Source organism: Streptomyces sp. NPDC101166, assembly GCF_044768125.1.
Taxonomy (GTDB): Bacteria; Actinomycetota; Actinomycetes; order Streptomycetales; family Streptomycetaceae; genus Streptomyces.
The window spans coordinates 55,112-110,956 of the sequence record NZ_JBIWPF010000023.1 but is presented as its reverse complement, the minus strand read 5'-3'; the positions used below and the strand labels follow the sequence as shown (position 1 = coordinate 110,956).

42 protein-coding genes, 4 tRNA genes and 1 pseudogene (1 of these 47 running past the window's edge) are annotated in these 55,845 nt (G+C 67.7%); 37 read left to right on the top strand and 10 right to left on the bottom strand.

Features of this window, described 5'->3' with window-relative positions:
- Nucleotides 1-372 precede the first annotated feature (372 nt).
- Both ACIRS4_RS31245 and ACIRS4_RS31240 read right to left on the bottom strand, forming a co-directional pair.
- Nucleotides 373-491: transfer RNA gene (locus tag ACIRS4_RS31245), tRNA-Arg, on the bottom strand.
- A gap of 300 nt (nucleotides 492-791) precedes the next feature.
- Complete coding sequence (locus ACIRS4_RS31240; RefSeq protein ID WP_404202399.1) at nucleotides 792-1,241, bottom strand: hypothetical protein; 450 nt, start codon at nucleotides 1,239-1,241, stop codon at nucleotides 792-794.
- Nucleotides 1,242-1,635: 394 nt separating this feature from the next.
- Between ACIRS4_RS31240 and ACIRS4_RS31235 the strand changes: the two genes are divergently transcribed.
- The 3 genes from ACIRS4_RS31235 to ACIRS4_RS31225 all read left to right on the top strand — a co-directional run bounded on the left by ACIRS4_RS31235 (nucleotide 1,636) and on the right by ACIRS4_RS31225 (nucleotide 6,602).
- A complete protein-coding gene (locus ACIRS4_RS31235) occupies nucleotides 1,636-5,484 on the top strand; it encodes a polymorphic toxin-type HINT domain-containing protein (protein ID WP_404202397.1) in 3,849 nt (1,282 codons plus the stop codon).
- Nucleotides 5,474-5,932, top strand: coding sequence for a hypothetical protein (locus tag ACIRS4_RS31230; RefSeq protein ID WP_404202395.1), 459 nt, complete (start codon nucleotides 5,474-5,476; stop codon nucleotides 5,930-5,932). The genes ACIRS4_RS31235 and ACIRS4_RS31230 overlap by 11 nt, the downstream gene beginning before the upstream one ends.
- 280 nt (nucleotides 5,933-6,212) lie before the next feature.
- Complete coding sequence (locus ACIRS4_RS31225) at nucleotides 6,213-6,602, top strand: DUF6083 domain-containing protein (protein WP_404202392.1); 390 nt, start codon at nucleotides 6,213-6,215, stop codon at nucleotides 6,600-6,602.
- 163 nt (nucleotides 6,603-6,765) lie between these two features.
- Here ACIRS4_RS31225 and ACIRS4_RS31220 read toward each other — a convergent pair.
- The 3 genes from ACIRS4_RS31220 to ACIRS4_RS31210 form a co-directional block, all read right to left on the bottom strand.
- Nucleotides 6,766-6,842: transfer RNA gene (locus ACIRS4_RS31220), tRNA-Ser, on the bottom strand.
- Nucleotides 6,843-7,361: 519 nt separating this feature from the next.
- A complete protein-coding gene (locus ACIRS4_RS31215) occupies nucleotides 7,362-8,516 on the bottom strand; it encodes a caspase domain-containing protein (protein ID WP_404202390.1) in 1,155 nt (384 codons plus the stop codon).
- Nucleotides 8,513-8,839: a hypothetical protein gene (locus ACIRS4_RS31210; protein WP_404202388.1), complete on the bottom strand. Its 327-nt coding sequence runs from the start codon at nucleotides 8,837-8,839 to the stop codon at nucleotides 8,513-8,515. The genes ACIRS4_RS31215 and ACIRS4_RS31210 overlap by 4 nt, the downstream gene beginning before the upstream one ends.
- A 224-nt stretch (nucleotides 8,840-9,063) precedes the next feature.
- Between ACIRS4_RS31210 and ACIRS4_RS31205 the strand changes: the two genes are divergently transcribed.
- A complete protein-coding gene (locus tag ACIRS4_RS31205; RefSeq protein WP_404202386.1) occupies nucleotides 9,064-9,378 on the top strand; it encodes a hypothetical protein in 315 nt (104 codons plus the stop codon).
- 254 nt (nucleotides 9,379-9,632) lie between these two features.
- Here the strand turns inward: ACIRS4_RS31205 and ACIRS4_RS31200 are convergent, their stop codons facing one another.
- Together ACIRS4_RS31200 and ACIRS4_RS31195 are read right to left on the bottom strand one after the other, a co-directional pair.
- The gene (locus ACIRS4_RS31200; protein WP_404202384.1) at nucleotides 9,633-10,574 is read right to left on the bottom strand and encodes a restriction endonuclease; all 942 of its coding nucleotides are present in this window, start codon (nucleotides 10,572-10,574) and stop codon (nucleotides 9,633-9,635) included.
- Between the two features lie 292 nt (nucleotides 10,575-10,866).
- A complete protein-coding gene (locus ACIRS4_RS31195; protein ID WP_404202382.1) occupies nucleotides 10,867-11,151 on the bottom strand; it encodes a hypothetical protein in 285 nt (94 codons plus the stop codon).
- Between the two features lie 272 nt (nucleotides 11,152-11,423).
- Between ACIRS4_RS31195 and ACIRS4_RS31190 the strand changes: the two genes are divergently transcribed.
- The 4 genes and pseudogenes from ACIRS4_RS31190 to ACIRS4_RS31175 all read left to right on the top strand — a co-directional run.
- Nucleotides 11,424-12,011 (top strand): hypothetical protein, encoded by a 588-nt coding sequence (locus ACIRS4_RS31190; protein ID WP_404202380.1) that lies wholly within the window; start codon nucleotides 11,424-11,426, stop codon nucleotides 12,009-12,011.
- Between the two features lie 233 nt (nucleotides 12,012-12,244).
- On the top strand, nucleotides 12,245-12,574 hold the full coding sequence (locus tag ACIRS4_RS31185; RefSeq protein ID WP_404202378.1) for a hypothetical protein: 330 nt from the start codon (nucleotides 12,245-12,247) through the stop codon (nucleotides 12,572-12,574).
- Nucleotides 12,575-12,894: 320 nt separating this feature from the next.
- A complete protein-coding gene (locus tag ACIRS4_RS31180; RefSeq protein WP_404202376.1) occupies nucleotides 12,895-13,044 on the top strand; it encodes a hypothetical protein in 150 nt (49 codons plus the stop codon).
- A 418-nt stretch (nucleotides 13,045-13,462) separates the two neighbouring features.
- Nucleotides 13,463-14,344, top strand: a pseudogene (locus ACIRS4_RS31175) (tyrosine-type recombinase/integrase); the annotation flags it as partial.
- Nucleotides 14,345-14,577: 233 nt separating this feature from the next.
- Here ACIRS4_RS31175 and ACIRS4_RS31170 read toward each other — a convergent pair.
- Nucleotides 14,578-14,655 (bottom strand) — tRNA-Ser (locus tag ACIRS4_RS31170).
- 922 nt (nucleotides 14,656-15,577) lie between these two features.
- On the opposite strand from ACIRS4_RS31170, the gene ACIRS4_RS31165 reads away from it, so the two are divergent.
- From ACIRS4_RS31165 to ACIRS4_RS31150, 4 genes are all read left to right on the top strand, one after another.
- Entirely contained in the window at nucleotides 15,578-17,671 is a 2,094-nt protein-coding gene (locus ACIRS4_RS31165) for a hypothetical protein (RefSeq protein WP_404202374.1), read from the top strand.
- Nucleotides 17,671-18,621: a hypothetical protein gene (locus ACIRS4_RS31160; protein ID WP_404202372.1), complete on the top strand. Its 951-nt coding sequence runs from the start codon at nucleotides 17,671-17,673 to the stop codon at nucleotides 18,619-18,621. Before ACIRS4_RS31165 ends, ACIRS4_RS31160 begins: the two co-directional genes overlap by 1 nt.
- On the top strand, nucleotides 18,614-24,193 hold the full coding sequence (locus tag ACIRS4_RS31155; protein WP_404202370.1) for a DEAD/DEAH box helicase: 5,580 nt from the start codon (nucleotides 18,614-18,616) through the stop codon (nucleotides 24,191-24,193). The genes ACIRS4_RS31160 and ACIRS4_RS31155 overlap by 8 nt, the downstream gene beginning before the upstream one ends.
- 129 nt (nucleotides 24,194-24,322) lie before the next feature.
- Nucleotides 24,323-25,783, top strand: coding sequence for a PIN-like domain-containing protein (locus ACIRS4_RS31150; RefSeq protein ID WP_404202367.1), 1,461 nt, complete (start codon nucleotides 24,323-24,325; stop codon nucleotides 25,781-25,783).
- A 152-nt stretch (nucleotides 25,784-25,935) separates the two neighbouring features.
- Here ACIRS4_RS31150 and ACIRS4_RS31145 read toward each other — a convergent pair whose 3' ends face one another.
- The gene (locus ACIRS4_RS31145) at nucleotides 25,936-30,735 is read right to left on the bottom strand and encodes a DEAD/DEAH box helicase (RefSeq protein ID WP_404202365.1); all 4,800 of its coding nucleotides are present in this window, start codon (nucleotides 30,733-30,735) and stop codon (nucleotides 25,936-25,938) included.
- A gap of 908 nt (nucleotides 30,736-31,643) precedes the next feature.
- Here ACIRS4_RS31145 and ACIRS4_RS31140 point away from each other — a divergent pair.
- The 15 genes from ACIRS4_RS31140 to ACIRS4_RS31070 all read left to right on the top strand — a co-directional run bounded on the left by ACIRS4_RS31140 (nucleotide 31,644) and on the right by ACIRS4_RS31070 (nucleotide 43,367).
- Nucleotides 31,644-32,852 (top strand): DUF6575 domain-containing protein, encoded by a 1,209-nt coding sequence (locus ACIRS4_RS31140; protein ID WP_404202408.1) that lies wholly within the window; start codon nucleotides 31,644-31,646, stop codon nucleotides 32,850-32,852.
- Nucleotides 32,853-33,313: 461 nt separating this feature from the next.
- Nucleotides 33,314-34,141, top strand: a complete 828-nt coding sequence (locus ACIRS4_RS31135) for a helix-turn-helix domain-containing protein (RefSeq protein WP_404202362.1) — start codon at nucleotides 33,314-33,316, stop codon at nucleotides 34,139-34,141.
- Between the two features lie 98 nt (nucleotides 34,142-34,239).
- Nucleotides 34,240-34,641, top strand: a complete 402-nt coding sequence (locus tag ACIRS4_RS31130; RefSeq protein ID WP_404202360.1) for an ATP-binding protein — start codon at nucleotides 34,240-34,242, stop codon at nucleotides 34,639-34,641.
- A gap of 175 nt (nucleotides 34,642-34,816) precedes the next feature.
- Nucleotides 34,817-35,668, top strand: coding sequence for a sigma-70 family RNA polymerase sigma factor (locus ACIRS4_RS31125; RefSeq protein WP_404202358.1), 852 nt, complete (start codon nucleotides 34,817-34,819; stop codon nucleotides 35,666-35,668).
- Nucleotides 35,665-36,486 (top strand): integrase, encoded by an 822-nt coding sequence (locus tag ACIRS4_RS31120; RefSeq protein WP_404202356.1) that lies wholly within the window; start codon nucleotides 35,665-35,667, stop codon nucleotides 36,484-36,486. The genes ACIRS4_RS31125 and ACIRS4_RS31120 overlap by 4 nt, the downstream gene beginning before the upstream one ends.
- A 182-nt stretch (nucleotides 36,487-36,668) precedes the next feature.
- Nucleotides 36,669-37,016, top strand: coding sequence for a hypothetical protein (locus tag ACIRS4_RS31115; protein ID WP_404202354.1), 348 nt, complete (start codon nucleotides 36,669-36,671; stop codon nucleotides 37,014-37,016).
- A gap of 5 nt (nucleotides 37,017-37,021) precedes the next feature.
- Nucleotides 37,022-38,392: an FtsK/SpoIIIE domain-containing protein gene (locus ACIRS4_RS31110; protein WP_404202352.1), complete on the top strand. Its 1,371-nt coding sequence runs from the start codon at nucleotides 37,022-37,024 to the stop codon at nucleotides 38,390-38,392.
- An 86-nt stretch (nucleotides 38,393-38,478) separates the two neighbouring features.
- Entirely contained in the window at nucleotides 38,479-39,159 is a 681-nt protein-coding gene (locus ACIRS4_RS31105) for a DUF2637 domain-containing protein (RefSeq protein WP_404202350.1), read from the top strand.
- Nucleotides 39,160-39,174: 15 nt separating this feature from the next.
- Complete coding sequence (locus tag ACIRS4_RS31100; protein WP_404202348.1) at nucleotides 39,175-39,354, top strand: mobile element transfer protein; 180 nt, start codon at nucleotides 39,175-39,177, stop codon at nucleotides 39,352-39,354.
- A gap of 16 nt (nucleotides 39,355-39,370) precedes the next feature.
- Entirely contained in the window at nucleotides 39,371-39,526 is a 156-nt protein-coding gene (locus ACIRS4_RS31095) for a hypothetical protein (RefSeq protein ID WP_167795700.1), read from the top strand.
- A gap of 24 nt (nucleotides 39,527-39,550) precedes the next feature.
- Nucleotides 39,551-39,856: a SpdD protein gene (locus ACIRS4_RS31090; protein WP_404202345.1), complete on the top strand. Its 306-nt coding sequence runs from the start codon at nucleotides 39,551-39,553 to the stop codon at nucleotides 39,854-39,856.
- Complete coding sequence (repSA, locus tag ACIRS4_RS31085) at nucleotides 39,853-41,229, top strand: replication initiator protein RepSA (RefSeq protein ID WP_404202343.1); 1,377 nt, start codon at nucleotides 39,853-39,855, stop codon at nucleotides 41,227-41,229. Before ACIRS4_RS31090 ends, repSA begins: the two co-directional genes overlap by 4 nt.
- A gap of 16 nt (nucleotides 41,230-41,245) precedes the next feature.
- Nucleotides 41,246-41,416, top strand: coding sequence for a helix-turn-helix transcriptional regulator (locus tag ACIRS4_RS31080; RefSeq protein WP_404202406.1), 171 nt, complete (start codon nucleotides 41,246-41,248; stop codon nucleotides 41,414-41,416).
- Complete coding sequence (locus tag ACIRS4_RS31075) at nucleotides 41,413-42,786, top strand: tyrosine-type recombinase/integrase (protein ID WP_404202341.1); 1,374 nt, start codon at nucleotides 41,413-41,415, stop codon at nucleotides 42,784-42,786. Before ACIRS4_RS31080 ends, ACIRS4_RS31075 begins: the two co-directional genes overlap by 4 nt.
- A gap of 32 nt (nucleotides 42,787-42,818) precedes the next feature.
- A complete protein-coding gene (locus tag ACIRS4_RS31070; RefSeq protein WP_404202339.1) occupies nucleotides 42,819-43,367 on the top strand; it encodes a DUF6083 domain-containing protein in 549 nt (182 codons plus the stop codon).
- Nucleotides 43,368-43,542: 175 nt separating this feature from the next.
- On the opposite strand, the gene ACIRS4_RS31065 is transcribed toward ACIRS4_RS31070, so the two are convergent.
- Nucleotides 43,543-43,614, bottom strand: a tRNA-Arg gene (locus ACIRS4_RS31065).
- A gap of 83 nt (nucleotides 43,615-43,697) precedes the next feature.
- Here ACIRS4_RS31065 and ACIRS4_RS31060 point away from each other — a divergent pair.
- The 10 genes from ACIRS4_RS31060 to prfA form a co-directional block, all read left to right on the top strand.
- Nucleotides 43,698-44,204 carry a response regulator gene (locus ACIRS4_RS31060; protein ID WP_404202337.1) on the top strand — a complete coding sequence of 169 codons (507 nt, stop codon included), beginning with the start codon at nucleotides 43,698-43,700 and terminating at the stop codon, nucleotides 44,202-44,204.
- Between the two features lie 103 nt (nucleotides 44,205-44,307).
- Nucleotides 44,308-45,321 (top strand): ArgS-related anticodon-binding protein NrtL, encoded by a 1,014-nt coding sequence (gene nrtL / locus ACIRS4_RS31055; RefSeq protein WP_404202335.1) that lies wholly within the window; start codon nucleotides 44,308-44,310, stop codon nucleotides 45,319-45,321.
- Nucleotides 45,322-45,432: 111 nt separating this feature from the next.
- A complete protein-coding gene (gene lysA / locus ACIRS4_RS31050) occupies nucleotides 45,433-46,824 on the top strand; it encodes a diaminopimelate decarboxylase (protein WP_404202333.1) in 1,392 nt (463 codons plus the stop codon).
- A gap of 197 nt (nucleotides 46,825-47,021) precedes the next feature.
- Nucleotides 47,022-48,314, top strand: a complete 1,293-nt coding sequence (locus tag ACIRS4_RS31045; RefSeq protein ID WP_404202331.1) for a homoserine dehydrogenase — start codon at nucleotides 47,022-47,024, stop codon at nucleotides 48,312-48,314.
- A gap of 6 nt (nucleotides 48,315-48,320) precedes the next feature.
- Complete coding sequence (gene thrC / locus ACIRS4_RS31040; RefSeq protein ID WP_130443494.1) at nucleotides 48,321-49,379, top strand: threonine synthase; 1,059 nt, start codon at nucleotides 48,321-48,323, stop codon at nucleotides 49,377-49,379.
- A gap of 367 nt (nucleotides 49,380-49,746) precedes the next feature.
- Entirely contained in the window at nucleotides 49,747-50,679 is a 933-nt protein-coding gene (gene thrB / locus ACIRS4_RS31035; RefSeq protein WP_404202328.1) for a homoserine kinase, read from the top strand.
- A 402-nt stretch (nucleotides 50,680-51,081) separates the two neighbouring features.
- Complete coding sequence (gene rho / locus ACIRS4_RS31030; protein WP_404202326.1) at nucleotides 51,082-53,094, top strand: transcription termination factor Rho; 2,013 nt, start codon at nucleotides 51,082-51,084, stop codon at nucleotides 53,092-53,094.
- 421 nt (nucleotides 53,095-53,515) lie between these two features.
- Nucleotides 53,516-54,676, top strand: a complete 1,161-nt coding sequence (locus ACIRS4_RS31025; RefSeq protein WP_404202324.1) for an LCP family protein — start codon at nucleotides 53,516-53,518, stop codon at nucleotides 54,674-54,676.
- 172 nt (nucleotides 54,677-54,848) lie between these two features.
- Entirely contained in the window at nucleotides 54,849-55,070 is a 222-nt protein-coding gene (rpmE, locus tag ACIRS4_RS31020; protein WP_189942647.1) for a 50S ribosomal protein L31, read from the top strand.
- A gap of 104 nt (nucleotides 55,071-55,174) precedes the next feature.
- Nucleotides 55,175-55,845 carry the 5' portion of a peptide chain release factor 1 gene (gene prfA / locus ACIRS4_RS31015; protein WP_404202322.1) on the top strand. 397 nt of this gene lie beyond the right edge of the window, so only the first 671 of its 1,068 coding nucleotides appear in the window; the start codon lies at nucleotides 55,175-55,177; its stop codon lies beyond the right edge, outside the window.

The following is a 55,845-nucleotide window of genomic DNA, read 5'->3' as shown; positions in this document are numbered from 1 at the left end:
CGGGGGGGGCGGGGGGGGGGGGGGGGCCGGGCCGGGGGGCCCCCCGGGGGGGGGGGGCGCCCCCCCCCCCCCGCCGGGGGGGGGGGGGGCCCCCCCCCCCCCCCCCCCCCGATGGTCTGTAAGCCCGGGTATCCCACGCGAGGGAACGCCCGGCGCCCCGGGGAATTCCATGCGCGACGTACGAGGCGGTTCCGGCCGTCCCGTCGGCAGGGGCTCACGCGCCCCAACGGGCTGTCAGGGCATCCACGATGGTGCAGTTTCCGGGCCAGCCCCTCCAGGCCTGAGGGGTCCGCACTCCGGCACGGGCGCGACGTCGGCGTACCCGGCGCGATGGGGCCGGCCGGTGCCCTGTGCTTGAGCCCGGGTCGGCTGCGGTGCCGACGGGATTCGAACCCGCGGACAGATGGGAGCAGGTCCACCCCGTCTCCGTCAGTCGCCGCAGGAGGGACCTCGCCCACGGCGATCGCAATGGGCCGCTCTGCCACGGCACCGCAACCTGCGGGAACGCGCGCAGTCCCGCTCCGGCTCAGGATAGAGACGTCACTCTCGGCGGACGAACCCTTATCTGAGACACCGGCAATTGTGCTCAGGACGTTCCGCGCGTGGGCGCAGGACCACCGGGAGGCGTTCGGCGGGGAGTGACCCCTCACGCTCCGGCGGGGCGCATGGAGTCACTCCCGGTGTGGTGAAGGTGCCGGCCGCCAGGACCGCGAGGTTGCTCCTGGGCGACTTCGCCGGGGTGATCCCCTACGCCGCGAATCGGCGGGCGGGTTCAACGCGCGCCGGCCGGCTCAAGCCGTCACCCTCAGTTCCACGAGGACGGCGGGCCGCGGGTCTGCCTGGTCGCCTTCGCCGACCGGTTTGTATTCGTCCTTCGGGACGTCGACCGTGGTGGTCGTCCCGTCCGTCGTCAGGCTGGCCCGAACGGCCCGGTCGTCGGTGCGGATAGCGTGGACGCGATTGACTTCCAGGCTCAGATATCCGGTTTTCCCGCTGACCTGGAAGCAGTACCGGCCCTCGGTGTTCTGTAGCGTCCATACCTGGATCTGGTGCGGGGCGGAGCAGTCCGTCAGCGTGATGTGGCCGTCCCCCCGGCGCAGGACGATGCCCTTTTCCTTGAGGATTTTATCGGCGTTCGGATAGCCGAAATTCTCGACGGCGTAGGGCGGTTCCGCCTGGGGGCCGTCCGTGGGCCCGGCAACCGCCGACGTGGTCAGCGCGGTGATGCCGGTCAGTGTCACGACCGTGCCGACGACGCCCGCGAGCAGTATTCCGCGCACGCGTAATTTCACGAGTGGTTCCCTTCGAAGAAGCGGCGCATCAAGGCAGCCGCAGAGAAGGCCCGTTCCCCCGGGGCCCCTTTCCAGAACGTACCACCTTCGTTCACAGGGCCCCGGCAAGGCCGGATGCCATAACGACGTCGTAACGAATCTCAATGAGCGGGAACCTGTGGGGCTGATTTCCCGTCAATCCTGGAACCATCCGCTCCGCTTTCCGTCACGGGCATTGTGCAGGTCCGGGGATATGCTCACCGCGCCGATATTCGGCGAACCCGCCATGACCGGGCGGGATTCAGGAACGGGAAATCAGAACGTGAATAGAGCAGGGGGAAGGTGGGCGCGTGGCATACGTACGGTGTGCCTCGGCGCCCTGACGCTCTCACTGACCGTGGGAGCCCTCACGCCCGCCGCGGCGGACGACTTACCGACCGCGCCGGCGACCGACCGGCAACTGGTGCTGGACGCGTGGAACACCGGAGGCCCCTCCGTACGGGCCGCCGCCGAGACCGCCCTCCAGGGATCCGACGCCGACATCCGGCTGTTCCTCGACCAGGAACAGACCGTGGCGGAACGTCATGACGAGCAGATGCTGTTCTCGCAGCTCTACTCGGCCAGTGGGCCCAAGATGCGCGAGACGGCGCTCAAGGCACTGGACAGCGGCGATCGCGAACAGGTGCTGGCGTTCCTGAGGGACGGCTGGCAGGCGCCGCTGAAGCAGGACCAGCAACTGCGTATCTCGCAGCTGGTCAGCGAGGGCGGGCCGAACGTCAAGTCCGCCGGGGTCGCCGCACTCGACGGCGGTCCCGAGCAGGTCCGTGCATTCCTGGAGAAGGGCCGGTACACGGCCGCCGAGGCCGACGACCGGCTGCAGCTCTCCCGGATCGTCAGCGCCGGCGGACCGGCCACGAAGGCGGCCGCCATGGCCGCCGCCGACGGAAGCATCGAGGACGTACGGGAGTTCCTGACCGTCGGGCAGTACATCGCCCGCGCCCGGGACAACGAGCACGCCACCGTCGCGCAGCTCGTCGAACGGGCCAAGGCGGCCGGGGCACAGGCCAAGCAGCACACCGACGCCGCCAAGGAGGCCTCCGACCGGGCCGTCAAGGCCTCCGCCCTGGCGAAGAAGGCCGCACTGGAGGCCGCCCAGGAGACCGCCGCCGCCGGCAAGGACGCCAAGCGGGCAGCCGACGCCGCGGGCCGCGCCGAACGCGCCGCCAGGGGCGCCGCCTCCGCCGCACAGCAGGCCATCAACGCCGCACGTGCGGCGAACGCCGCCGCCCGGGTCGCCGCCGCCGCCGCGTCCCAGGCCGCCATCGCCGCCGCCGGGGCCAATGACGCCGCCGTCCGTGCCCGCAGCGCCGCGGCCGCCGCCGCCGGTGACGCGAACCAGGCAGCCGCCGCCCGCAAGGCCGCGCAGGACGCCCGCGCCATCGCCAAGCAGGCGCGCGAAGCCGCGCTGGCCGCGCAGGCCGCCTCGGTGGCGTCCCTCGCGGCAGGCTCCGCAGCGGACTCCGCCGCCAGCGCCGGACGCAACGCCGACGAGGCGGCCGCCCAGGCCGGCCGGGCGGGCGGCCTCGCCCGCGCCGCCGGCGCTCACTCCGCCCGGGCCGACGCCGCCGCCGACACCGCCCGCCGCAGAGCCCGCGAGGCGACCCGTGCCGCCGGCGTCTCCCAGGCCCTCGCCAAGGAGTCTGCCGCCGCTGCGACGGACGCCAGAGACGCCGCCAACGGCGCCGCCGAGCACGCCGAGAACGCGGCCAAGGCCGCGGACGAAGCGGCCAGCCAGGCCGGTAAGGCCAGCGACGCCGCCAAGGAGTCGACCACCCAGGCGGGCGAGGCGAAGAAGGCCGCCGACGCCGCCACCGCCGCGGTGAAGAAGGCCCGGGACACCTTCGACCTGACCCGCCGGAGCGAAGCCGAGGAACTCACGGCCCGCACCGCCGACGCCATGGAGACGGCCCGCGAGAGCAAGGCCGCCTACGACCTCGAGGCCGCTCGGGGCGACCAGCTCGCCAAAGCGTCCACCGCTCTCGACGGTGTGGTCAACCAGGCCTCCGCCTACGCCGCGCTGCCGGACGCGGACCCCGCGCGGATCGTCGCCATGGGCCGCTGGGTCGCGCTGGTCACCATGAAGACCCGCGGGCCGTGGAGCAGCAACGCCGCTGCCGACGCACTCGCCGGCTCCGACCGGGATGTCGTGGCCTACGTCCACACCGGCTGGAAGGAGGCCGCCCAGCAGGACGAGCGGGCCCGGGTCGAGCGTCTCGCCGACGAGGCTCGGTCGCCCGCCGTGCGCAAGGCCGCCGAGGAGGTCCTCGGCAAGGACGCGGGGCAGACCCACGCGTTCCTGACGGCGGGACAGCACGAGGTCGCCGCCAACGACTACCGGCTGCGCGTCTCACAGCTCGTCAGCACCGGTGGCACGGCCACCAAGGAGGCCGCCCTGGCCGCCCTCGACGGCGGCACGGACGCCCTGCGGGCCTTCCTCACCTCCGGTCAGTACATCGCCCGGATCAAGGACGAGCAGCTGCTCGCCTCACGCCTCGTCAGTACCGGCGGTCCCGAACTCAAGGCGGCGGCCGGTGTCGCGGTCGAGGGCGCTCCGCAGGTCCTGCACCAGTTCATCACCGTCGGCCAGTACCGGGCCGTCCGCCAGGACGCGCTGGCCGCCACCCATATCGCCGCCGTCCAGCAGATGATCGCCGAGGCGGCCGGGGTCGCCGCGACGGCCCAGAAGAACGCCGCCGAAGCCCTCAAGGCGGCCGCGCTGGCCCGCAAGCAGGCCGGCGAGGCCAAGACCTGGGCCGACAAGGCGAACACGTCGGCGCAGGAGGCGAAGACCTACGCCACCGAAGCCGGCAAGTCCGCCGACCAGGCCACCGCATCCGCCACACGGGCACAGCAGTCGGCCAGAATCGCCCGCAAGGCCCAGGCCGACGCGAACGCCGCCGCCATCGACGCGCGCACTTCGGCGGACACGGCGCGCGCCTCCGCCGCCTGGGCACGGTACTCCGCCGAGGACGCCTCGGAGTCCTCACGGCAGGCCCGCGCTTCGGCTCAGGCCGCCGGCAAGGACGCCGCGGACGCCGACAAGGCGGCCAAGGACGCCAAGGCCACCGCCGAGACCAAGCGGCGTGCCGAGGAGGAAGCCCGGCGCCGGGACGAGGCGGCCCGCAAGGCCCGCGAGGAGGCGATCCGGCAGGCGGCCGAGGAGGAGGCCGACGAGTCCGAGTGGAAGCTGTCCGACACCGGACACCTGCTGCTCGACGTGGCGGGCCTCATCCCGGGAGCCGGCGAGTTCGCCGACGGCGCCAACTGCTCCTGGTACGGCGCCGAGGGGGACGCGCTGGACGCCGGCCTGTCCTGCGCCTCCGCCGTGCCGGTCGCGGGTTACGGCGCCTCCTCCGTGAAGTTCGGCAAGTGGGGCAAGAAGGGGCTCGGCGTCCTCAAGGGCCTGTTCGGCAAGGGCCGTAAGGCCTGCCGGGTGCCGCTGGCCAACAGCTTCACCCCCGAGACGCCCGTCGTCATGGCCGACGGCACGGTCAAGCCCATCCAGGACGTGCGCATCGGTGACCGGGTCCTCGCCACCGACTTCCGCACCGGCCGCACGGGGCCGCAGACCGTGCAGCGGCTCATCACCGGGACGGGGGCGAAGAGCCTCGTCCGGTTCACCGTCGACACCGACGGCGACGCCGGCGACGCCACCGGCACGCTCACCGCGACCGACAACCACCCGCTGTGGCTGCCCGACCGGCACGACTGGATCCCCGCAGGTCACGTCCGGCCCGGCGACCGGTTCCTCAGCGCCGACGGCACGCTGCGCACCGTCATCGCCACCCGCACCTGGGCTCAGACCCGGACGGTCTTCAACCTCACCGTCGCCAACGCCCACACGTACTACGTACGGGCCGGCGACGCCACCGTCCTCGTGCACAACGACGGCGGCCTGGACTGGGAGAAGGAGTTCCAGAAGCTCAAGGAGACCTGGGACACGGGTGACCAGGACGACGACGGCTACCACGCACCGCGCGGCAACCAGGCCGAGAACAAGGAGTTCCGGGACGCCCTGAAATCCGTCGAGCGCGACCTGGGCCGCAAGGTGACCGCCGCCGAGCGTCGTGCGCTGCACGACCGGATCACGGGGCAGGGGTACGACTACCATCGGATCGTCGAGGAGGCCAAGGGGTTGTTCGGTGGATGCTGACGCGGAGTCGGAGAACATCCGGAAGTTGCTGACCGGGGCGGAGCTCCGCTCGGTCGGCCGGGCGGCCGGCATGGGCGTACTGGAACTGACCGGCCCGCACGGCGAGGACCTCGGGCTGCACCTGCAGTGCGCCTTCCGGATCGTGCGTGACGACCAGGTGGTGCTGGGCTCACGCGACATGTCGTACGTCCGCAAAGGGGCGGGGGAGGACGCGTTCGACACCTTCGACACCCTGTACGACGACCGCGCCGCGATCCTGAACCGCGTCCTGGCGAAGGCCCGTCCGACCGTTCGAGCCGTCCACCTGGGTGCGGCGGGCGCCCTGACCCTGGAGGCTGCCCACGGATTCGGCGTGCAGGCCTTCCCCGACCGCTCCGGCGGCGAGGAGTCCTGGCGCGCCCTGGTCCGCGGCGGCCCGCACTACGGCTATCCGCCGGGCCTGGTCTGAGCCGTCGAAGGCGACAGCTGGGATCCTCGGACAGTTGAGGTCCTGTTGAGCCGCTACGCCAAGTGCATCGACGCACGCGAGTGATCAGGCGCGTAGGCCGTCAGCCCTCCAGCCCGCTTGGGCCGGAGGGCTTCGCCGTATCTCGGCCGTGTGCTGTCGGCCGTCAGTTGCTGGGCGCACCTGGCGCGTCGTATTTCGTCCCGCTGGCGCACGGTAATCCCAAAGGTTCAGTCTGGTTCGCGCTCTACGGCTCGACTGCCGGGCTGGCGACCCTCACGGTATGGGGGTTTTACAGGAGAAGCCGCGGCGATTGGGCGGCGGGCAGTTCCGCTGCTCGCATTGCGGGCTGCCACAGGACCGGGTAGCGACACTCGAACACGGCTGGGTACTTCTGGAGCCGGACATGCGTCCGCCGGCTCATAGGGTTCCGGCGGAACACCGGTGGATCGAGCTGTCCGATGGACGCGTGACGGTCTACGGGGTGTGTCCGCCGGATCAGTTCCAGCGCTGCCGTATCGAGCACCGTCTAGCCTGCCCGGCACAGCCGCTGCCGGATCTGTGGCCGTGGCTGACGAGCCTGCGTGGGGAGAACGCGCGGCAGGCCGAGCGACGGGACGCCCCCAAGCCGCCTCCGCCTCCGCCTCCGGAAGAGTGGCCGGACGCCGGCTGAGTGGTACCTCGGCAACCTTGGGCTGAGCAGGGAAGGTCCCCCCATGAATAGTCCACAGCCCTCGGCATCCGGCCGCTCTCGGCGACATACGGCTGCACATACGCGAAGACCCCGACCTCAGCGTTCTCGCTGATGGCGGGGTCTTTAGGCACCTCATCCAAGGTGCCCCCGGCAGGATTCGAACCTGCGCACACGGCGCCGGAGGCCGCTTGGGTCGTGGGCAACGTGGCAGGTTACGGCCCTGCGCGTGGCAGATCTGACGAGACGAGTCCACAGATAGGCCACGGCTGGCCGAGCACCGCTTCAGGGTGGATCCGAGCCCGATCAGCGGATGACGAGGTCTCTTTACGGGGCTTCTGAACCTTCATTGGAGCTGCTCGTAACATGATCCTGAGCGTGCCTTCTTGAGGCGGCGCCAGCAGATCACTCCTCCAGCAGTGCAGAATCAGCCGTGCTTAGCCGTTCGGGAACCGGCACGACCTGATCGCTGCGAGACTCTGCCCGACAATGCAGTCGCACTGAACGGGGACGTGTAGCTGTGGCAAAAGCTAAGAGCCGCAAGGGGTACTACCGGGCAGGACACCATGTGAAGCCGTCGTCAGCGTCCAGCAGGTGGAAGAAGCCGTCCACGGGTCTCGTCCTGGCGGGCGTACTTCTGGCCATCGCCGGATGGAACACCTTGTTCGCAAACGGGGCCGACGACTCCGATAAGCCGCCCCACCCCCAGACCTCCAGCGCATCGGCTTCTGCCGTACCTGGTCAGTGATCTCGCTTCCGGCGGAAGACTGAGAAGGGCCGCTGCCAAGTCTGTCCCTTCTCAGTGCCGGCCCTGCGGGGAACTTCCGGGGTCGCCGAGTCTGCTGACGCCTCCTGCGCGCGCAGCCGCTGCCAGACGGCCTGCCACTGCGTCACTTGATCGTCGGAGACACCGCAGGCCGAGAGGTAGGCCGCCGCTGTGCCCCAGGTGGCAGGAAGAGTGTCGCGGTTGAGTAGACGGCTGACGGTGCCTGCCGAAATGCGTCCAGCCGAACGCTGGCTCACTGCCTGGTGGGTCAGACCGCTGATCACGCGTACGTCCGCGAGGGCGGTGAAGAACCCCGTGACGGTGCGGACCGCATGCGGATCCGGCCATGCACGCTCACCGGCGTCCACGCCGGGCGTAGCACGGGCGGACGTGGTTGGGAGATCCGTGTGATTGCGTCCGAGTGCAACCTCGGCACCGCTGTTGCGGTCCCGGGCCTGCGGAACGGGATGCCCCCTTGCTTCCAGTGTCAGACGCAGGTGCCGATAGAGAACCCCCAGATCGAGCAGTGCGGGAGCGCCGGGTATGCCACGGCGCACGGTGTCGAGCAGTGCGCCGGTGAAAGCTGTGTAGGTCTCTCCCACCGGCGCCAGAGCGGTGCGGTTCTCGGCGGCGGCCGCCAGGAGAAAGCTGCCTTCCACGGCCGCTTGGTCGGCGAGGGTGGGCTCGGCGCTCATCCTCCCCAGGGCCCGGCCGCTGTAGCAGCAGTCCAGAATCACGACATGACGCTCGGCCCGGGAGTCCAGCAGGAGGACCTGGCGCAGCCAGTCATAGGGCAGGCCGGTCTCGACGCGGCCGAATTCGGTGTGTGGTAAGGCCAGACTGAGCTCATCCTGCGCGTCGACAAGGCCGTGCCCGGCGAAGTAGACGATCAGGGTGTCGGTGGCCTCAGCGGCCGCCTGCCTTACCGCGCCCACCACGGTGTGCGCGACATCCGGATTCTCCAAGACGCTCACATGCCGCTCCGGCAGCTGCAACGACAGCGGGCTGCACAAGAGGCTGGCGAGAGCCTGCAGATTGTTCGAGACCGCAGGCAGCTGCTCAAGATGCTGGTAGCGGCTCGTGCCCACGAGCACCGCTCGTGTCGCTCCCGGGTCGGGCAGCACGCTCACCGGTTGTCTCCCTCCTCGCCGTCGGCGGAGGCAAGCGCCCGCGTCGCCCGCTCTATCTCCTCCTGTGAGCAGTCCGAGAGGACGATGACCGTGTCCCCCCGGCGGATCTCCACCCGCGGCCGCTGCGGCCGGCTCTGCCGCCACGCCGCTACCGCCAGCACAAACGATGCCGCACTCCACCCGTTCTCCGTCACTAGCCCCAGCACATCAAGCCCCGTGCCCATCTCCCCAGGCTCCGGCACATTGCCCCGCACCTCCACCACGGTCGACCGACGCACCACAGGGTCTGCACGCAACCAGTTCTGCAGCGAACGCAGTTCCATTCCAGCTGACTCGACCCGCACCTCTAACCGCACCCTCGTCCTCCCTACATCCGCGCCGCCCAACGCGACGACGATGCAGACCTATCCCCCGCAGACACTGAAAAATCCAAACCACCCCAGCCGAACACCAGCAACAGGCCGATCACTCGGTCCGGGGTCCCGTTGATGTCACCTATGGATGCCAGAACGGTGAACCCGCACGCGCTCGCTGGCACGATGCTCCCGTGGTTGACCTGGAGCGCATCAAAGCGGAGAGCCTGGCGTACTTCCGATCCCTTGATGAGGGAGCCGCCCTCCGGCACCACTTCCGCCACGCCGACGAGGACGGCGGCTTGTGGTACTTCGAGGCCGTACCCGACCGCGGTGAGTTGATTGCCATCAAGCAGGCCGAGCTCACTCCGGCCGGCCGACTCCACCGGTACAACTGGAAGCATCTGGAGGACGAGCACGGCTTCCTGACAGACCAGGCGCTCGACCCCGAAGAGGATCCGCTGGAAACCATCCCGGCCGAAGAGTTCCAGCGGGTGTGGACTCGGTGACAGGGGCGGACAACCACTTTAGGAGAGAGGTCGGGTGTCAAGGCAGGTGACCTGCGGCTACCTTGGCCAAGCCAGTCGGCACGGTGCTGCCTGCCAATCGCCACTATTAACCGCGGTTGACCCCTGCATCTGGCACGACTGTGGCACGCGGCGAGCAGAGGGCTCGGAACCTGGCCGGCTCCGCCGTTGCCCAGTGGTCAACCGCCGTAGCGGCTGTACAAATCTTTCGTTTCGAGGAGCACGGCCCGTAGCGCTCACGTTCTTTGCGTAAGGAGTCTAATAAGCTGAGCAAACGAAGAATCATTCCGGATGAGCTCATGAGTATCGATGCCTTCGATCCTCCTATACAGTTCCTGACGTTTACGCTTTGCATCGAACCTACTCATTCCCACCCACCGCTCGACGCCAGGGTTCACCATAATGGGATGAACTAGGGAATTGCCTTCGAGTCTTTGAAGGAACTCTTGAGAATCCTTCGGGCTCATGCCGTCGATTTCGATTAGTGCGGCAATTTCATCACCTTCTCCCAGTGAAAGAACAGCTGCAATGCTCGGTATTCCCATCCTGCCCATGGTAGGAACTACCGAGTAGGGACGGCTTTCTGAAGCCCCGCTAAGCGCCCTGTGGAGGAGTGCATGAGTGATTTCCTGGTCCAGCTTCCCCTCTACCAGGATCGTTATATGGCTCAAGGCCCGAGTCGCGACGTAGGGCATGTAAATCTCACCCTCCTCAGTAGCTGCACGTAGCTTGAATCGGAGAACCTCAGCGAATCCGACTTCTGCAGCGATTTCTATGTCGTCTGGACCGAACAGGATAACGTTAAGGACTTTCCCAATCCGGACGGCTTCTACCGCTTCGGTACTGTAGTCCGACATGGAAACGAACACGCCAACGGTTCCTACGAGCTTTCCATCTACTTTTCCCCTGAACTGGTAGATTGAGGAGGCGGGGAGGGGGCTTCCATGCCACTTGGCCTCAAGTAGGTAGATCCGCCCGTCGAGACCAAAGGAGCCGTCAATCTCTTCGCCTTTTGGGCGATAATTAGCCCTTGGATGCTCGGTGGAAGAACGCAGGAGTCGCCTCAGCCATTCTTCAAAGACGCGACCACGTGTTTGCGGAGTGATGCTCCTTGCGGGATTCTCAGAGTATGGGTCGATCAATTGGCGCAGAAGGGACAACTCATCTACCAGGGTCATGCTTGACCTTACCAAGCCCCCTTCTGTGATTTGGCGTTTTTCTAGGGCACCAGTTCACAGACGTGCTCAACTGTCCATGGATCCCGTGCATGCGCGACTCTGTCGCCAACACGCTTTCCAACTGTGGTGGTGCCACGCGGGCATGCGTACAGGGCCGTTCACCTGCGTTCATGCTCGGCGGTCGCGGGAGCGGACACCGCCTTCGGTCTTATCTGAACGACCGTGAACGGAGCTGAATGAGAGGGAAACTGAGACGGGCCCTGCTGTGTGGCCTGGAGTGGGGCCAGCGGGGCTACAGACCGCGCAGCGCCTCGTATAGGTCGCCGTAAGCGCTCCAACAGTCGACACTGCCATCGTCGTTCAGACTGCCCATGTACCAGTCCTCATCGCTGATCGCCTTCACCAGACACAGCCCATGGAACCTCAAGATGATCTCGGGGTGGAGTTGCTCGTCTTCCCCCGGCCGGCTCACCCAGGTAACGATGCGATCGGTGTCGAGAGCCACAGACTCCTGATCGCCGGAGACCTCGCGGATCTCCTCCAGAGTCCACCCTGCCGGTAGCTGCCCGTCTGCCATCCCATGATGATGACAGCCACCGCAGCAGCCGAGTCGAGGCCCGAACGCCCTCTCAGAGCACCGCTTTAGGAGTTCGATCCCGCCCCTACGCGGCCGCGATCCAGCGCGTGCTCGTGTGCCATCGCCGAGTGCTGACTGCCGCAGCTGTTCGTGGTCGTTGATGTCAGAGTTGGATGTCAGCGGCTGCTCACTGTCAAGTGGCTGGCCGTCCTTCCCGAGCTCTTGCCGCCGATTCGTCTCGTCGACGCTGGGCGTCGTGCCACAGTGCACCCATGCGCGCATTCATCAAAGGGATAGGTAGCCTCGCACTCCTTGCCGCCCTGCTGTTCGGTGCGGTGGAGGGCGTAGCCTTCTTGGCAAGGTACGTGGGGCGACAAGTCTTCCATGGCGTGAACCCCACGGTTGCTGCTGCAGCAGTAACGGCGATGGCAACGGTTCTCGTAACCGTTGCCACATTGGTTATGGGACGCTACCTCGAACGCCGAAAATCCGTTGAGGCAGAGATTCGAGCCAGCAAAATTCCCGTCTACACGAGGCTCGTAAGTGGACTCATGAGGACGGTCATGAACCCCGACTCTTCGAACGCAGACGAGGTGGCGCAGTTCCTGCGGGAGATCACGCCAGATCTCATTACGTGGGCTTCCGACGATGTTCTGCTTGCCTGGTCGAAGTTCAAGCGGGAAGCGCAAGTTCTCGAAGCTGAGGATACGATATTTAGCTTCGAGGAACTGTTGTCCGCAATTCGCCGAGATTTCGGGCACAGCGGCAGGCAGGTGAAGGAAGGGGACCTCCTCGCTCTCTTCATCAATGACATCGACGAACAGTTGATCCGGCGGCGCGCCCAGAGAGGCGCCGTGTAAGCACTCTGAGGGGCGTTAGGCAGCGGTTGCACGCACCACGCTCTCCAACTGTGTTGGTGCCTCGCGGGGCCGCGTACAGGGTCGTTCACCTGCGTTCACGGTCGGCTAATCGCCGGAGCGGCTACGGGCTTCGGTTCCGTCTGAACGTCCGTGAACGGCGCTGAATGAGACGGAAACTGAGACGGACGGCGGGGCCGGACTCGCTAGCATCTGCGCTGTTGAAGGGGGGAGCCATGGCACTGGTCCGCAAGGGATCACGACGGATCGTCGTCGACGGCACGGCCTACCGCTGGCGCCTGCGAGGCAGACCGACGTACTTCCAGGGCCTGGCCTGGTCGCCGTGCATGTTCGCGGTCGAGCATGCGGACGCCTCCGGGACAACGCTCGTGGTCACCACCCACCAGCCGCATCCGAGCAACTGGTTCGAACGCTCGGCCAACCCCGTACTGCCGTCTGACGTCGCCCACGCCATCGAACTCGCCCTTCGCGAGGGATGGATCCCAGCCGCGCCGGGCTCCCCGTTCTGCCTCGATCTATCCGCCGGCTTCACGCCGTCGCCTTGAGCAAGTCAACGAGACCTGAGCTTGGGAAGCTCGTGTGCTCTGGCCTCTTCTCCCATACCTGACCTGCGGCTGCGGGTGCCTGTACGTCGGTTGACCGCCGAGTTGGTGCCCGATGTTCCCCGTGGTTCCCCGCACAACTTGGCACGGTTCTGGCATGTCCGCCGCAGCACGACCACAGGGACAAGGGCGTTGTCACTGGCGGCTATTAGTAGAACGTTGAGCGTCATACTGCACGGTGGATCACGCCCGACTCGGGTTAGTCGGCCAACCGGCCAAAAGCCCTTTGCGGCGTATAGTTGAGAGAAGGAAGATCTAAGGTAATGCTTGCACTGGGCAATGGCGGTTATTCCGTTTGCGTTCCATCTCAGATCGATGCCGCCATCGGCTCCGGCTGCGAACCGTTCCACTGGTACGCCTACTTCGGCTCCCAGCAAGTCACCAGCAAGCTCTTCGAACTCGACATCGGATAGCACTGAAAAGTCACGCATGGAAGTTTCTTAGCACAGGTTCTGTCCTGCCGAAGGCGGGTTGCCCGATTCCTTCGGCGGCGACTCGGTTCGGACTGAGAGACAGGTCGGTGGAGCGGCTTTGGGGTGGCGCTGCTTTGGCGCGAGTGATCATGGCCCCGTAAGCTTTCGGCGCGTCGGGCAGTCTGTGGACCTGCCCGTTAAAGCACGACGCTGGGGCCATGATCGGCGAGGCTCGCGCCAAAGTGGCTCCGTAAAGCCGTGGAGCCGATCGCCCCAGCCACGACGTGCCCCTTCTCCGACATCAGGCGGCTGACTGCTCTGAGCGCGGCACGGGCGCCGGCCGGGCTGGAGCGGGGCGGAGACAGGAGCGCAGGCCCGGCCGGGGGCCGGGCCGCGCGCGGTGAGCGGAGCGAGCCGCCTTGACTCTCTCAAGCTCACGCTGTCCGGGGCCACGGCCGCCGCCGAGACGGTACGGCGCAAGCGGGCCGTCCTCTTCAACGCCCTCGCCTACGCGGTCGAGCTGGGGGAACTGCCAGAGAACCCGGTCACGCTCGTGAAGTGGAAGCCGCCCAAGGTGACCAAGGAAGTGGACCGCCGGGTCGTCGTGAATCCTCGGCAGGCCGGTGAGCTCCTGGCCGCGGTCTCGTATGTGGGCGGCTACCGCCGGGCTCGCGGGCGTCGACTCGTCGCGCTGTTCGCCTGCATGTACTTCGGCGGCCTGCGTCCGGCTGAAGCGGTGGCGTTGCGCCGTCAGGACTGCACGCTGCCAGACAGCGGGTGGGGCTCGCTGATCCTGGAGAAGAGCCGTCCGACCGTCGGTAAGCGCTGGACCGGGACCGGCGCCGTTCACGACGACCGCGGATTGAAGAACCGACCGGCGAACGAGACACGCGTCGTCCCGATCCCGCCCCGCCTGGTGCAGATGCTCCGCGCGCACATCGGGGAGTTCGGCACCGCCAAGGACGGCCGGCTGTTCGCCAACGAACGTGGGGGAGTGGTCGCCTCTACGACGTACTGGCGCGTCTGGGACGAGGCCCGGCACCTGGCGCTCACGCCCGAACAGGCGGCGTCGCCGCTGGCGGCTCGACCGTACGACCTGCGGCACGCGGCGCTGTCGTCCTGGCTCAACGCCGGCGTGGATCCCACCGAGGTTGCGGAGCGCGCGGGCAACAGCGTCGAAGTGCTCCTCAGCCGGTACGCGAAGTGCCTCGACGGGCGGCAGGACGTCGCCAATCGCCGGATCGCCGAACTCCTCGGAGAGGATGGCGGCCAGGAGGACGGGCACGGCGGCGGGCCCTGATTTCGACGCTCCTCCGACACGCGCATCTGCGGCATGATGGCCCCTGGACTTCGGTCCGGGGGCCTCGTCGTTTCCGGAGGTCTACCTGCGGTTTTATGCCCTGCGGCTTGGCCACAAATAGGCCGCGGGCTCCGACATACGGCCGCTCCGAGCGGCACACGGCTGCACATACGCCAAGACCCCGTCCTCAGCGTAAGCGCTGGTGGCGGGGTCTTTGGGCACCTGATTCAAGGTGCCCCCGGCAGGATTCGAACCTGCGCACACGGCTCCGGAGGCCGTTGCAGGCTCCGGCGTTCACGCAGGTCACGGGCCTTTGGATGATGGGTGGCGCAAGCTCCGTCCACAAGTAGTCCATGGGCAGTCTGTAAGTAAGGAGCGGGAAGGGTTGCCGGGGTCAGTAGCACGGAGCGCGCTTCCACTGCAGCTCTTGCCGGCCTGCGGTGTCTGCTGGGTCTGAGCGTCCAGCAGGGCAGCGCACTCGCATCGGCGAGTACGTCCCGGCCGTGCTGGCTGCGCCAGCGGCTGTGTGCACCGGGCGGACCGGCAAGCGGAAGCGTGCGCTCCCAGAGTTGGCGCGCGGCCTGCAGGGAGCAGGGAATGATGCGCGGCCGACTCTCTTGCCTGCCAGGCAATATCACGATTTCAGCACGCGTGTCATTTTGTGTAGGAACCATGGATATTCTGCGTCCGGAGCCGGTTCCTTAGCGCTCCGCGCCCGTTGGGGCTGAGGGGAGGCTGTTATGGGGATCCTCTGGCGTCATGCCAGTCGGCTGATAGGCAGTCAGTCGAAGTCGGGAAGCCCTCTTTCCGTACCGCGCGGCGGGGGTGTTGCTGCACCCCGACCGTAGTTGCCGGAACGTACGCGTCAGGAGCCTCTGGTCAGTGCTGCCTTCGGTGCGTACCACGCTTCTGACCTAGGCCAGCTAAGGCAGGCTGCTACGGAGATGAACGCCCTGCCGCGTTTGGCAGTTCGACTGCCGCATGGGGGTACCGCCTGGATGCGGGAAAGGGCCTCCGACGGGGGAAGGGGGCGGGCAGGGACCCACGAGGCAGGGGTGACGAACAGGCGCATATGCCTGTCACGTGGGGAGCTTCCTGAGTAGCGTGGTTGGGCTGGACGGATGGCGGGGGCATCCGCCGTGGCGGAGAGGGCCGGGGTGTCGGGGCGTGAGCGCGCGTGTCCGCAGCCGTAGATGGGCACGCGGCTTTGGGTGGGGAAGCTGGAAAGGTTAGATGAGGTCTGAGTACAAGCAGTGGCACGAGGTGCTCTCTGCAGAGTTCTTCGGTGCGGGCAATGCGCTGCGGAGCACCGTCCTGTACGTCGACGCCGAGGTCGAACGGGAGCTGGCCGAGCGCATAGGAACGGGCCTCGCCCAGGCTGTCGCCGGTGAACTCAACTGGAGCGAGCCGGACAGACCACTGTTCAGCCGCATTCAGCGCGAGTGCGAGATATGGGAGCAGCACGGGAGTGCCGTCCCGCCGCCGAGCCTGCCGGTGCTGGCCCTGTCCGTGCTGGCGGCTACCCGCATGGCGTCCTCTGACGGCATGCTGAAGTCCAACTTCTACGGGCGGTGGATCCAGCTGTTCGGCGAGCAGCCCTCCAGCTCCCGGGCGAACAAGCTCGAGCATGCCTTCCAGGACGTCGCAATGATGTGGGAGGAGCTCGACACCTGGCTTGAGGAAACGGGTGGCCTTTACGGCACCAGCACGGTCAGCACCGACGAGCACTACTGGAAGATCGGTTTCCCCATCTCGCAGGCGCTGGTGCGCGGCTCGGACCGGCAGGTCCTCACCCGGTTCTTCGCCGCCACCCGCTTGCGGCCACACAACCCTGACGAGGTCTCCGGCCGCGAGCTGCTGCGGCGCCTGCGCGTGTGGACGGCAGGCCGGGACCGGCGCCTGTCACCCCGCCTTATGGAGGAGCTCGCCAGCGTCCCGGACACGGGCGAAATCCTGATCGCCAGCCTGGTCAAGCGGCTCGCCGATGACTGGGACGGCACCCTCCACGAGCCGGAGCGCGAGCACCGGCGCCGCGCCATGGGACTGAGGCTCGTAGTCGCGGACCGAGGCAGGCGCCTGGAATGGCTCGCCGAGACCTGCGACGGGATCGACGAGACCCGCGTCGCTGTGCCAGGCGGACGTACGTTCACGCTGCACAAGGCGTACGGGGACGTCTACGAGGGGCTGGAGTCGCTGCATCCCTCCTGGCATCAACTGGGAGACGGCCTGCACCTCGAGGGCGACGACCTGGTCCTTGAGTGGGCGCCACAGGAGGTGGTGCTACTGCGGTTGCACCCGCATCTGGGCGAGTGGGTGAGTACTGAGTACTTCGAGCCCGGCGAGCAGCACTGGATCCTGGCCGCTGACTCGGCGGTCCGGGCAGTGCGCTCCATGGTCGATGCCCTCGGCGGCCGCACCGTCCGCGAGGCGTCGGCACCGGTGCCGGGGTGGAAGCTGATCAAGGGCGTGCGCGCCGTCAACGGACTGGCCTTCGCCCGCACCCTCGACCGGGGCGGAGACCACGCGCACGTCCTTGAGCCCCAGATCCGGCACCGCGCTGCGCTGTCGGGTGGCCTGCGCATCGCACCCGAGTACCGGGTGGGTGCCGGCGTAGCGGGCCATTTCCTCCGCGGCGGTGCTCCCGATCTTCTGCTGCCGGCCAGCGACTCTCCCGACGGCCGGGTAGAAGTCGTCCTCGACGGCCGCACGGAGAAGCTGCGCGCCGACCCGCGGGTGCCTTTCCCCCTCTGCATGATCCCCCTCGAAGAGGGAGAGCACCGTGTGGGTACGGCGCACAGCAGCCAGGTCTTCACGCTGCACGACGGGCTGCACGAGGGACTGCCACCCGGCACCGGGACACTCGGATACCTCTGCGACGGCACCGCCCGGCCCGAGCTGAGCGACGCAACAGGCTCGGAAACCGCCATCCGCGGTGCACAGGCGCCGCGCAGTATCCGCCCCCCGCGGACTGAACTGCTGCGCTCCACCGTCCTGGAAGCCGTGCTGCTCGATCCTCACGGCGGAGTGCGCCGGGCCAAGCAGCAGTCGGTCCCCGCTTGGATGGCCTCCCGCCTGCCCCCACAGGCGCTCGGCCCCTGCCTCGAGATTGAAGTACCGAGAGGCTACGTCTGGCTGGTCTACCGGACAGCGTCCCGCTGGTCGGTCAGAGCGCTGGCAGAGGCAGAAGACATACCCGCGCCCGCTCCGGCGCCTGACGACTACGCCTGGGCGTACGCCGTCCTCAGCGCCGCCCAGCGCCTGCAGGACCCCGCCTGGCTCGACTACGTGGCAGCAGCAGCAGCAATCAGCGGAAGGCGGGAAGCCTGATGACCGATACAGGAGGCCTGCTGCTGCGATGGCTGAGCGAACAGGGCGCCGGCAGCCTGTCCGACCTCAAGCAGGGGATGTGGTGGCTGGCATCCAAGCACTGTCCGGACATCGAACCGGGAGCCCCGGGCCGCTGGCTGCGCGACGCCGTCTCCCTGGCATACATGGACATCGACTGGCGCAACCGACGCTGGTGCGCAGCCCCGCCGGTCCTGACCCGCTTGCCCCAGGCGCGGGGGCTGGCGGTACTCACCGGGGGCCGGACGGCCGCGTTTGACGCGCGCGTAGCGCAGGCCGGGCAGGACGGCTTGCTGGAGCTGTTCCGGGTGCCCAGCGCCCGCCCGCCCAGGGACATCCCTTTGCCCCCCTCCCTCATCGTCCAGTTCGACGACGAAGCAGGGCTCGTAGGCTGGGCTGCCGAGCTCGGCGTGTCGTACACGCCGTGCTTCGCGCTCCAAGGAGCTGCGCTGCTTCCGCCCTTGAGCCCTGGAGCGCCCACCTCCGCACCGGAGTTCGGCAAACCGCTGGAGCAGTACGACCTCGTACGCGGTGGATACCGGCTTGTCCCGCGGCCCCAGGGCGAAGGCCTGTACCGGCTCAAGCGGCGCGACAGCAAGCGCGTATGTCAGGTCCAGCGCGACGGCCAGTGGTACGAGACCGGCCACGAACAGGGCGTCTACCTGGCGTTGGAGAACCAGAGCCGGGCAGCGGACGTGCTGCGCTGGCTGCCCGAGAAGGACTGCGGGCGCGAACGGTTCGGGACCCTCTTTGTCGACTGGGGATATCCCCTGCCCGACCTGCACCGGCGCGTCGCGGTGATGTGCTGCGGCCTCGCGCCCCGCATCAACACCCAAGCCGAGAACCTTGCCTACGACAACGTGCCCCACGCCATAGCCATCAAGATCGCACAATCGCTCGGACAGCACCTGGGGGAGAACGACGATGAGTGACACCGCTGCGCAGCAGCCCGGCCGCACCACCCGGGACGTGGACATCCTCGGTTCGTTCGAGCACTTGAAGGATGCGCTCTTCCGCTACTACAACACGCCGTTCGGGCTTGCTGACGAGCACCTCGAACGCGAGCGTCAGGACCTGTTCGACGTGAACGGCGGAGCCTGGAGGCGTCCTCTGCTGGAGGTCCGCCCGCGCTACGTTCAGATGGACGCGGGCATCGCGGAATCCGTGAAGGCAGCAGGAGCCCACCCTGATCTGGCGGAACTGGTCCAGCTTGGACTGATGCAGGGTGTCCCCTCCCTGTACGAGCACCAGCACCGGGCCCTGGCTGCGGCTGTGCGCGACGGGCGCGACGTCGTCGTCACGGCCGGCACAGGCTCCGGCAAGACAGAGTCGTTCATGCTGCCCATTCTGGCCGACCTCGTCCGCGAGTCCGCCGACTGGCCGACCGCCTCGCCGCCGTCGAACCGCTGGTGGGTTTCTCCCAACGGCGAGTATCAGCCCCAGCGGGCAGGCGAGGCCGGCCGGCACGCAGCTGTACGCGCCCTCGTCCTCTATCCCATGAACGCGCTCGTCGACGACCAGATGATGCGCCTGCGCAGGGCACTGGACAGCGATGACGCCAGGGCATGGCTTGCCCGGTCGCGGCCCGGCCACCGCTTCTACTTCGGCCGCTACACCGGGGCAACGCCCGTCCCCGGCGAGGTCGGTTCGCCGGCTGGCGTCAAGACGTTGCGCAAGGAGTTCGCCGCCACGGAAGAGCGCTCCCGCCAGGCGCAGAAAGCCTCCGGCGACGGCCGGTACTTCATCCCCCGGCTGGATGGCGCGGAGATGCGCTGCCGCTGGGACATGATCCAGGCTCCGCCCGACATCATGATCACGAACTACAGCATGCTCAATGTCATGCTGATGCGCTCGCGCGAGTCGCAGATCTTCGACAAGACGCGCCGCTGGCTGGAGGAGGTGCCCGACGCCCGTTTCACCCTGGTCGTCGACGAGCTCCACATGTACCGGGGCACCGCGGGCACAGAGATTGCTTACCTCCTGCGCAACCTGCGTCACCGCCTCGGCCTGGACCACAGGCCGGACAAGTTCCGCATCCTGGCCGCCTCCGCCTCCCTCGAAGCCCCCCGTGATCTGGACTTCCTGCAGGAGTTCTTCGGCGTCGACCGCAACCGGTTCGTGGTCCTTGGCGGTCAGCTTGTATTGCCGGCGCACACCCGCACCGACATCTCCCAGCACGCCGAGGCCTACGCCGCCCTGGACCCGGATCCCGCGCCCTCCGAGGCCGACCAGTTCCTGGCAGATACTGGTGCCGGTGACGCGCTGGTCAACGCCCTGCGTGATGGTGACCGCCTTATCGCCGACTTCGACGACGTTGTTGCCGCTCGCATCTTCCCTGCCGCCGACACCGCCGTGCAGAAGAAGGCGTTGCGCGGAGTCCTCGCGGCACTGCGACGCTCGGCCGATCCCCGGACGCCCAAGCTGCGCGGGCACCTCTTCTTCCGCAACATCCCCGGTGTCTGGGCCTGCTCTGACCCTCAGTGTCCCGACGCTCCGCGTCCGGAAGGTATGGAGAGGACCGTCGGCAAGCTGTACCCGCGCCCCACGTCGCGCTGCAGCTGCGATGCACGCGTGCTGGAACTCCTCTACTGCCAGAACTGCGGAGATCCGTTCCTCGGCGGGTACGCACCAGAATCGGCCTTCCGTAACGCGGCCAAGGGGCGCCCCTTCGAAGCCGGACTGCTTGCAGACCTGCCCGACCTCGACTCACTGCCTGACGCCGCTGCTACGGCGCCGAGTGCGGCCAACTATGTCGTCTACTGGCCGCGGAAGGACGACCCTGCGGTGGAGAAGCTGGAGTGGAACTCCACCTCGGACAGGGGCGCGCTGAGCGCCGACTTCGAGTTCAAGCGCAGCAAGTACGACCCGCGCACCGGCATCCTCCGCAACCACCGTGACCACACCGGCTGGTCCTTCCACAGCAGCGTGCCGCAGCCAAAGAAGGGGCGGCCCCGGCTCAAAGCGGAGGACCTCCCCGCGGCACCGACCCAGTGCCCCAACTGCGGTGACAACTGGGAGGTCAGGCAGGTCGGGACGGAGCATTTCAGCCTCAACGACTCGCGCCGCATGCGTACACCAGTCAGGTCCATGCGTACCGGTTTCGAGAAGGTCAACCAGGTGCTGACCACCGGGATCCTCTCCCACCTGCCGAACAGGCAGGCCGTGGTCTTCTCCGACAGCCGTCAGGACGCCGCGAAGCTGTCCGCAGGTCTGGGGCTGCGCCACTACCAGGACCTCCTGCGTCTGCTGCTTGCCGAGGAGGTCGAGGGCCAGGGGGATCCGGCCGCCGACCTCGCAGCCGTATCGGGCTTCTACCGCAAATCCCCTGACAACCCCGTCGACAAGGAGACAGCCAAAGCCGCCCGCGACCGGCTGCGCGCCCGTGACCCGGAGACCTATGACGCCTGGGTGAAGCTCCAAAAAGCATCCGAAAGCCTCGACGATCTTGACGATGATCTCCCCGACCCGGCAGAAGAGGCTGCGCTCTACAGCCGCCTCAGCCGGGTGCCCAGCCTCGACAGCCACGGCAGCGCGGTAGCTGAACGCTTGGTCCAGCTCGGCATCAATCCCGGCGGCCCGAAAGCGTCCCTGCAGCAGACCAGCTACCAGAATGGCTCCCAGCCGCAGCCCTGGACCTCCCTGTACCAGTGGCCCGAGGTCCCTGGTGGCAAGGTACGTGACGAATCCAGCCTGGTCCTGAGCGAACGGCAGGAGCAGCTGCGCCAGGACATCCGCGAGGCCCTCACCAGCGAGCTGCTCAACGGGCTGTTCGGCAGTGCCGGACGGGACTTCGAGTCTCTGGGCCTGGGCTGGCTCACCCTCGCCACCGATCAGGCACCCCTCGAAGCCGAGCGGGCCTCCGATGCCGCGCTGGCCCGGGCCAGCCTGCGAGTCCTCGGCCACATGCGCCGTTTCGCAGGACTGCGCAGCCCGGCTGACGAACCGCCGAAGAAGCTGCGGGACTTCTGGGCCAGCGCAGCGGACCACCTGGGGCAGGATCCGGACGACCTCCGCAATACCGTCGAGCGGATCTGGGGCGAGGCAGTCAAGAAATACGTCATTCAGCCTGAGCACGTCGCCCTGCGCCACGGCCGAGCGGTGTCCTGGACCTGCTCCGTCTGCCGGCGACGGCACCTCCACCCCGGCGTCGGGGTGTGCACGAAGTGCCGACGACCCCTTCCTGCTGCGCCCGAGCGGTTCGAGGGCACAGACGCCGACTACTACGCCTGGATGGCGCACAGACAGTTCGGTGATTTCCGCCTCAACGCCGCCGAACTCACCGGCCAGACCGACCGTCTGGACGCCCAGGCCCGCCAGGCCCGCTTCCAAGGCATCTTCCTCGACGGCAAGGAGCACGAGCTCCCCGATACCCTCGACATCCTCTCTGTCACCACCACGATGGAAGCCGGAGTCGACATCGGCCCGCTGTCCGCTGTCCTGATGGCGAACATGCCGCCGACCCGGTTCAACTACCAGCAGCGCGTGGGACGGGCAGGACGGCGCACCTCGCCGGTCGCGCTTGCACTCACAGTGTGCCGCGGCCGCAGCCACGACGAGCACTACTTCCAAGACCCCCAGCGCATCACCAACGATCCGACTCCGCCGCCTTACCTGTCCACGGACATGAAGGACATCTATCAACGGGTCCTCGCTGCGGAGGTTCTCCGCAGGGCATTCGACGCGGCGCATGGCGCGGCCGGGGACGACACAGCGCCCGATCCGACCCGCAACGTCCACGGCCAGTTCGGCCACACTGCAGACTGGCCCGCCGTAAGCGAAGCGGTCAGCGGATGGATCAAGTCGCACGATTCCGAAATCTGCAGTCTCGCCGAAGCCCTCGCTGACCGCACTCGCAGCACCTGGTCCCCGGCTCAGGCGGCGGCATGGGTGGCCCAGGAGCTCGTCAACCGCGTCACCCAGATCGCCGACGAGTCTCGTGGCCACCACGAACTCAGCCAACGGCTGGCGGAGTCAGGCCTGCTGCCGATGTTCGGATTCCCCACCTCGGCCCGCTACCTGTACACCAAGCGCCCTTCCGAGTCCTACCCCTGGCCGCCGAGCGGAGTGGTCGACCGGTCGTTGGACATCGCGATCTCGCAGTTCGCTCCCGGCGCTGAGACGGTCAAGGACGGACAGGTCCACACGGCAGTCGGCGCAGTCGCGTTCGAGCCGACCGGGCGAGCCCCCCGAGCCGTGCAGGAACCACTCGGGCAGCCCGTCCTCATCGGTATCTGCCGGGCCTGCGGACACCTCGCAGAGGACGTACAGGCGCTGCCGGAACAAGAGGATGCCCCACCGCAGCCCTGCCGCGCCTGCGGAACAGCCGACGGCTCCTACCGTGAGATCGAACTGCGCGAACCGGCCGGCTTCTACTCCGGTAAGGCACGCGACTTCGACGGCAACTTCGCATGGAGGGCCAGGTCGCTCGCCCCCCGAACTGCCGCAGACCTTGAGCACGGCGCACCGCTGAAGATCGAGATGCCTGGCATGGTGGTCCACGCCGGCAAGGGCGAGCGGTACGCAGTCAACGACAACGGCGGCCGACTGTTCCAGTTCTCAAGAGTAAGCCCGACCACACGCTGGTCCGGCGCCTATCTGGAGGCCGGGGCGGCCGATCTGTTCCCCTGGCTTGCAAAGGACATCGCCGCCGATGAGGAACCGCTCATCACCGCCATCGGCGCCACCCAGCACACGGACCTGTTCCTGCTCGGCCCCCAGACAAGCGAGATCCCAGCGCTCGGTCTGCGCCTGAACCTCACCTCCGTGCCGCAGAGCACCGGCTTCCCCGACGACCGCTCAGGCCGACGGGCTGCCTGGTACTCGCTGGCCGCCCTGCTGCGCACAGCCGCCGGCTCGCTCCTGCAGGTGCAGCCGAACGAGATCGCATCGGGCATCCACGGCGCAGGCTCCGGCAGCAGCAAGGCACGAACCTTCGCCTTCCTCTCCGACACCCTGGACAACGGCGCCGGCTACTGCACACACCTCGCCGAACGGGAGGTCTTCGAGCAGCTCATGGCGACTGCCAACAGGATGCTGGCCGGCTTCGCGGACGGTGCGCACGGCCGCGACTGCCGCGGCTCGTGCTACCAGTGCCTGCGCGACTACACGAACATGGCGTACCACAGCCTCCTGGACTGGCGACTGGCCGGGGAACTCCTGGCTATCCTCCAAGGCACAGGCGCCGCCAGCAGCCAGCATGGCCGCCGGGCTGCGGGACTGCTGCGGTACTGGGCGTCCGACTTCCCGCCCGGCAACGCGGAATTCGTGGACGACCTGGGCGGCACCGGGCCTGCGGTTCTCTTCGAAGAACGATTCTGGGTCGCGGCCAAGGGCCCGTTCGAGGCAGCCGACGCCACGCTGTCCTCCCCCCGCATCAGCTCTGTGCGCGACGCCGCCGCAGCCGACAGCCGAGACGTTCCGGACGTGGTATTCGTCGACGACTTCCTCCTCGACAAAGCCCCTGCCCGGGTGTCAGCCATGCTCGCCGACTTCGACGGGGCGTAGAAGATCTGCCCCTTGCGGCTTTGGAGCCGCAAGGGGCAACGGAAGCTGAGAGGCAGCACAGCCGCTGCAGCCGTGCGCGCCCGTCGGCTGAAGGCTGCTTGTGCCAGGATGATCGGCTAAGGGAGGGCCATGGCCGAGCCGGAGGGGAATATGGACGACCCGGTACTGCTGCAGCGGTTTGCAGCCTGGCTCCAGCCTGGGCCGTCGGCTGAGGATGCGGAGCGCAGCGCTTTCTTCAAAGACGGCGTCATCGTGCTGGACACGAACGTCCTGCTGAGCCTGTACGAGTACACCGAGACCTCCAGGAAAGAGGTCCTGTCAGCACTTGAGCAGACCGCAGGACGGCTGTGGATGCCCTACCAGGTCGGCCTTGAGTTCGTCCGCGGCCGCCGCAGCACACTGGAATCCCGCAAAAGGGCTCTCGCTGATGCTGCCTCAGAGGTCAACAAGAAGCTCATGGCAGCCCGCAAAGCGATCGTCGAGGCGAAGAAGGTCGTGTGTACCCAGCTCGACAGGTACGCCCGGGCCCAGCAGGAGATAGCGGGACTCGACGCACTCGTCGCGGATTCCGGCGTCGATGCTCACCTCGACGTCTACCGTCATGAGTTCAAACGTCACCTGGACATGCTCAAAGCCGACCACGGCTTAGCACTGAACTCCGCCGATGCGGAAGACCCCATCCTTAGGCGCATCGCGAAGCTCTACGGGGAAAGTATCGGCGAGCAGCCGGACGACGACATCCTGCGAAAGCGTCTGGAGGAGGCGACCGCCTACCGGTTCCCGAACAAGATCCCTCCCGGATTCTCCGACTCCGACAAGGACACGCCGCTGAAGTCGGCTGGCGACTTCCTCCTCTGGGAAGAGCTGATCGCGCATGTCCGCCAGTTGCCCCCCAGTGGTCGCCGCGTGCTGTTCGTGTCGAATGACACGAAGGAAGACTGGTACGAGCAGGGCTCCGGCTCAAGCAGCTCCCGTCCGTGGCCGAGCCTTGTCGACGAACTGAGGCGGAGAGCACAAGCAGACTTGAGGATCGAGACACCGCCGTACTTCTTCGGCGGGGTTAGGGAGTTCCTGGACGCTGAGCTCGCCGCGGATACTTACGCGGAGATCGAGCGGGTGTCGGAGGCATTCGAGGCGAAGTTCCCGGACACACCGCTGGTGGTCACGGAGGAGACAGCGTCTCACCTAGATCCGCCGGAGGGGCTGGCGCTTGATGCGTTCAATTCAGTGGGACTCGTCTCTCCGGCCGTGCGTGCGGCTGTGGAGTCGGCGTCGCCGTCCCAACGGGTGTTCCAGTGGTGGCTGATCGGTGTGACAGCTCAGCTCGGGCGGCGGGACGCTGGAGAATCGGAGCCGTCTGTAAGCGTTGCTGCGGCCACACGAAGCAGCAAGCCGCTCTCCCGGGACTGGGTACCCGGTACCGCCCTCTCTCCAGGCGAGTGGCTCCACCGGGATTCATCGTGGATCGCACCGTGGTTCATAAGCCTGCTGAACTCCATCCCGCAGGCGGACCGCACTATCCTGCGCCGGCTGGCAGCGCAGCAAGCGGAGAGCAATAGGCGCTCCGGCAGCTTCCCAACAAATATCTGAACAAACCAGTCGATAAGCCTGCGGCTCGGGAAGCTGTGATCAGTTAGGGCTCCGGAGGCCGAGTATGGGCACGATGAACCAGCAGGTCAGGGGCTCAGGCTATTCGTGGATAGCAGATCCTGTCCACGAATAGTCCGCGACTGACTGTTCTGCTACTCCAAGATATCGAGCGCGGGCAGGCTGTCCACGATCTTCATCGTCTCCAGGCTGACCGTTACGATTCGCTTGAGCAGGTCGATGATGTAGCGCGGGTCGTCAGACCAGTCGTTGGGGTCGTTGATGATCTCCGACGCCTTGTCCACCTTGACCTGGTAGCGTTCGATGATCCACTCGATCGCGGACCGGGCGCCGAGCTGGTAGCGATAGGCCTCCTCAGGGATGTTGGTCAACTTGACCCGCGTGTTGTAGACGATTGTCGACCGGTCAGCCTGCCCCTTCACCTTCGGAATCTTCATCTTCACAACCCGGTACAGCTCGGCCGCGGGTGTCGCTGACGGGTCACCGGTCACCGTCTCGACGATTCCCTTGTACGGCTCGGCCTGCTCGTAGCCCAGGTGCAGGTCGGCGAGCTTGCGGCCGGCCTCAGCGAAGCCACGGAAGTCCCGCACCCTTGGAATACGCGGAAGGGACTTTTTCAGGTCTGCGGCGAATCGCTCACGGTACTGGGGGGAGTGGAGCAAACCGTAGGTGTAGTAGAAAATGTCATCCTTGGTGATGGCCGGATCGGCGTACACTTTACGATAGTTGACCAAGGCTGTATCGGTGATGTTGTCGACTCGCTCATACCCTACCTGCTCTTCAGGAAGAGAGAAAAGGTCATCTCCAGCGCCGAGAATCCGGTAGGAGTAGCGAGGAAAGAACTGGCCGTTTGTCTGGCCACCATAGTTCGCCACGTCGGGAACTTGGTCGACCATCAGAGAAGTGAAGTCCATGGCAGCTCCCACCCCCGTCATAATGATGCCGAGGTTTTTATGCTCCGCTGTCGGGAACATGTGTGGGAGCTGGTTGAGGTAGCTGTTCATCTGCGAGTCAAAGTAGACCCACTGGCTGCAGAAGGGGCGATAACTAGCCGTTCGCACACGCTCCCCCTGGTAGGAATACTGCGTTCCCCTGGCCAGTCGGGTTTTGTCAATGCGATTCCAGCTGATTTTCGTAGCATCGCGATCAATAAACGCGTCTACATCACGCGAGCTCGGACTAGTGATGCCCTGAGCCTTGCAATACTTGGAAAAGCTCAACACTTGCTCGTTATAAAAGTCGATCGACGCCTCAACGTCCTCGACTAGGCGCGAGCACGAAAACCGATAAACCCACGCATCGCGACCGGTTTCTAGGCCACGCGAGAAGATCGCGAAGACCGATTTCTCTGCTGCCTTCTTGTCCTTATCTCCGATGGCTTGGAACTCGCTGAATCGCTCGTCCCGCTGGTTGATCCAGTCTCCGTCCGCGTTTGACTGGAGTTGCTCCCACTTCACTGCGTTTAGGTCTTGCGTGCCGATGACGCGGAGCTTGTCCTCGCGGCTGAGGTAGTCGCCGATGTCTCGGTAGTACAGCTCACGGCCCGCGACCGTACCGAGACTCTGCCCGCTCCTTACCAGGATCAAAATGGCGACGGTGTTCCGGCTCCCCGAGCCGAAAATTTTTCCGCCTTCCTTACGGGACTGCTCCCCGGCCGTACGCTGGTTGCCGCGCAGGTTGTAGCAGTAGATCGCGTCGAATTCATCGACCAGCGACTTACGCAGACCGTCTGCCGTGCTGCTGTCGATGTAGCCACCGTTGGAGACGAAGGCGACCACACCCTCGCCCTTGATGCGGTCGGAGGCCCAGCGGATCGCACGGATGTAGGAGTCGTAGAGCGAGTTCTTATTCGTCGCTGTCGACTTGGCGGCATACGTCTCCTGGATGCGAGCGTCCAGGACCTCGTACTTCACGTTCTGGTTGTCGTCGTTCTGGCTCTCCTGCCCTACCGAGTAGGGCGGGTTGCCGATGACGACCATGACGGGCTGCGCCTTCTGCTTCTTGGCTCGGTCACTGTTACCGGCCAGCACATCCATACCTTCAAGCTGCGCCGCCCGACTCTCGGCAAGCTGGAAAGTGTCCGCCAGTACGATGCCCTCGAAAGGCTGGTACTCCGCTTCCTTCCCAGCCAGCTCCATGTACGCCGCTTCGATGTTCACGGCCGCGATGTAGTAGGCGAGCAGCACGATCTCGTTGGCATGCAGTTCCCTGCTGTACTTGCGGAGCAGGTCTTCCTGCGTGATCAGGCCGGACTGGAGCAGGCGCACAGGGAAGGTCCCGGTGCCGACGAAGGGGTCGAGGATGTGGACACCCTCGTCGCTCAGCGAGCGGCCGAGGTGCTTCACCATCGCTTGCTCGGTGGCGCGGATGATGAAGTCGACAACCTCGACCGGAGTGTAGACGATGCCGAGGGCCTCGGCTGCCTTCTTCGTCGCCGTCTTAAAGAATTTGTCATACAGCTCGACGATTACGCGCTGGCGGCCTTGGTGGTTGTCGATTCCTTCAGCCCGGACACGGACGGAGTGGTAGAAGTCCTCCAGTGTCTTGGTCTCAGAATCCAAGCCCTGATCGTCAAGAACGTCGAGCATGCGCTGCATGGCCTTGGAGACCGGGTTGTGTTCGGCGAACGCATAGTCCTTGAACAGGGCATCGAAGACCGGCTTGGTGATGATGTGCTGCGCAAGCATGTCGATGGCGTCGGTACCGGTGATGCCAGGGTTTATAGTGGCGCGCAGCTCGCCGACGAATTCCTCGAAGGTTGCCTTCTTTTCCGGGATCTCCAGTGCGGCCTTGATGCGGGTGACGTGGCGGTCGGCGATCTGGGCGATGTCCTTGGCCCAGTCCTCCCAGTAGTGGCGCTCGCCGACCTTGTCGACGATGCGGGCGTAGATCGCTTCGCGCCAGTCGCTTATGGAGAACAGGGCGTCTTGAACGTGCTGGGCGTTTTGGGCTTCCTGCTCCTTGGCCGCCTTGGTGCTGTCCGCGGTGCTAGAGCCGTCCTTCTCCCCGACCTCCTCATCGCCAGCACCGATGTGGCCATGGCCGATGATGTCGGGCTTCTTTTTGTTCAGCTCGATCTGGTTGACGGTTGCGTTGAAGCGGTCATCGTGGGCGCGCAGCGCCTGGAGGACCTGCCAGACGGTCTTGAAGCGCTGGTTGTCCGCGAGGGCCTTCTCTGGGGCGACACCGGCGGGGACAGCGACGGGCAGGATGATGTAGCCATAGTTCTTGCCCGGCGCAACACGCATGACGCGTCCAACAGACTGGACGACATCTACGACAGAGTTGCGCGGGTTGAGGAACAGCACCGCGTCGAGGCTGGGGACGTCCACGCCTTCGGACAGGCAACGGGCGTTGGACAGAATGCGGGCGTTGTTCGGGCCGGGATCCTGCTTGAGCCAGTCGAGGAGCTGGTTGCGCCGCAGGGTGTTGAAAGTGCCGTCGACGTGTTCAACCTCGCAGTGCAACACGTCGTCATCAGCGTCGTCATACGCGTCGACGACCGCGTTGAACCGCTCCCTAATGGCCTTGGAGTCGGCGATGGACCGAGAAAACGCGACGGCCCGCTTCATCGGTGCTTCGTCCTTGCCGAACCCGGAGCCGTCGGCGAAGGTGCCGGTGCGCTTGGCCAGCGCATTCCAGCAGCCGATGATCTTCGCCGCATCGTCGAGCCGCAGTTCGGAGTCGCCGCCGGCGAAACCTTCTTGAAGGGTCTTGGCGACCACGCCTTCGTCGATGGTGAGGATGAGGACTTTGTAGTCGGTGAGCAGTCCCTGCTCGACGGCCTTGCCGAAGCCGAGGCGGTGGAACTCGGGACCGTACTTCGTCTCGTTGTCCATCGAGGCGACAGCCGCGGAGGCGCCCTTAGCCTCCTGCTTGGTCTCGTCGCTGTACACGCGCGGGGTGGCAGTCATGTACAGGCGACGGTCGGCGCCGATGAAGCTGTCGTCGTGGACGCGGACGAACGCGGACTCGTCGTGGCCGGACAGGGTGACGCCGGTGGTGCGGTGGGCCTCGTCGCACAGGATCAGGTCGAACCGCGGCATGCCCTGCTTCTGGGCGGCGGAAATCGTGGCGATCGACTGATAGGTCGAGAACACCACCGTCAGGCCAGGGGTGGCCTCGACGCTGGCCATCTGCGTCATCAGCCGGTCGGGGCTGGTGGTGGCCGGCAGGGCGAGGTCGTGGGTAGACATGTCCTTGTCGTCGCCCTGGGCCTTCTGCTTGCCGACCTGAGCATCGGAGCAGACGGCGAACGCACGCAGCGGGACCTCGGCTTCGTACGACCACTCACGCAGCGACTGTGAGAGAAGGGCGATGGAGGGCACCAGGAACAGGACTGTGGTGTGCTCACCCTGCCTAGCTTCGGCACGCTCCTGCTGAAGCCGTTCGGCGATCTTCAGGCTGGTGAAGGTCTTGCCGGTGCCGCAGGCCATGATGAGCTTGCCGCGGTCATGCTCGGCGAAGCCGGCGAAAACGTCGTCGATCGCCGCCTTCTGGTGGGGACGCGGGCTCTTCTTGTCCCGCAGTGTCATCTGGACTTCGTGGTCGATGCCCTCCGCGGGCAGGTGCCACTCGACAGCGCTGTTCGCAATGTCGGCGAGTCCTATCCGCGTGACGGGGATCTGCTGGTCGTCCAGCGCCTCTTCCGCGTGGACGCTCCACTTGTCCGTCGTAGAGATGATCATCCGGCGGGTGAAGGCGCCCTTGCCGGAGGCCGTGAAGAAGGAGTCGATGTCCTCCTTGCGGACCGTGTGGTGCAGCTCGTAGAACTTGCACTGGATGGCGCAGAAGCCACCTGTCTCCCGGTCCTGTGCCACCAGGTCAATACCGGTGTCGCGCTTGTCCTGCTCCGCCCCCGGCCAGTCGGTCCACATCCACACCCGGGTGAACTGCTCGGTCCACTGCGGATCGGTGCTCAGGTACTGGACCATGAGCTCTTCGAATCGGGTGCCGAGATCCCTGTTCCCGGTGGCCCCGTTACGGATCGCCCTGAGTACGTCATGCACCGTCGTCGTGTCCGTTGCCAACTCGCTCCGCACCCCTCACCGTCCACGGCGCGCCTGTCGGACGCCGGATCGTTCCCACCAAAAAGCTTCATAACCCTACTGCTCAAGTCCATGATCTAGGGCGACGCTGAGCGGCCTCGTACGGCCCAGGGACGACCCAGCTCTCCCGCCAGGACGCACGGCCTCTTCGTCCCGAAGTTGTGCAGGCGTTCGACCCTAGGTTGCCGTTAGACACTCGCCTGACTGAGTAGACCGGACGTCCCTTCGCTCGACGTCGCCGTGCCCTCGGGGCCGCTGCAGGAGTTAGTTCCATATCTAGGCGCGATGGGTAGATGTTCGACACAATGAGCACAGTGATCAGCTCGATGGCCAAGATCATCTTGAGGGTCACTGTCACAGGGGTGGGTAACAATCACAGATGACGTTCCAGGGGGGAACTTGGAGACGTGGCCTGGCAGCTTCCCGGACGCATGTCCTCCGAGCGATGCGGAGGCGGCTGCCGGTACCTTTTACCGGCTGGTCGACACAGACCCGCCGACGCCAGACGACTTCATGAACCATCATGAGCTGCTCGGAGTCGGGCGGCTGCGGTCAAGGTTCTGGCCGGACGACTGCGAGGCGGCTGGGTTAAGCGTCTTCGGTGACGTGGCTGATGCTCGAAGGACCAGGTCCGCTGTGGGGCCACTGAGGAAGAAGAAGGTAGCCGCAGGTGACATAACAGGGGCAGGAAGGATGAAGCACACGCCGCGAAATCCGAAGTGCACTCATCACACGTGGTGGCGCACAGCGGATGATGCGGCGTGGGAGGGATTTGAGGTTGTGCCGTGAACTGGATGCCGAGAGACACTATTCTTGGTGAGCTGAAGATGCAGGAGTCGTACGTTTACTACGACGGCCCGCGCGTCTTCAGTTGCACTTCGCTGACTGATCAGACCTTCCTTGCCGCCTGGGCGGAAGAGGGCGATGAAGGCGATGAATGGCTTTATGTCCCGGTCTCGCAAGCGCGCCTTGACATGGTCCGCTCTGGCGGTATTCCCCTGCGGACTGCCATTGAGTCCTCGGAAGGTTTCATCTTCCAAGTCTCACTACCCCACGACGTGGGGCGGGATGATACTGCTAAACCCATTCGAGCCGGTGATATCCCAGAAGAGTGGCTGCCGGAGCCGGACTTCGCGCTTGATATTTCAACTCATACGCTTCCTTTAGCTGAGTCGGAAGAAGTCATTGAGAGTAAGGCTAAGCAGGAAAGCCGAACCAGGTTGCGTCTGTGTGTCTCCCTTCCGCAGTTCGCTCGAAGTGAGGCGCCTGCTCGTGGGATCGGAGGTCTGCTTCTCACTACTCAGTCAGTTTACGACAACGTCGGCTACTCCCTCACGGAGGAAAACCCCTCCCCGCGAGGCAGGATTCCGAGTGAAGTAGCAGCTCAGACGGCAATCTCGGTCGTTGGTGCGGCTGCGTCGAGTTTTGTCCTGGAGATGGCGTCGAACGAACTAGATGACTTGCTGGGTGATTCCCTCTTCGCCCAGACCACCTCAAAGGTTCTAGAGCTCCTGGATCTGACACTCGAATATTCTGAGCTTTCTGCAAAGTTGGCAGAGATCAAGCCTAGAGCCGCGAAGAGCTTCCGTTCCATGGTGGAGAAGCTCGCCGAGACCGGGGGAGACGTTACGCTCGCCGCCGCCGGCACTCGATTGCCATATACGGCTCGAAAGCTCCCGGCGGGCAAGCTGGATGAGTTTGCGAAAACGCTGAAGAGGCTCGTTCCTGAGGATCAGGTCGAAGAGGTGCGTCGACGTATGCGACTCTACAAGATTGATACCGAGCGGCGAACGTTCGGGTTCAGGGACGAATCGATGGATCCTGTAGTGGATTATGAGGGTGCTATCGATGATGCTGCGTGGCCTCAAGCTTCGCATGCAACTGTGCAGGAGAATTACGACGTTCTCATTTTGGGTACGACCGTAATAGATGAGACTGTTGGGGAGCGGAAGACCACCTACCGTCTAATGCAGGTTTCCCCAATAAGTGGGTTGGCCCGGTAGTTGGCTAAAGGTCGGCGCAGCGGCTTTGGGCTGGAGCTGCTTTGGCGCGAGTGATCATGGCCCCGTAAGCTTGCGGCGCGTCGGGCAATCTGTGGACCTGCCCGGTAAAGCACGACGTTGGGGCCATGATCTTCGAGGCTCGCGCCAAAGTGGCTGCCTAAAGCCGTGGAGCCGACCGCCCCAGCCACGACGTACCCCTTCTCTGGCATCAAGCGGTTGATTGCTGTGTGTGCGGCACGGGCGCCGGCCGGGCTGGAGCGGGGCGGAGACAGGAGCGCAGGCCCGGCCGGGGGCCGGGCCGCGCGCGGGGAGCGGAGCGAGCCGCCTTGATGAGGTAGGGAAACCTGTAACAGGTGATCGTCCTGAGTCATCGGAACCGATGATCGGCACGGCTCAGGCATCTAGGCTGGGCTGCCTCGTGGTGTAGAACCCTGGTCATGGGGAGTGAGCGGCAGCAGCGGATGAAGGCGCTCGGAGCGCGCCTGAAGGGGCTTCGTGGTGAGGCTGGTCTGACTGGGGCCGTGCTGGCTCAGAGGGCCGGAGTTGGTCAGCCCACCGTGTCCAAGGTGGAGAACGGACGCATGGTCCCCAGCGTCGACGTCTTGGGCCGCTTGACTCGCGCTCTCGGTCTCGACGAGTCGACCACTCGGGAGGTGCGTGACCTCCTGGTCGCCGTGGAAGCCGCTCCCGGCACTGTGGAGTTGGCCGGTGCTGAGGCAACTGCCGGGTCGCCGCTCGATGAAGCGGTGCGGTCCGCTCGGCTGGTCCGCTCCTTCCAATGCGTCGTCCTGCCGGCCATGCTCCAGAGTGCTGAGTACGCCCGGCACGTCTTCGGCAGTGCACCGGACTCCACTCCTGAAGGCGTCGGTCGTGCGGTCGCTGCCCGTGTGGAGCGGCAGAGTCTCTTGTACGAGCCCGGACGGGAGTCGGTGTTCGTGCTCACCGAGGGCGTGTTGCGCACTTGGCCCGGGAGTCCTGCGCTGATGCTCGCTCAGCTCGACCGGCTGCTGGCCGTCGAGAGTCTGAGCACGGTTCGACTCGGCGTCGTCCCTTGGCGCCAAGCCATGCCCGTCATGCCGCGTCACGGGTTCACCCTGTGCGATCGAGCGGCGGTCGTCGTCGAGACCTTCCGCGGTGAGCACGTGCTCGCCGGCTCCACCGAAGTCGCCGGTTACGAAGAGACGTTCAGCCGCTTCGAAGAAGCCGCGACCTTCGGGCCTGAAGTGCGGGAACTGCTTCTCCGGGTGATGAAGGACTTCCGAGACCTGGACGCCTCCAGCGCTCGTTAGAGGAATAATTCCTCAAGATGCCTGTCCTGCTGGCTCGCGCATGGGAATACTGGGCTCACTGCATCGTCTAGCCCCCTAGACGCGGAGGAGTGTTCCGCATGCCCAAAGAGTGGTCCCGCATCTTCCCCGGCCAAGCCTGGCGAGTGGCCGAAGCTCGCCGCTTCGTCGCCGCCCTGCTTGAGGGTGAGCCCTCGAACCTGATCGATGATGCTGCTCTGGTCGTCGGCGAGCTGGCGGCCAACGCCGTTCGGCACACACGGAGCGGCTGGTACCGGGGATGGTTCCTGGTGATCGTCGGCTTCACCGACGACTTCGTGCGGATCCAGGTCGTCGACCAGGGTGGCGACGACGAGCCCATGGTGAGGAGCGTGAACGCCCGCCTGGACCAGGGCGGTCGCGGTCTGACGCTGGTCTCTGCCTGCGCGAAGGACTGGGGCGTGAAGGATCGGCCCGCCGGTGGGCGCTGTGTCTGGGCTGACTTGGCGCGGGTGGACTTGTGATGGTGTGCCGTGCGGCGGTGGTCCGTGCTTGCCGCGCGGGCGGTAGAGAGTGAGCCCCAAGGGGGTGCCTCGACGCAGGGCCACGTTCTATGTGATCGGCGTTCGATCCGGACGCCTCCTCGCGCCCGTACTGTCTAGAGCCCTAGACTCGCGGGTACTGCTAGGAGGTGAAGTGATGTCGGACGAGTTGCAGCGCATTATGGCTATCGAAGACCCGTACCTGCTCCTGCGGGAGGTCACGACGCGTTTGGCCGACGCTCAGCAGGAGGTGACCGAACTCGCCCGGCTCCGTCGCCGCGTGGTTCAGGACCTCCATGCACAAGGGTTGTCGTACGCGCAGATCGCCACCAAGGCTGGCCTGAGTCGTGGGCGAATCCATCAGATCCGCCACACCGGACCGGCGCCCGAGGGTGCCTTCCTCGGACGTGGGGCGGTCATCATCGCGACTCCGCTGCGGCGCGACGACGAACGCGGCCGCACGGTCGTCGCCGTGGATGACGTCAGCTCCGGCAAGCGACTGGAAGACCTCGGGCGGACCTACGGCCTCGACGTCACCTCCGAGCACGTGTTGGTGAGCGGTGAGATCGACCTCGATCGTGACGGCCTGGTCGTCGTCTGCGGCCCGCGGATGTCTCAGCAGATGTGGGACACCTACGCCCAGGACCCCGTGCTGCGCTGGGAGCAAGCCGAAGACGGACCCTGGACCGTCGTCGACCGGCGAACGGGCACGGTGCACCGGTCCGGACAGGACAGTGATCCGGCCCGCTCGTACGACGTCGGGTACCTCGGCAGGCTGCCCCGGCCGGACGGCAACGGCACGGTGCTCGCCATCGCCGGCATCCACACGCAAGGTTCCCTCGGCGTGGTGCAGCTGCTCGCCAACGACCTGAACACCCTGTGGGGGCAGGTGGGCGAGCATCGTTTCTCCACCCTGGTCGGAGTCGACTACGACCCGGAGACCAGCGAACCGCGATCCGTCGAACTACTCACCCCCCTCTACCGGCACGACGAGGAGTCGGCGGCGTGAGAGTCACCCTCGCCTCTCAACCTGCCGAACCGGGCCGAGAGAACGAGGACTTCGCCGCCGCCGCGCCCGGCGCTGCCGTGCTCCTGGACGGTGCGGGCGTGGCCGGCGGGGAAACCGGATGCTCGCACGGCGTCGCCTGGTTCTCCTCAAGGCTGGGCGGACTACTGCTGAGCACCGTCACCACGCATACCGCCCGACCCTTGCCCGAGTGCCTGGCCGACGCGATCCGCGCTGTCCGATCGCTGCACGAAGACAGTTGTGACCTGGTGCATCGGGCCAGCCCCACCAGCACGGTCATCGCTGTACGTGCCCGCGGCGAAGACCTGGAGTACCTCGTCCTCGGCGACTCGACCCTCCTGCTGGCCGACGCGTGGGGAGAGGCGACTGCCGTCACTGATCGGCGATTGGACGAGGTCGGCAAGCGGCTGCGCGGACCGGTCGACGCGTTGCCCACGGGCTCACCCGAACACGCCGCCGCCCTTGCCGAGTACCGCGACGCCCTGACGCAGCTTCGGAACAAGCAGAACGGCTTCTGGATCGCCGGCCCCGAGCCGCGAGCGGCCGAGCATGCCCTCACCGGGACGGTGCCTCTCGCTTCCCTGGCTTCCGTGACGCTGCTGAGCGACGGGGCAACCCGCCTCGTCGACCGCTTCGAACTCACCACCTGGAAAGAGACATTGGCAGTCGTCGGCACTTCCGGCCCGGCCGAGCTGATCCGCCGAGTCCGAGAAGTGGAGGCCGGCGACTCTGAGGGGCGGCGCTGGCCGCGAGGTAAAGCGCACGATGACGCGACCGTCCTCCACCTCGCGTTGCGGTAGCTCGAACCTTCACGGCTCCGAGACACGCTCGTATACCCCCCTAGACAGTTGATGGGGCGTCGGCTTACTGTTGTCGTCCACCCCCCTAGACGGTTAGGGCGGGCCACCCCCTGTGCTGTCTAGGGGGGTATCCAGCCCGAGCGAAGCCCAGCAGGGCACTGCCAACGAGTGAGGTTCAAGAAATGCGTGTCATCCCCGTAGATGTCTCGGCCGCAACGCTGCTCGTCACCAAGCTGCCGGAAGTGAAGGTGAAGGACCGTCAGACCGGTGAGGTCGCCGTCGACCCGACGACGAACCAGCGGCTGATGGTCCTGGAGCTGGTGTTCATCGCGCAGGGCGGTTCGGACATGATCAAGGTCACCGTTCCGGAGCCGGGCATCGGTGACGGTCTGGTCATGGGCGCACCTGTAATCCTCTCCGGCCTCGTCGCCCGGCCCTGGGAGAGCGAGTTCGGCGGTCGGATGCGCCACGGCATCGCATACCGGGCGGACGCGGTCATGGTCACCAGCCCCGCGCCGGTGAAGGGCTGACCGCCGTGACCGACACACTGTGGACGCTGACGCTGTGCCTGGTGGCTCTCGCGGGCCTGCTGGTGCTGCGTCGGCGTATGCCGGCCGCGTTCTGGTGGGTCGTCGGGTACCCGCTGGTCGCAGTGCGCGTGGTCACCACCTACCGGGCGACCATGGATGCCTGCGGCCTGACGGTCCCGGCCTCCGCCGTCCGTCGGGCCACGGCTCGGCTGGTCGGTCGGGAGGCGGCTCCCGTACCGCCTCGCAGGTCGTTCCCGCGGCCGACCGGTTCAGGACTGGTCATGCGGTTGCGCATGGCGGCCGGACAGGCTCCCGAGGACTTCATCGCCTCGGCCGACCGGTTGCGACACGCATGGGCCGCTCACGCCGTCCACATCCGCCCGACCAAGCCCGGATGGCTCGAACTGCGGCTGATCGGCTGGGATGTGCTCGCGGACGTACGGCGGCCTCTGCGACGGCCGAAGGACGGGGGCCTGCTCTCCCTGCCTCTGGCGCTGCGGGATGACGGACGCTGGCACGTACGTGACTTCCGTGCCGTGCCGCATGAACTCATCCTCGGCGCAACGCAATCCGGCAAGTCCGTCTACCTGCGGAACCTGCTGTGCGGCCTCGCCCGGCAACCGGTCGTGCTCGTCGGGATCGACTGCAAATGGGGTGTCGAACTCGCGCCGTTCGCTCCCCGCCTGTCGGCTCTGGCGGACACCCCGGACCGGGCCAACGAACTCCTTGACGCCCTGCTGGAGGAGATGGAGGCACGGTTCCGGCTGATCGGGCTCAGCTCGGCCGTCGGACCGGACACCGTCCTCACCTCGGACGTGTGGGGACTGCCCGAGAAGGTACGGCCGGTGCCGGTCGTGGTCGTCGTCGACGAGGTGGCGGAACTTTTCCTCGCCGCCAACAAGGAGGACGAGAAGCGGCGCGACGCCATGGTCACCAAGCTGATCCGCGTCGCCCAGCTCGGCCGCGCGGCCGGCCTCTACCTGGAGGTATGCGGGCAGCGCTTCGGCTCCGAACTCGGCAAGGGGGCCACCATGCTCCGAGCCCAGCTCACCGGCCGTATCTGCCACCGCGTCAACGACGAGACATCGGCGAACATGGCGCTCGCCGACATCTCCCCGGAGGCCGCACTCGCTGCCACCGCCATCCCCGCCGAACGTCCCGGCGTCGCGATCGTCGGTGACTCCTCCGGCGGTTGGTCCCGTGCCCGCTCCCCGCACCTCACCCTCGACGAAGCGGCGGCCGTTTGCCGCGCCACCGCCGCCCTTGTGCCTGAGCTGCCCCGCCTCGACGCCCTCCGGCCCGCCGTCGCCGTCGAGCCTGCCGGAACGGCGTCACCCGTCACCCCCGCACCGACCGTGCGCCCGGTGACCGAGTAACCACCTCCCCCTCCCACGGCCGGCGCGACCGCCTCGCGCCAAGTCCCTACCCCTCCCATGCCTCGAACCGGAAGGAAGGCGAGCCGATGCGTGCCCACCTGGCCCGCGTGGACGCAGTGATCATCCAAGCCGCCATCGCGGGTGCCCTGTCCTTCGCCCACCTTCACGACCTCGCAGAAGCGGCAGGACAGGGCGGCTGGAAGGCATGGGCCTACCCGGTCAGCGTCGACCTGCTGCTGGTCGCCGCCTGGCGTCGGATGCGTGCACAGCAGCGGGCCGGACAGCCCGCCGGGGGAGCGCGCTTGTGGTTCCTGATCGCCTTGTGTGCATCCCTGGGTGCGAACGTCGCCACGGCCGGTCTCCTCGACCTGGACCACGTCCCCGCGCCGCTTCGCGTCGTGGTGGCCGGGTGGCCAGCCCTCGCCTTCTTCGGCGGAACGCTGCTCGCACACGAGCCCCGAACCTCCGAGAAGCCTGCGGCTCCGCAATCCCCGGAACCGAACGCCGAACCGATCTCAGCTCCGCCCGCGGTCGACGCCTCTCCCCGTGACGCCCTCCCGGCCCCGCCACCGGAGCCCGCCTCCGACGTGGTCACCGCCCCGGCGCCCACTCCGGCCGTAGCCCTCCCACCCGCACTCGTCGACCGCGTGCAGGCCCTCGCCAAGGAACACCGCGCCACCACCGGCCTTCCCGCCGATCCCGACGCCGTACGCGCCCGGCTCGGCCTGCCTCCGTCCATGACGGCCTCCGTCGCCGCTCACCTCTGAGAAGGGAACGCCCACGTGACTCCGCGCTTCCGCAACGTCCGCCGCTTCGGTCCCGTACAGGTCGCCACGTTCCTCGCCCGTGGCCGCAACCGCCACTTGGCCGCCTGCACCGCGCCGCGCTGCGACTTCTCCGCCGAGTACGACAGCCGCGCCGCCGCCGAACTCGCCGCCCGCACCCACCGCTGCACGGCCTGAGAAGGAGATCACCGCCATGGACGTCCCGCTCTGGTTCGCCGTGCTCGTCGTCGCCGTCCTCGGCATCCAGCTCGCCCGCCCGCCGTGGTGGCTGGTCGCCCTGCTGCTCCTCGGCGGCTACCTCGTCGCGAACAGCGTCCTTGCCCCCGCCGTCGCAACGCTCCTCGACTGACCGCCCTCAGAAGGAATCACCGACGTGTTCACCCCGAAATACCCGCCGCAGGACACCGCGCCGAACCCCGCCCCGACGGTTCCGACCGCCTACAGCCCGGTGCCCTACGTCCCGGCTCACGCCCCGGTGCCGTCTGCCCCGTCCACCAACCGGCCGGCCGTCCAGCTCACCGCGGGCAGCACGCTCGCCCTGGTCGCCGGTGGCGGTGCCGTGGTCCTGGTCGTGGGCGCGGTCCTGGTCTCGATGCTCCTCGCAGTCGCCGTCACCGCCGCCTCCGTGGCGGTCTGCGCGGTCGTCATCCGCTCGATCCTCAAGGAGAGCAAGGCGTGACCGACTCCGCCGTCATGGCGGGCCTGGACCCGGCCACCCTCACCGACGTGATGAGGCTGGCCGGATCCCCCGGCTTCGACCGCGTGCAGGACCAGATCCGCCGCACGGGCGGCTGCTCCAACCCCATCCACCTCCAGGGCTCCACGGTCATCCGCGACCGGGCCACTGGCCGAGTACTGCACAGCTACAGCACCGACAGCGAACCCGGCGGCCGCCTCCGCGTCGCCTGCGGAAACCGGCGCGCCTCCCGGTGCCCCTCCTGTGCCTGGACCTACGCGGGGGACACGTACCACCTGATCCGCGCGGGCCTGGTCGGCGACCCCGCCAAGGGCACCCCGGACACCCTCCGGGATCACCCCCGTGTCTTCGCGACGCTGACCGCTCCGTCCTTCGGCCCCGTCCACAACCGGCCGGGCAACCGGCCCTGCCGCTGCGGCGTCCACCACGCCGACGATGCCCCCGAACTCGGCACCCCGCTCAACCCGGACAGGTACGACTACGCGGGCGCGGTGCTGTGGAACAACCACGCCTCCGAGCTGTGGCGGTACTTCACGATCTACCTGCGCCGGGAGATCGCCAAGCGGGCAGGCCTCACGCAGAAGGAAGCGCACGCACAGTCCCGTGTCGCCTTCGGCAAGGTCGCGGAGTACCAGAAGCGCGGGGCCGTGCACTTTCATGCGGTGATCCGCTTCGACGGACCCGACGGCCCGGACTCCCCGCCCCCGGCCTGGGCGACCCTCGACCTCCTCACCGACGCAATCCGCGCCGCCGCCCGCCGCGTCGCGGTCGACGTACCCCCGGCCGGTGACCAGCCCGCCCGAACCCTGCGCTGGGGCACGCAGCTCGACGTGCAGCCCATCGGGGTCTTCGGCGACGGTGAGGAGATCACCGAACAGGCCGTCGCCTCCTACGTCGCCAAGTACGCCACCAAGGCGGCCGAGACCACCGGCACCGTCGACCACCGCATCGGCAACAAAGAGGCCCTGGTGCTGCTCGACGTCCCGGACCACCCGGCTCGACTGATCGCGGCCTGCCTCGACCTCCACGCGCTCTATCCGGACCGCAAGCTTCGGGACTGGGCTCACATGCTCGGCTTCCGCGGCCACTTCTCCACCAAGTCCCGTCGCTACTCCACCACCCTCGGCGCACTCCGCCGAACTCGCGCCGACTACCGCGCCGCCCAACAGCGCGAAGCGCTCGGCCTACCCGATCCGGCCGCCGCAGAGGCAACCATTCTGACCCTCGCGCACTGGTCCTACGCCGGCCACGGCCACACCCCCGGCGAATCCTGGCTCGCCGCCACGATCCGCCGCGACATCCAACTCAACCGAGAGACCGCCCGCGAGGAACTTGCTGCCATGGAAGGAGCCTGACGTGAGAGATGAGTTGATGACCGTCCCGCAGATCCTTGATGAGCTGGGCGGAATCTCACGGCGTACGTTCTACCGCTGGCGCGAGCTTGGCATGGGGCCAACGGCATTCAAGCTGCCGAATGGAGAACTGCGCGTTTGGCGGAGTGACTTCACCACGTGGCTGCGGCAGTTGGAGGCGGCTGCGTGAAGTCTCTCGACGTGAAGGTGTGGGGCGTTCGGAAGAGGAACACAAAGAAGTCGTCCTACGACGTCCGGTGGATCGTTGCCGGGAATGTGTTCTCCGATCAGTTCCGCACCAAAGGACTGGCGGACCACTATCGTTCCAAACTCCTCCGGGCCGCCCACGGCGGTGAAGAGTTCGACACGGTCACGGGGCTGCCTGACTCGATGGTCGAAAAGGCGTTTTCGACGAGCTGGTACGCCTTTGCTCTCAAGTACCTCGCTATGAAGTGGCCGCATGCGGCGCCCAACACGCGTAGCGGGATCAACGAGTCGTTGACCGCGGTGACCATGGCGCTTCTGGACGACCGGCCGGGGCAGCCTCCCGAAGAGCTGATCAGGAAGGCGCTACGCAACTGGGCCTTCGTCCTGCCTGGCCCTGATGATCGCGACTTGCCGGATGACGTCGCGAGCGTGCTGCATTGGGTCTCGAAGGCATCGCGTCCCCTGGCCGACCTTGGGGACGCCGCAGTCGCAAGGGCTGTTCTGGACTCGCTGAAGCTGAAGCTCGACGGAACGGCAGCTGCCGCGGAGACCGTACGCCGCAAGCGCCGGACACTCGTCAACGCCCTGCACTATGCAGTGGATCTTGGAGAGTTCAAAGAGAATCCGATCACTGGAATTCGGTGGAAAAAGCCGAAGGTCGCGGGGGAAGTCGATCCGCGTGTGGTCGCCAATCCCGAGCAGGCGCGTTCCCTGCTGACCGCTGTTTCGTACGTCGGTGGATATGGCCGGGCTCGCGGCCGTCGACTCGTCGGCCTGTTCGCCTGCATGTACTACGGAGCCTTCCGGCCCGCCGAGGTCGTGGGACTCACGGGAGCGGATCTGAAGCTGCCGGAGGCGGGCTGGGGTACGGCGCTCCTTCACCGGACACGACCCAGTGCCGGCAAGCAGTGGACGGACTCCGGTGAGACGCACGACGACCGCGGCTTGAAGAACCGGCCTGCCGAAGAAGTCCGGCCTGTGCCGATCCCGCCTCAGCTCGTCGCCACTCTGCGGCAACACCTCGATACCTTCGGCACCGCCGAGGACGGGCGGCTGTTCACCAACGAGCGTGGGGGAGTGGTCGGCTCGTCGACGTATTACCGCGTCTGGCAGGAAGCCCGGCCTCTGGCGCTTCCGCCGGCCGCCGTCGCCTCGCCGCTCGCTGCACGGCCGTACGACTTGCGGCACTCGGCGCTGTCCACCTGGCTCAACTCCGGAGTGGATGCGACCGAGGTTGCCGAACGGGCGGGCAACAGTGTGGAGGTCCTTCTCTCTCGGTATGCCAAGTGCATCGATGGTCGGCAGGAGGTGGCCAACCGAAAGATCGAGGAGCTGTTGCGCGAGTACGAGTAATCGTCCACGTTGGCCGCTAGCCCCCAGCCCGCATGGGCCGGGGGCTTCGCCTTATCTCGGCCGTGCGCCGACGGCCGTTAGGTTCTGGTTGCACCTGCCGCGTCGCGTCTCGTCTCATCGGCGTACTGCCACCCCAGGTGTTCCGTCTGGTTCGCGCTCTACGCCTTGGCCGACTGCCTGGCGACTCTCACGTTATGGGGGTTTTAGATGAGAAGCCGCGCCGCTTAGGCAGTGGGCAGATCCGGTGTCCTTACTGCGGGCTCTTGCAGGATCGGGTGGCGACGCTTGAGCAGGACTGGGTGCTGCTGGAGCCGGACATGCGCCCGCTGGCGCATACGGTGCCGGCGGAGCACCGCTGGATCGAGCTGTCCGATGGGCGGGTGACGGTCTACGGAGTGTGTCCGCCGGATCAATTCCAGCGGTGCCGCATCGAGCACTGTCTAGCCTGCCCGCAGCAGGCTCTGCCGGATCTATGGCCGTGGTTGACCAGCCTGCGAGCGGAGAACGCGCGGCAAGCGGAGCGGCAGAGCGACCCGGAGCCGCCGCCTGTGCCCCCTGAGGAGTGGCCGGACGCCGGCTGAGGAAGGCTTCGGAAACGCTGGGGCTGACCAGGGAGGATGCCCCAAGATCCTGTCCACGAATAGTCCACAGACCCCGTCATAGGGCCGCTCAGTGCTGCATACGCCTGCACATACACGAAGACCCCGTCCTCAGCGTTCTCGCTGGTGGCGGGGTCTTTAGGCACCTGATCCAAGGTGCCCCCGGCAGGATTCGAACCTGCGCACACGGCTCCGGAGGCCGTTGCTCTATCCCCTGAGCTACGGGGGCGTGTTCGTCGCGTTGCTCGCGGCGACGGGTAGAACACTACCAGCTCGGCCCGGGTGATCAGGAACGGGTTTCGGGGGCGTGGGGTGGAAGTGGGGAAAACCCGGACGCGGTGGCCGGTGTCGACCTACTCTCGAGTTGTGTCAGGCGCGTCGGGTCGGGTGCTTGTTGTCGATGACAACAAGGTCATCCGGCAGCTGATCAGGGTCAATCTCGAGCTGGAGGGCCTCGAGGTCGTGACCGCGTCCGACGGTGCCGAGTGTCTGGAAGTCGTTCATCAGGTGCGGCCCGACCTCGTGACCCTCGATGTCGTCATGCCTCGGCTCGATGGCCTCCGTACCGCCGCCCGGCTCCGTACCGATCCGCTCACCCGCGATCTCCCCCTCGCCATCATCAGCGCCTGTACGCCCTACGAGGTCGAGGCCGGGCTTGAGGTCGGCGTCGACGCCTTCCTCAGCAAGCCTTTCGAGCCCGCTGAACTGGTCAGCGTCGTAAGGAAGTTGATCGAGGGGGGAGGGGCGGGAGGCGCCGGTGCCGGGTTCGGTGGGTTAGCGCGGGTGCCTCGTCCTCACAAACACGAGCGGTCCGCCTGACGGGGCACCGCCGGCGGCGCCCGGTGCGCGGCGCCGTCCATATCCCGGACCACCGGCCCCGGCGGCTCGCCTCCCCACCCCCCTCCTCCCCTACGCTTGTGCCGTGACCCCCGTCGAGCTCTCCCGCACCGTCGTGCACGCGGTGCGCCGTGCCGTGGACGCCGGTGAGCTCAGCGTGGACGTCCCCTCGCGGGTCGTCGTCGCGCCGCCCGGGCCAGGGGGATGCGGTGACTACGCGACCAACGTCGCCCTCCAGCTGGCCCGCCCTGCCGGGCAGCCTCCCCTTCGCGTCGCCGAAGTGCTCCAGGGCTACCTGTCCGACGCCGTCGGCGTCGTCGACGTCGAGATCACCGGGCCCGGGTTCCTCAACATCAGCCTCGATCCCGCCGCCGTCTCCGCCGGCCTCGGTGAACTGGTGCGGCGCGTCCAGGACGAGGGGCTGCGGTACGGGCACACCGACGCCCTCACCGGGCGGGTCTTCGAACTGCGCGTGCCCTACGAGGTCCGCGCCGAAGTCCTCGCCGACGCCCTCGGGCGGATCGTCGGCTCCCAGGGCGGCCGTGTCGAGGTCCTGCACCGGGAGCCCGTGAACCTGCGGCCCGTGCCCTCGCCCGAAGACCCCGCCCCCCTCGGGCTCGACGCCGCCTGCTGGGCCCTGCTGCATCCCGCCCCGCGCGACCGGCCCCGCATCACCGCCGACCACCTCGTCCAGCGCGAGGCGAACCCCCTCTTCCGCGTCCGGTACGCCCACGCGCGCGCCCGCGCCCTCCGGCGCCACGCCCACGCCCTCGGCTTCGCCGCCGACGGTCACACCCCCCACCTCGCCGACACCCCCGGCGCCCACCCCCTCCTCACCCTCCTCGCGGACCACCCCCGCGTTCTCGGCACCGCCGCCTCCCTTCCGCACCCGGACGGCATCGGCGCGCCTTCCCGCCTCACCAGGCATCTCCTCGATCTCGCCGACACCGCCCTCCCCTTCTTCCCCACCGTCCTGCCCCGCGGGGACGAGAAACCCACGGCCGCCCACCGCGCCCGGCTCGCGCTCGCCGAAGCCGTCGGGACGGTGCTCGCCGGTGGCCTCACTCTCCTCGGCATCGACGCTCCCGATCACCTCTGAAGTCACAGAACGACATCTGAGTCATAGAACGACGTCAACATCCGGATCAGCACCTCGATCAGCCCCGGTCAACGTTCACACCCTGACCCGCCCCGAAAGAGCACTCCCAAGATGAGCCGTTCCGCACACCCCGCCGGGCCCCGTCACGCCGACGTCTACCCCGAGGGCCACTACTCCGCCCCGCCCGCCGACCTCAACGCCCTCGACCCGAAGGTGTGGGCCCAGACCGTCAGCCGGGACGCCCACGGCGTCGTCACCGTCGGCGGGGTCGACGTGAAGACGCTCGCCGAGGAGCACGGCACCCCCGCCTACATCCTGGACGAGGCCGACTTCCGGGCCCGTGCACGGGCGTGGCGCAGCGCCTTCGGGACCGACGCCGACGTCTTCTACGCCGGCAAGGCGTTCCTGTCGCGTGCCGTCGTGCGGTGGCTGCACGAGGAAGGGCTCAACCTCGACGTCTGCTCCGGCGGCGAACTCGCCACCGCGCTCTCCGCCGGCATGCCCGCCGAGCGGATCGCCTTCCACGGCAACAACAAGTCCGTGGGGGAGATCGAGAGGGCCGTGCGCGAAGGGGTCGGGCGGATCGTGCTCGACTCCTTCCAGGAGATCGTGCGGGTCGCGCACATCGCGCAGTCGCTCGGCAGGCGGCAGCGCGTGCAGATCCGTATCACCGTCGGCGTCGAGGCCCACACCCACGAGTTCATCGCCACCGCGCACGAGGACCAGAAGTTCGGCATCCCGCTCGCGGGCGGCCAGGCCGCCGAGGCCGTACGCCGGGCCCTCCAGCTCGACGGGATCGAACTCATCGGCATCCACAGCCACATCGGCTCGCAGATCTTCGACATGTCCGGGTTCGAGGTCGCCGCGCACCGGGTGGTCGGGCTGCTGAAGGACGTCCGGGACGAGCACGGGGTCGAACTGCCAGAGATCGACCTCGGGGGCGGCCTCGGGATCGCGTACACGAGCGACGACGACCCCCGTGAGCCGCACGAGATCGCCAAGGCGCTGACCGAGATCGTCACCCGTGAGTGTGATGCCGCCAAGCTGCGCACGCCGCGCATCTCCGTCGAGCCGGGCCGCGCCGTCGTCGGGCCCACCGCCTTCACGCTCTACGAGGTCGGCACCGTCAAGCCGCTCGACGGGCTGCGCACCTACGTCTCCGTCGACGGGGGCATGTCCGACAACATTCGTACGGCGCTGTACGACGCGGAGTACAGCGTCGCCCTGGTGTCGCGGACGTCCGACGCCGCGCCGATGCTGGCCCGCGTGGTCGGCAAGCACTGCGAGAGCGGTGACATCGTGGTGAAGGACGCCTTCCTCCCGGCGGACCTGGCACCGGGTGACCTGATCGCCGTTCCGGCCACGGGCGCGTACTGCAGGTCGATGGCCAGCAACTACAACCACGTGCCCCGGCCGCCGGTGGTCGCCGTCGCGGGCGGAGAGGCCCGGCTCATCGTGCGGCGGGAGACCGAGGAGGATCTCCTGCGGCTCGACGTCGGGTGAGGCACCGGCTCGGTGGGAACCGAGGGAGAACCCGGTGAAAGGCCAGGCGGACGGGGGCAGGAGCCAGGCGCAAGATCTCCTGTCCGCCGCCGCTGAGAAAATGAAATAAACGTCTCACGATCCGGACCCGGGTCAGAAAGTCCGGTTCGGTGGGTGAGACTGGTCCAACCGAAGACGGTATGAGGAAACGAGGTCGGATGATGCGTACGCGTCCGCTGAAGGTGGCGCTGCTGGGCTGTGGAGTGGTCGGCTCAGAGGTGGCGCGCATCATGACGACGCACGCCGACGACCTCACGGCCCGGATCGGCGCCCCGGTGGAGCTCGCGGGCGTCGCCGTGCGGCGGCCGTCCCGGGTGCGCGAGGGCATCGACCCGGCCCTCGTCACCACCGACGCCACCGCCCTCGTCAAACGCGGGGACATCGACGTCATCATCGAGGTCATCGGGGGCATCGAGCCCGCCCGCACCCTCATCACCACCGCCTTCGAGCACGGCGCCTCCGTCGTCTCCGCGAACAAGGCGCTCCTCGCCCAGGACGGCGCCGCACTGCACGCGGTCGCCGAGGAGCACGGCCGGGACCTCTACTACGAGGCCGCCGTGGCCGGCGCCATCCCGCTGATCCGCCCGCTGCGCGAGTCCCTCGCCGGCGACAAGATCAACCGGGTGATGGGGATCGTCAACGGCACGACCAACTTCATCCTCGACAAGATGGACTCCACCGGCGCGGGCTATCAGGAGGCCCTCGACGAGGCGACCGCGCTCGGGTACGCCGAGGCCGACCCGACCGCCGACGTCGAGGGCTTCGACGCCGCCGCCAAGGCCGCCATCCTCGCCGGCATCGCCTTCCACACGCGGGTGCGTCTCGACGACGTCTACCGCGAGGGCATGGCCGAGGTCACCGCGGCCGACTTCGCCTCCGCCAAGGAGATGGGCTGCACCATCAAGCTGCTCGCCATCTGCGAGCGGGCCGCCGACGGAGGTTCCGTCACCGCGCGCGTGCACCCCGCCATGATTCCGCTGAGCCACCCGCTCGCCTCCGTGCGCGGCGCGTACAACGCCGTGTTCGTGGAGTCCGACGCGGCCGGCCAGCTCATGTTCTACGGCCCCGGCGCGGGCGGTTCGCCCACCGCCTCCGCCGTGCTCGGCGACCTCGTCGCCGTCTGCCGCAACCGGCTCAGCGGGGCGACGGGGCCCGGCGAGTCGGCTTATGCCGCCCTGCCCGTCTCGCCGATGGGGGATGTGGTCACCCGCTACCACATCAGCCTCGACGTCGCGGACAAACCGGGTGTTCTCGCCCAGGTGGCGACCGTGTTCGCGGAACACGGCGTGTCGATCGATACGGTTCGTCAGCAGGGTAAGGACGGCGAGGCCTCCCTCGTCGTCGTCACCCACAGGGCCTCCGACGCCTCCCTCACCGGGACCGTCGAGGCGCTGCGCAAGCTCGACACCGTGCGGGGTGTCGCCAGCATCATGCGGGTTGAAGGAGAGTAACCAGCAATGACCCACCAGTGGCGCGGAATCATCGAGGAGTACCGGGACCGGCTGCCGGTGTCCGACAGCACGGTGGCCGTGACGCTCCGCGAGGGCGGCACGCCGCTCGTGCCCGCGCAGGTGCTCTCCGAGCGCACCGGCTGCGAGGTCCACCTCAAGGTGGAGGGCGCCAACCCCACCGGGTCCTTCAAGGACCGCGGCATGACCATGGCCATCACCCGGGCCAAGGAGGAGGGCGCTCAGGCGGTCATCTGCGCCTCCACGGGCAACACGTCCGCCTCCGCCGCGGCGTACGCCGTGCGCGCCGGCATGGTTTCGGCCGTTCTCGTGCCGCAGGGCAAGATCGCGCTCGGCAAGATGGGGCAGGCCCTCGTCCACGGCGCGAAGATCCTCCAGGTCGACGGCAACTTCGACGACTGCCTCACGCTGGCTCGCGCGCTGAGTGACAACTACCCGGTGGCGCTGGTCAATTCGGTCAACCCGGTGCGTATCGAGGGTCAGAAGACGGCGGCGTTCGAGATCGTCGACATGCTGGGCGACGCCCCCGACATCCACGTCCTGCCGGTCGGCAACGCGGGCAACATCACCGCGTACTGGAAGGGGTACCAGGAGTACGCCGCCGACGGAGTGGCCGGAAAGAAGCCCCGTATGTGGGGGTTCCAGGCGTCGGGCAGCGCGCCGATCGTGCGCGGCGAGATCGTCAAGGACCCGGCGACCGTCGCCACCGCGATCCGGATCGGCAACCCCGCCTCCTGGAAGTTCGCGCTGGCGGCGCGGGACGAGTCCGGCGGCCTCATCGACGAGGTGACGGACCGTGAAATCCTGCGCGCGTACCGGCTGTTGGCCGCGCAGGAGGGCGTCTTCGTGGAGCCCGCGTCGGCCGCGTCCGTGGCCGGTCTGCTCAAGGCGGCCGAGCAGGGCAAGGTCGACCCGGGGCAGCGGATCGTGTGCACCGTCACCGGCAACGGACTGAAGGACCCCGACTGGGCCGTGGCCGGCGCCCCGCAGCCGGCCGCCGTCCCGGTCGACGCCGTGGTGGCGGCCGCCCGCCTCGGCCTGGCCTGACCAGCGACCCGCGGCCTGGCCTGACCAGCGACCTGCGGCCTGGCCGGCGGGCGCCGACGCCCGCCGGCCGGAACGCCGGCCGGAACGTCGGCCGGGACGCGGGCGGGCGTCGCAGGGGGTTACCCCCGTCGGGGTGCACGAGGGGCTTGCGACACGCATCGTGCGCCTCCTGTGCGCCCTATGTCGCCACAGAACCTTCCTTCGATAGGCTGTACCGAACCCGCCTACCGCATATGCCCTCGCATATCGCGTCGCGCGGCCGGCAACGGCGCCGCGCCGTACCGTCGGCCCCAGGGTCTTCGTACGTCATCGAATCGTCATCGAATGTCATTCGACCATCACGCAGCTCAAGGAGAGTCAACGAGCGATGGCCGGTCCAGCGTTCCGCGCCGCCGCCGTCCGGGTGCGCGTCCCCGCCACCAGCGCCAACATCGGTCCGGGCTTCGACGCCCTGGGCCTCGCGCTGGGGCTCTACGACGACGTCGTGGTCCGGGTGGCCGACTCAGGGCTGCACATCGACATCGCGGGTGAGGGCAGCGAGACCCTGCCGCGCGACGAGCGGCACCTCCTCGTCCGCTCCCTGCGCACCGCCTTCGACATCCTGGGCGGCCAGCCGCGCGGCCTGGAGATCGTCTGCGCCAACCGCATCCCGCACGGCCGGGGCCTCGGCTCCTCCTCCGCCGCCATCTGCGCCGGCATCGTCGCCGCCCGGGCGGTGACCATAGGCGGCGAGAACAAGCTCGACGACGCAGCTCTCCTGGAGCTCGCCACCGAGATCGAGGGCCACCCCGACAACGTCGCCGCCTGTCTGCTCGGCGGGTTCACGCTCTCCTGGCTGGAAGCCGGCGCCGCCCGCGCCATCAGGATGGAGCCCGACGATTCCATCGTTCCGGTGGTTTTCGTGCCCGGTAAGCCGGTGTTGACCGAGACCGCGCGCGGACTGCTCCCGCGCTCCGTGCCGCATGTCGACGCCGCCGCCAACGCGGGCCGCGCCGCCCTGCTCGTGGAGGCGCTGACCAGGCGCCCCGAGCTGCTGCTGCCCGCCACCGAGGACCGCCTCCACCAGGAGTACCGCGCACCGGCGATGCCGGAGAGCGCCGCGCTGGTGGAGCGACTGCGCGCCGACGGGATCCCCGCGGTGATCTCCGGCGCCGGACCCACCGTGATGGCCCTGGCCGACGTGGCGACGGCCGACAAGGTCGAGGCCCTGGCCGGCCGGGAATGGGCGGCGAACAGGCTGCGCCTCGACCTGCAGGGAGCGAGCGTTCTGCCGCTCGCGCCCACCGGCGACCTCCAGTAACGCGCGGTTGCCGGATTTCGAGAGGGGGAATGTTTGTTGGATCCGGTAGTGTTAACCTCAAGTCTGCACCCGACCCCACCATGGCGAGGTGCTTCGTGTCCCTGTCCGGGACAGACATTCTTCCGGGAGCTCCCCAAGCCGCACTGCGTTCCGTACGTCGTACCTGGGCAGTACGCCGTACAGCGACGCTGAGCGGTCCGACGGGCACGCTCCGGAATCGGTGCGACCAGGCTGCGTGACACCGCGTGTCACGCCTCGTCGAGGAAGCGCCATCACCAGAAATCTCTTCCGCCGCTTAGGCGGACCACCGCCCCGGCTTCGCCACATCAAGGCACGAAGCCGGACAGCACAACCGGTCGCCGAGCCAGACAGGCCGACGTCCGCTCCAGGGAAGGACCCTTCGTGAGCGACACCACCGATCTGATGGGCGCACGTGTCGAGGAGACCGCTGCCGCGCCCTCCACGGACGCCTCCGCGCCTGCCACCGGTGCCGGCTCCCGGCGGCGCCGCGGTACCGGCCTCGAGGGCATGGTGCTGGCCGAGCTGCAGCAGGTCGCATCCGGCCTCGGCATCAGGGGCACCGCGCGGATGCGCAAGAGCCAGCTGATCGAGGTCATCAAGGAGGCGCAGGCAGGATCCGGCGCACCGGCCGCGAAGGCCGACGCCGCCGCCGAGACCAAGCCCAAGCGCCGCGCCACCTCCAAGGCCCGCACCGGTGAGGCCGCCGCAGAGAAGAAGGCGGACGCCGCCCAGGCCGAGGCCCCCGCCGAGAAGGCCGTGGCCCAGCAGCAGATCGAGATCCCCGGCCAGCCGGCCGGAGCCGACGCGCCCACCGAGCGCCGTCGCCGCCGCGCCACCGCCGATGCGGGCAGCCCCGAGACCGTGACGGCCGAGGCCAAGAGCGCGGCCAAGGCCGAGACGCCCGCCCCGGCGCAGAACGAGCAGGGCCAGCCGCAGGGCGACGCCAAGGGCGACGACGGCGAGGGCCGCCGCCGCGACCGCCGTGAGCGCGGCCGTGACCGCGACCGCCGCGGCAAGGGCGACGACCAGCAGGGCCAGGGCCAGGGCCAGGGCGGTCAGCGCGACCGCGGCCAGCAGCAGGGCGGCCAGCAGCAGGGCGGCGGCCGTCAGGACCGCCAGCAGCGTGACAACGGCCCGCAGGACGACGACGACTTCGAGGGCGGCCGGCGCGGTCGCCGCGGCCGCTACCGCGACCGCCGGGGCCGTCGCGGCCGTGACGAGATGAGCGGCCCCGAGCCGCAGATCGCCGACGACGACGTCCTGATCCCCGTCGCGGGCATCCTGGACATCCTCGACAACTACGCCTTCATCCGCACGTCGGGCTACCTGCCCGGCCCCAACGACGTGTACGTCTCTCTCGCCCAGGTCCGCAAGAACGGCCTGCGCAAGGGCGACCACCTCACCGGCGCCGTGCGTCAGCCGAAGGAAGGCGAGCGCCGCGAGAAGTTCAACGCGCTGGTGCGGCTCGACTCCGTCAACGGCATGGCCCCCGAACACGGCCGTGGGCGCCCGGAGTTCAACAAGCTGACCCCGCTGTACCCGCAGGACCGCCTGCGTCTGGAGACCGACCCGGGCGTCCTCACCACGCGGATCATCGACCTCGTCTCGCCCATCGGCAAGGGCCAGCGCGGTCTGATCGTGGCCCCGCCGAAGACCGGCAAGACCATGATCATGCAGGCGGTCGCCAACGCGATCACCCACAACAACCCCGAGTGCCACCTGATGGTCGTCCTCGTCGACGAGCGTCCGGAAGAGGTCACCGACATGCAGCGGTCGGTGAAGGGCGAGGTCATCTCCTCGACCTTCGACCGCCCGGCCGAGGACCACACCACGGTCGCCGAGCTCGCCATCGAGCGCGCCAAGCGTCTCGTCGAGCTGGGCCACGACGTCGTCGTGCTGCTCGACTCGATCACCCGTCTGGGCCGTGCGTACAACCTCGCCGCGCCCGCCTCCGGCCGCATCCTGTCCGGTGGTGTCGACTCGACGGCCCTGTACCCGCCGAAGCGCTTCTTCGGCGCGGCGCGCAACATCGAGGACGGCGGCTCGCTCACCATCCTCGCCACCGCGCTGGTGGACACCGGGTCCCGCATGGACGAGGTGATCTTCGAGGAGTTCAAGGGCACCGGCAACATGGAGCTCAAGCTCGACCGGAAGCTCGCCGACAAGCGCATCTTCCCGGCGGTGGACGTGGACGCGTCCGGCACCCGCAAGGAAGAGATCCTGCTCGGCGGCGAGGAACTGGGCATCGTCTGGAAGCTGCGCCGGGTGCTGCACGCGCTCGACTCGCAGCAGGCGATCGAGCTGCTGCTCGACAAGATGAAGCAGACGAAGTCGAACGCGGAGTTCCTGCTGCAGATCCAGAAGACGACGCCGACGCCGGGCAACGGGGACTGACGCTTCACGCTCCGCCGGAGGGGCCGCGACTTTCCGACGCGGTTCGGTGCGGCGCAGCAGTGGCAGGTCGCGCAGTTCCTCGCGCCCCTCGAGGGCGTTGTCCGTAGGTGCCTCAGGGCCGCCACCCGAATCGGGGTGGCGGCCCTTTGCCTTGGTCGAGTATTTGTCCGAGACGTTTGCCACAGGGGCCCGGGGGCGGTCGGGGCGGGGGTCCGACGAAACGTGCAGGTGAGCGAGGGGCTCGTGAGGGCTCGGGGTGCGCATCGGGGTTCTCGGTGGTATGAGGCGGTGTCGGCCGTTGTGCAACCCTTTCCCGAGTTTCGCCGTCTGGCCGGGCGGAGCGACGATGGTGCGGTGAGGGTCCCGATCGGACCGAGCCGGACGAGGGGGTAACCGAAACCGGACGAGAACCGAGGAGAGCATGTCCGCCGAGAGCACGCCGGAACCCGTCATACCGGGGCAGCCCGTCACGCCGGGAGAGGCCGGCGCACGGGACGCCGCGGCCCCCCGCCGCAGAGCCAAGGGGCGCCGCCGCAAGCCGCGCGCCAAGCGCAAGGGCCTCGTCATCGCGGCCTGGACCGCCGCGGGCATCGCCGTCCTCGGCGGCACCGGCGCCGGATACGTGTTCTTCAAGCTCAACGGCAACATCAAGAGCGTCGACATCGACCAGGCCCTCGGCGCCGACCGGCCCGACAAGGCCGACAACGGCTCCGAGAACATCCTCGTCCTCGGCTCCGACACCCGCGCCGGCTCCAACGGCAAGCTCGGCGGCGGCGAGGACGACGGCAGCGCCCGCTCCGACACGGCGATGATCGTGCACGTCTACAAGGGCCACAAGAAGGCCAGCGTGGTCTCCATCCCCCGTGACACCCTCGTCGACCGCCCCGCGTGCACCGACGCGAAGGGCGGCGCGCACGACGCCGCCAAGGACGTGATGTTCAACTCGGCGTACAGCACGGGCGGCGCGTCCTGCGCCGTGAAGACGGTCGAGTCGCTGACGGGCGTCCGCATGGACCACTACCTGGAGGTCGACTTCTCCGGCTTCCAGAAGCTCATCGACGAGCTCGGCGGCGTCGGCATCACCACCACCAAGGACATCGACGACCCCGACAGCCACCTGAACCTCAAGGCCGGCAGGCACACGCTCGACGGCCGGCAGGCCCTCGCCCTCGTCCGCACCCGGCACGGCGTGGGCGACGGCTCCGACCTCGGCCGCATCCAGCTCCAGCAGGCCTTCGTCAAGGCGCTCCTCGCGCAGGTCGAGCACATCGGCCTCTTCTCCGGCGGCACCCGGCTGTACGACCTCGCCGACACCGCCACCAAGACGGTGACCACCGACTCCGACCTCGGCTCGCTGAACTCCCTGATGTCCTTCGCCGAGGGCCTCAAGGGCATCGGCGCGGGCAACATGGACATGGTCACGACGCCGGTCCGGTACGACCTGGCCGACCCCAACCGCGTCCTGCTGCAGAAGCAGAAGGCGCAGGCGATCTGGAAGGCCCTCAAGGAGGACCGGCCGATCCCCAGGACGGCCACCGAGGGCAACGCCAGCGGCGAGGCGGCGGGCGTCGTCACCCTGTGACCCTCGTCCGGTGGCCCTCCCGGGCCCCGGCCGACGGCCACGGGAATACAACGGCGCCCCCTCCGGTTTGGGGGGATGGCACCAGTCCTGGCAGACTGGTACGTCGGCTCCGGTTCACGCATCCGCATCCCGCGGCGGCGACCCGGCGCCCTCCCGAAACCTAGGAGACACCTTGAAGCGCGACATCCACCCCGCGTACGTCGAGACGCAGGTCAGCTGCACCTGCGGCGCGTCGTTCACCACCCGTAGCACGATCGAGGCCGGCACCATCCGCGCCGACGTCTGCTCCGAGTGCCACCCGTTCTACACGGGCAAGCAGAAGATCCTCGACACCGGTGGCCGTGTGGCCCGCTTCGAGGCCCGCTTCGGCAAGGCCGCCGGCTCCAAGAAGTAGCGAGCCTGATTTCGCCGGTCCTCGGCCGCGCCCCGCGGGGTGCGCCGGGACCGGCGTTTTTGGTCGCCCGCCTTTCCTTCCGTCCGCAGTATCAGGAGCCAGAGATGTTCGAGGCCGTCGAGGAACTCGTCGGTGAGCACGCCGACCTGGAGACGAAGCTCGCCGACCCGTCGGTCCACGCCGACCAGGCCAACGCGCGCAAGCTGAACAAGCGCTACGCCGAGCTCACCCCGATCGTCGCCACGTTCCGCTCCTGGAAGCAGACCGGCGACGACATCGACACCGCACGCGAACTCGCCGCCGACGACCCGGACTTCGCCGCCGAGGTCAAGGTGCTGGAGAAGCAGCGCGAGGAGCTGACGGACAAGCTCCGCCTCCTGCTCGTCCCGCGCGACCCCAGCGACGACAAGGACGTGATCCTGGAGATCAAGGCGGGCGCGGGCGGCGACGAGTCCGCCCTGTTCGCCGGCGACCTGCTGCGCATGTACCTGCGCTACGCGGAACGGGTCGGCTGGAAGACCGAGATCATCGACTCCACCGAGTCCGAGCTCGGCGGCTACAAGGACGTCCAGGTGGCGGTCAAGACCCGCGGCCAGACCGAGCCCGGTCAGGGCGTGTGGGCCCGGCTGAAGTACGAGGGCGGTGTGCACCGCGTGCAGCGCGTCCCCGCGACCGAGTCTCAGGGCCGTATCCACACCTCCGCCGCCGGCGTGCTCGTCACGCCCGAGGCGGAGGAGGTCGACGTGGAGATCAACCCCAACGACCTCCGCATCGA

Bases quoted from the DNA above. Each gene is read 5' to 3' on its own strand.
- ACIRS4_RS31225 (WP_404202392.1), top strand. From the start codon at position 6,213: ATGGGGGTTTTACAGGAGAAGCCGCGGCGATTGGGCGGCGGGCAGTTC.
- ACIRS4_RS31210 (WP_404202388.1), bottom strand. From the start codon at position 8,839: ATGGAACTGCGTTCGCTGCAGAACTGGTTGCGTGCAGACCCTGTGGTG.
- ACIRS4_RS31200 (WP_404202384.1), bottom strand. From the start codon at position 10,574: ATGACCCTGGTAGATGAGTTGTCCCTTCTGCGCCAATTGATCGACCCA.
- ACIRS4_RS31195 (WP_404202382.1), bottom strand. From the start codon at position 11,151: ATGGCAGACGGGCAGCTACCGGCAGGGTGGACTCTGGAGGAGATCCGC.
- ACIRS4_RS31190 (WP_404202380.1), top strand. From the start codon at position 11,424: ATGCGCGCATTCATCAAAGGGATAGGTAGCCTCGCACTCCTTGCCGCC.
- ACIRS4_RS31185 (WP_404202378.1), top strand. From the start codon at position 12,245: ATGGCACTGGTCCGCAAGGGATCACGACGGATCGTCGTCGACGGCACG.
- ACIRS4_RS31180 (WP_404202376.1), top strand. From the start codon at position 12,895: ATGCTTGCACTGGGCAATGGCGGTTATTCCGTTTGCGTTCCATCTCAG.
- ACIRS4_RS31165 (WP_404202374.1), top strand. From the start codon at position 15,578: ATGAGGTCTGAGTACAAGCAGTGGCACGAGGTGCTCTCTGCAGAGTTC.
- ACIRS4_RS31160 (WP_404202372.1), top strand. From the start codon at position 17,671: ATGACCGATACAGGAGGCCTGCTGCTGCGATGGCTGAGCGAACAGGGC.
- ACIRS4_RS31155 (WP_404202370.1), top strand. From the start codon at position 18,614: ATGAGTGACACCGCTGCGCAGCAGCCCGGCCGCACCACCCGGGACGTG.
- ACIRS4_RS31150 (WP_404202367.1), top strand. From the start codon at position 24,323: ATGGCCGAGCCGGAGGGGAATATGGACGACCCGGTACTGCTGCAGCGG.
- ACIRS4_RS31145 (WP_404202365.1), bottom strand. From the start codon at position 30,735: ATGGTCCAGTACCTGAGCACCGATCCGCAGTGGACCGAGCAGTTCACC.
- ACIRS4_RS31140 (WP_404202408.1), top strand. From the start codon at position 31,644: ATGCCGAGAGACACTATTCTTGGTGAGCTGAAGATGCAGGAGTCGTAC.
- ACIRS4_RS31135 (WP_404202362.1), top strand. From the start codon at position 33,314: ATGAAGGCGCTCGGAGCGCGCCTGAAGGGGCTTCGTGGTGAGGCTGGT.
- ACIRS4_RS31130 (WP_404202360.1), top strand. From the start codon at position 34,240: ATGCCCAAAGAGTGGTCCCGCATCTTCCCCGGCCAAGCCTGGCGAGTG.
- ACIRS4_RS31125 (WP_404202358.1), top strand. From the start codon at position 34,817: ATGTCGGACGAGTTGCAGCGCATTATGGCTATCGAAGACCCGTACCTG.
- ACIRS4_RS31115 (WP_404202354.1), top strand. From the start codon at position 36,669: ATGCGTGTCATCCCCGTAGATGTCTCGGCCGCAACGCTGCTCGTCACC.
- ACIRS4_RS31105 (WP_404202350.1), top strand. From the start codon at position 38,479: ATGCGTGCCCACCTGGCCCGCGTGGACGCAGTGATCATCCAAGCCGCC.
- ACIRS4_RS31095 (WP_167795700.1), top strand. From the start codon at position 39,371: ATGGACGTCCCGCTCTGGTTCGCCGTGCTCGTCGTCGCCGTCCTCGGC.
- ACIRS4_RS31080 (WP_404202406.1), top strand. From the start codon at position 41,246: ATGACCGTCCCGCAGATCCTTGATGAGCTGGGCGGAATCTCACGGCGT.
- ACIRS4_RS31070 (WP_404202339.1), top strand. From the start codon at position 42,819: ATGGGCCGGGGGCTTCGCCTTATCTCGGCCGTGCGCCGACGGCCGTTA.
- lysA (WP_404202333.1), top strand. From the start codon at position 45,433: ATGAGCCGTTCCGCACACCCCGCCGGGCCCCGTCACGCCGACGTCTAC.
- ACIRS4_RS31045 (WP_404202331.1), top strand. From the start codon at position 47,022: ATGATGCGTACGCGTCCGCTGAAGGTGGCGCTGCTGGGCTGTGGAGTG.
- thrC (WP_130443494.1), top strand. From the start codon at position 48,321: ATGACCCACCAGTGGCGCGGAATCATCGAGGAGTACCGGGACCGGCTG.
- thrB (WP_404202328.1), top strand. From the start codon at position 49,747: ATGGCCGGTCCAGCGTTCCGCGCCGCCGCCGTCCGGGTGCGCGTCCCC.
- ACIRS4_RS31025 (WP_404202324.1), top strand. From the start codon at position 53,516: ATGTCCGCCGAGAGCACGCCGGAACCCGTCATACCGGGGCAGCCCGTC.